Origin of the sequence: Ilumatobacter sp. (genome assembly GCF_039969435.1) — a bacterium.
Classification (GTDB): domain Bacteria; phylum Actinomycetota; class Acidimicrobiia; order Acidimicrobiales; family Ilumatobacteraceae; genus Ilumatobacter_A.
Genome location: NZ_JBDVNU010000013.1, coordinates 1 through 57671 on the forward strand (window position 1 = coordinate 1; position 57671 = coordinate 57671).

Below are 57671 nucleotides of genomic sequence, written 5' to 3' on the forward strand. Positions count from 1 at the left end.
GAAGCTCTGTCGCCAGGATTACTACCGGTGGCGCCACCGGCCGGTCTCGGACGAGTTGCTCGACGAGGCGGATCTGACCAACGCGATCTTCGACGCGCACGCCGATGACCCGGAGTTCGGGTATCGGTTCCTCGCCGATGAAGTCCGCACTGCCGGTCACGTCGTGTGCGATCGGACCGTGTGGCGGATCTGTCGGGACAACGCCTGGTGGTCGGTGTTCGGCAAGAAGAAGGGAAAGGCGTCCAAGCCGGGCACACCCGCACACGACGACTTGGTGAAGCGGGACTTCACCGCTGCGGGTCCTGACGAGTGTTGTGGCTGACCGCCATCACCGAGCACTGGACCCGCAGGGCGGGCTCTACCTGTGTGCGATCAAAGATGTCTGGTCGAACCGCATCATCGGCTCCTCGATCGACTCACACATGACGGCTCGTCTCGCGGTGAACGCGATCGACAACGCGGTTGCTCGACGAGGTGGCGACGTCGCCGGGTGCATCCTGCTCTCCGACAGGAACAGCCAATTTCGATCGAGGAAGGCACAACAGGCGCTGACCCGTCATGGCATGGTCGGCTCGATGGGTCAAGTCGGCTCAGCCGGCGACAACGCCGCGATGGAATCGTTCTTCTCGCGCCTCCAGAAGAACGTCCTGAACCGGCGCACCGGGACCACCCGTGACGAGTTGCGGATCGAGATCGTGACCTGGATCGAACGGACCTACCAGCGGCGCCGACGACAGCCCCGACTCGGCCGATTGACCCCGATCGAATACGAAACCATCACGACCCCAACAACACCCGCTGCCCAACAGACCCCACCTGTCACCGGATGGTGCAGCAGACCTTTTCGGTTTCGGAAGTCATTCGTCATTCGCCCGTCGTCCTCACCCAGTCGCGGAAACTCAGGTCCGGCAGGCACTTAATCGAGTGGCCCATCTACCGGGTACCCCCTCACATCCACCGCCGCAGTGAAGCAACGGCTTTGGCTTCGCAAGTTGTCGCTACAGTCGTCTGAGTCGCTAGGTCCAACACGGTTCGGCGTACAAGGAGTCGATCGACCACATGAATTCACTCATCTTCTGCGAGAACCGAAACCACGTGCGTCTCGCTCGCGCCATCACCGATGGCGGTGCATCGCATCAGTGGTCGATCGGTACGACCAAGGATGGAACTGATGTACCGACGTGGGTGACGACTGAGGCCGATGCACTTTTTGCCGATGCTCACATCGTCGACCTGCTCGGCGAGACCGGTCGTCTCTCGGGCATAGCTGAAGTCCTAGGCGACCTCGTCGACGCGCACGGGTTTGATCGGCTGGTGCTGTTCAACGACCAGTCTCGGCGGGGTCGCGCCGTAACGGCGGCTGCCGACGGTCTGCTGCCGAGAGTTCTCATCCAAGACGGTCACCTCGACTTCTGGTTCGCCGAGGAGTCAATGGGTCTCGGCGATCAGAACGCAGAGTGGGGTGGTTCCAATCCGGAGGTGACATGCGTCTGGGGGCCCTCGATGCGGTCTTTTATCCGATCGCGCCACGTCCATCTGGACTCTCGTATCAACGTGAGCGGCGCACTCGACGTATCGGACGATCCAGATTTCACTGTGAGTGCACGGCGAATCGGTGGACGTCATCAACTTGACGAACCGCCCGAGAATGTCAAGCTGCTCCTCTTCGATCAGCCTTTGGCGGATCAGAGTAAGATCGCTCGAGCCTCCTACGAGAGTCAGATGTTGCGGCTCATCGAGTCTTTCGGGAGTCTCGCGTCACTGACCATTAAGCCTCATCCGTCCTCGTCGGCGAGACACCTCGAATGGTGGAGAGGTCCCGAAAGGAAGGTTCAGGTGCTAGACGAGTCGTCTCGACTCGACCCGACTGCGATCGCAGAGTACGACATCGCGCTTACCTTCTTTTCCTCGTCGTACATCGACACGATCCGCGCTGGTGTTCCACTCGTCCTGTTTCGTCTGGACGGGGTCAACGTCGTCTTTCCAGACGTGTACCACCCGCTCATCCGTTCGACGAGGACGGTCAAGGAGCTCAAGGAAGTACTCACTGTCTTCGCCACAACTGGTCAGTTTCCGAGCAACTCGGCAGGGCAACCGATTGAACACTTCATTGCGTTGGACAAGGACCCAGTCGCGGAAATCGTCCAAGCGATCGCCGGGGCAGAACGAATGAACGGGAAGTCGTCTGTGGTCCCGAATGCCGAAGCGAAGGCAGCGGGAGGGCGCGGGCAGAAGCGCCTTCTCGCCTTGGACCGGCTGACCCGCGAGACCGACCATCCACAAAGGCTCGTCGTGTTGGGCGACGACTTCTCTCCTGCAACCGGCGTGGCGGTCTCAATCCTGGCGTATGCGAGGTGGCTCGTTGCAGAGACCCACGCAACCCCACGACTCGTCGATCTCAGAGCGCTACGGGACCCTCGAAGCATCATCCGGATCGTCGGCGACGCCGAAAGTGTAATCGTCAACAGCTTTGCCGCTCTCTGGCGCCAATCTGGTGCGATCGAGACCGTTCGGGTACTCCTCGACCATGGGCACACCGTTGCCCTCTACGCCCACGAGACCGATTTTGTCTTCCAGAAGGAGGCGATGACTCGAGGGCCACGACATCGAGCAATCTTGGAACTGCTCCCCCGTTTGCGTCTCCTGTGCGTTTCGGAACGACAGGTTTCGATGCTCAAGGGTTTGGGAGCTCGAGACTGCCTCCTCGTCTATGAGACGACGCCAGCTCACCCGGTCCGTAGAACCCGGGCAGACGACGGACGGACAACTATTCTGATGGTCGGCTCCGTTCAAAACCGGAAAGGCGCAGACCTATTTTCTCGGTTGGCCGAGCGGGCTTCAGTGCGGAACCTCCCGTGGGACTTCCGTTGGCTCGGGCACGAAGTTCCCGGGCTTATGCACGGAGCTCACCGATCCAAGGCAGTAGCGTGGGTTGGCGCAGTACCGCAACCGCAGGTGAAGCAAGAATTGGCCAACGCTGATGTTTTCTTGTTGTCTTCAATTGACGACCCGCAGCCGCTCAGTGTGATCGAAGCAGTTCAGCAGCGGCTACGCATCGTGACCTTCGAAGACGTGGGGTCCGCAGAACTGCTTGAGGGAATCCGAGGCTACGAGTCCTTCCCGAGCTACTCTGTGGACAGCGCGTTCGACGCTATTCATCGAGTCTTGGCTGAGGACGTAGACGAAGATGGGTACGCCGAGGTCGCCGACCTTGTCTCAGTGGAAGCCTTCGGAGAGCGGATGTCCGTCGCAATGCGATCCCAATCGACCCGCGCTGTCGGGGTCCGGGGCTTCTCAGAGGCCGATTCAGCAGCCACGCCCGGCGTCGAGACCCTACGATTCCTCAATCTCGTCAAGGATGGCGAGGACGATCTGGCGTTGGATCTCGGACGAATCATTCTGGAGCGCCGGACGTCGTGGCTGGTGGCTACCGAGATGGCGTCTATCCATCGCAGGCAGGGCAGGAACGCCGAGGCGTTCAGCTACCTCGGACTCGCTGCGCTCGGCGACCGTAAGCGGGCGAGATTGTGGTTCCGCATAGCGCAAGAATCAACCCTCATGGGCGATTCAACAATGGCCATCATGGCAGCAACCGTTTCCGATCGACTCAACCGGCGCAACGGGGAGGCCGCGGCCCTCCGCAAGGATCTGCTTCGACGTGCTGCCGGACGCCGCGTGCAGCGAGCTAGAGAGCGCCTTCGCGCACGATCGTAGGGGCCGTACATCATGCGGCCAAATCTCAACTCTCGTAGAAATGGATTCGAAATGTCTGATCTGAGTTCACAAACTCACGCTGCTCGCGATGTATGGAACGATGGCGACGACGAGATGTACCGACGGGACCAATCGCATTGGCGAGGAGTCGGTCGTTGGCGAAACGACGGACGGTGGCAATCGATCGGTAAACAGACCCTTCAAGGCTTCGACCTCATGCACCGTTACCTATCGATTCCAATGTCAATCGTCGGCACCCGAAGGAACATCCTCGAATGGGGCCCTGGCGGCGGCACCAACCTTTTCGCACTGGCCCCGATAGCGAGCAAATACTACGGAGTCGATGTGTCGACAAGCAACCTTGAAGAGTGCACCCGCATGATCGAGGGCGAGGGGCACAACAACGTCTTTTGCCCGATTTTGGTCCAGGACTCACCGGCCGAGGTTTCCGCCCAGGTGGCCGACGAAATAGATCTTTTTGTCAGCACAGCTGTATTCCAACATTTTCCTTCGAAGGCCTACGGCGAGAGTGTCCTTCGAGTTCTTTATTCGATCACCTCTCCGAAGGCGCTCGGCATCATTCAGATCCGCTACGACAACAATAATCCGAAATATCGACCGATCGAGTCACTAGATGAGTACAAAGAGCGTCACATCACGGCCAACTCATACATGCTTGATGAGTTTCACGACTTGGCGAACAGCGCCGGCTTTGACGTTCTATTCATTAAGTCGATCAACAGCAATGTTAACTATGCGACGTTCCACCTTCGACGAAAGTGATCGATGATCGAAGTCCGCAAGCCCTATCATTTCGTCGATGATTTTTCTAGGAGTTTGGCGATGTTGTCGTGCATGATCTGTAGTGGTTCCGACGTCGAGATCCTTGGAAACCATCCAGACTTCCCCACTCGGATCATGCGCTGCTCCGGTTGCGACTCGGTTTCGTCAGAATGGCTGCCCGGACAATTTCTGAATGAATTCTATGCTGATCAATATCGGCTGGCCCGGCCCAACCATCTTGATACTTCGTACCTCGCGCTTCTCGGCGGTCGCGCCGCCGAACAACTGCGCCTCGTTGGTACGGACGGTCCCGGCGCCCGGGTTCTGGACATCGGAGCCGGACCTGGCGTGCTCTTGGACTCGCTCGTACACGGCGTGGAGCGGTTTGCCATCGAGCTCGACGCCGAACTTTCTAGAAGACTGGAGCTGGTCGAAGGCGTCGAAGTTCTCACATGGGAGGAGTTGCCCGAACGGACCGGATATTTTGACCTCGTCGTACTATCCCATGTTCTCGAACATGCAGCACATCCGGGCGAGATGCTCGCCTCCGCTGCGTTAGCACTGAAACCTGGTGGCACGCTTCTAATCGAGGTTCCAAACGAGATCGAACCGCTGCTCTCGACTCGATCTCTCCACCGCCGGAACGACGGACATCTACACTTCTTCTGTGCGTCGAGCTTCGAGAATATGGTTTCGAAGCAGCCTGCTCTCAGCATCGCAACCATCACATCTGCTGGAATCGCCGCCGCCGATTTCTCGACAGGAACTCCGCTCGGAACATTTGAGACACGCGACGACCTGGACGGTCTTTGGCTGAGAGCCGTACTGGTGCGTACGTCGGCGGACGTTGTCGAACCGAACTTCGAGCCGGACTTCGAGACGCGCCTGCTGCAAACTCTGAGGATCGCAACCGATGCTCAGCAGCGCGCCACTGCACTCGCATCGAAAGTGGCAGACGCAGATGATGCTGCGATGGCACGACTTGCGTCCTTGGCCGCGGATGTCGCGGACGCCAGGGAAGAAGCGGAAAGCCAGCAGCGTCTTCTAAAGACAGAGAGAATCGAAGTGGCGAGGGCTGCAGAGCTCACGGCCCGCCTGAACCAACAGCTTAAAGATTCTCGACAGCAGACGGCGACTGCGGAACGACACCTGGCGAATACGAGCGGCCGTATCCTTCGGATCGAGAGGGAGAACGAAGAGCTTCGTGCAAGCGCGTCGTTCCGGCTCGGACACCGCATCGTGAAACCGCTGGCACAGGTCCGGAAGATGCTCCCCTGGACCCGTCGGCCGCCATCGGAACAGAGGTCGTCAGGTCGGTAGGTCGAGGCTCCGCGAGGAGCTGAGCGCCGCTGCCGCCGCCACGATCCCTCTGCTTGATGTTCGTGGCACCGATGAGTGCGCCCCGAGGACGGTAAGCGTCCAGCAGCGACGAAGTATCGAGCGGAGCGAGCTCAAAGCAAAACACGCTTCGTACTCACCTGGAGTTGACATCGACGAGCAGATTTCGGCCACTTGGAGTGAACTTGACCAGCGAGGTCAGACTCCGAGCACGGCGACGAAGCTTGCGATCGTGCGTTCCAGCCCGGTTCGCAGGTCGATCACCGGGCTCCAGCCCAGCAGATCTTCGGCGAGGGAGATGTCGGGCTTGCGCTGCTTGGGGTCGTCTGATGGCAGCGGCTCGAACACGATTCCGGCCGTGTTTCCGGTGAGCTCGTTCACGAGGTCGGCGAGTTCGAGCATCGTGAACTCCCCCGGATTGCCGATGTTGATCGGGCCCGACTGACCACTATCCAGCAGCGCAAGGAAACCGCGGACTTCGTCCTCGACGTAACAGAAGCTCCGCGTCTGGGACCCGTCACCATAGATCGTCAGCGCCTCACCTCGAAGCGCCTGAGTGATGAAGTTCGACACTACGCGTCCGTCGTCAGGCTGCATCCGGGGTCCGTAGGTGTTGAAGATCCGAACGACGCGGATCGCGACGCCGTGTCGACGGTGGTACGCAAACGTCAACGCTTCGGAGAATCGCTTTGCTTCGTCGTACATGCTGCGAAGACCGATTGGGTTCACATTGCCCCAGTACTCCTCCGTCTGCGGGTGGATGGAGGGATCTCCGTACACCTCACTCGTGGAGGCCATGAAGAACCGCGCATCCCGTGCCCGTGCGAGTTCGAGGAGGTTGCGGGTGCCGATGCTGCCGACGTCGAGAGTCTCGATCGGCAACCGGTAGTAGTCCTTCGGTGATGCCGGACTTGCCAGGTTCATCACTGCGTCGACCGGGCCGTCGACCTCCACACCGTTGCAGATGTCGGCTTCGAGTACCTCGAACGATTCGTGGTCGAGCAGATGGTCGACGTTGGCCGACCGGCCCGTGAGATAGTTGTCGACGCACACCACGCGGTCACCACGCACAATCAACGCATCACACAGATGCGACCCTAGGAATCCGGCCCCGCCGGCGACGACGACACGCATCAGCGTCGCCCGACGCCGTCGTAACGCAAGCCCGCATCTTTCACGGCGTCGGGGTCGAACAGGTTGCGGGCATCAACGATGGTGGTGCCCTTGCCAACACGTGCTGCCAGCTCGTCGAGGTCGATTTGAGCGAACTCGGACCACTCCGTGAAGACACACACGACGTCAACGCCGTCGGCGACCTCCATCGGATCACCCACCAGTTCGATCCCGTGGAGCATCTTCGCCCTATGGGGCGCCAGTTCCCGGGTCGTCGTCGGATCGAAGGCCTTGACGTGCGCCCCGACCTTGCGCAACTCGCCGATGATCGCGACAGCAGGCGATTCGCGTAGGTCGTCGGTGCCGGCCTTGAACGTCAGTCCGAGCGCTCCGACCCTCATGCCCGACAGGTCGGACTGATGGCGACCGACGGCTCGAGCGACTTTGTCGACCATGCGCCGCCGCTGCTCGTCGTTCACCGAAATCACACCGCGCATCATCGAGAAGTCGTAGCCGTGATCTTCGGCGATCTTCACGAGAGCTCGGCTGTCCTTCGGGAAGCACGAGCCACCCCAACCAGGGCCTGGGTTGAGGAACCGACGGCCAATACGGGTGTCGGAACCGATCCCCTCGACGACAGCGGCAACGTCGGCCCCGACATGTTCACACATCGCCGCAACGGCGTTGACGAAGCTGATCTTCATCGCAAGGTACCCATTCGCCGCGTACTTGATCGTCTCGGCCGACGCCGGGTCGGTGATGATCACCTTGGTTTCGATCTCGGCGTAGAGGTCGGCGACCTGTGCTGCCGCTTCCCGGTTCGCAGCACCGACGACCACACGATCGGGCTGCAGGAAGTCGTTGACCGCCGTGCCCTCGCGGAGGAACTCGGGGTTCGAGACGACAAACACGTCGTCGCGCTGCAGCACCCGCTCGACCGCACGGGTGGATCCGACAGGAACCGTCGACTTGTTGACCACGACCGCACCCGGCTTCAGGACGGGGGCGATCTCGCTGGCTGCCTGCTCGATGTAGGACAGATCGGCACTGCCATCGTCACCCTGGGGCGTCGGCACGCACAGGAACACGATGTCGGCATCGGCTGCTGCCGCCTGGGAACCAAGGACGAACTCGAGTCGACCCGCCGCGACCGACTCGTGAACGATCTTTTCGAGACCATCCTCGACGATCGGGATGCGGCCGTTCGTTAGCAGGTCAATCTTGCGCTGGTCGACGTCGCCGCACACAACCTGGTGGCCTAGGTGAGCGAAACAGGCACCAGTGGTGAGGCCGACATAGCCAGTCCCGACGACACCGAGGCGAACGGGAAGTTGGGACATTTCAGCAAACCTCGATTGATCAGACCAACTTGCGAAACACCGTACGACGAGACGGACGGACCGTTCTGGCTTGGTCGATGGCATCGCCGAACCTATCGCGGCAAACACCCGATCGACCCGACGAGCCGTGTGCCAACCGCTCGGCGAACCGGATCAGCTAGGTTCCGCAATTATGACGCAGACATTGGACGGCACCGTTCTCGTGACGGGAGGCGCCGGATACATTGGGTCGCACACCGTTCGAGCGCTCCGCGCTGCCGGGCGTGACGTGGTCGTCTACGACTCACTCGAACTCGGACGCCGCGAGGCGGTCGTCGACGCGCCGATCGTCGTCGGGGACATCCGTGACAACGACCTCGTCACCGCCACGTGCAACGAACATGGTGTCACCCAACTCGTCCACTTCGCTGCGTACAAGGCGGTGGGCGAGTCGATGGAGACCCCATCGAAGTACTGGCGCAACAACGTCGCCGGTTCGGTCGAACTGATCGAGGCGTGCCTCGCCTCCGGGGTGAACCACGTCGTGTTCTCGTCCTCGTGCTCCGTCAACGGCACCCCCGAGGTCGTGCCGGTCACCGAGACCGCACCGATCCGACCCGAGTCCGTCTACGCCGAGTCCAAGGCGATGGTCGAGCGGATCCTCCACTGGTACGGCCAGACCAGCGATCTGCGCTCGGTCAGTCTGCGCTACTTCAACGCCGCCGGCGCCAGCTTCGACGGTCGCATCGGGGAGGACTGGACCCATTCGCAGAACCTCGTGCCGCTCGCGATGAAGGCCCTCCTGCTGCGCGATCGTCGGTTGAAGGTCTTCGGGACCGACTACGACACTCCCGACGGCACCTGCATCCGCGACTACATCCACGTCGCGGACCTCGCCGACGCACACGTCAAGGCACTCGAGTACCTGGGGACCGGCGGCGACACCGTTGCCGTGAACGTCGGAACCGGTGTCGGGTCCTCCGTGCTCGACGTGCTCGACGAAACCGCCCGAGCGGCCGGCGAGCAGGTGCCCTACGACATCGCGCCGCGCCGAGCCGGCGACCCGGTCTCGACCTATGCAGACCCTGCGTTCGCCGAGAAGACACTCGGTTGGAAAGCCCAGCACGACCTGGCGGCGATCGTGGACTCGGCATACGCCTGGCACAAGAGCCAGCTCAACGACGACCGCTGACGCTCGTCCGGCTCGGCCCGGGCGTCCTCAGCTTTCACGATCGACCTCCCAGGGCGCCCGGTACGGGAATCGGGCTGCGAGAAACTCACGGACCGACGCCTGCGCTGCGGGAAACGTGTGGGCATCCATCGCTCCGTCGTTCAGACACAAAGTGTCGAACGGCGTGCCCAGAAGTATCTCGAGGCGATCGACGAGGTTGTGCTCCGCCAAGTTCAGATACTGATAGCGGATCGAACCTGGCCAGGCTCTCCCCAGCGTCTGCCCATACCGATGGTGGAGTGCCGCAGCAAACGAGATGTCGGTCGTCGATCGAAATCGAGCGCGCTTCGTTGCGATGTACGCATCGCCGAAGCGCTTCTCGATCTCGAACATCAGTGACCGTTGCTGAGGATGCGGCGTGTGTTTGAGCTTCTTCGACGGAGCCCATCCCGTCTCGCGAAAGAGTTCCCGTTGCAGGTTCTTGCCGGCGTTGTCCACCGACGTGCCGAACGGAGATGGTTCGCCCGCCTCAAAGCCCGCCTTCGACTCGAAGAACTTCGAATGGCCCGAACGTTCGAAGTAGGTGTGCCAGTCCGACAGGCGCCCGAAGAAGACATCGTCATTCACGTAGAGATAGTGCTCCGCCAAACCGTCGATGTGATGCAACTGCGATTCGATCGCATGGGAGTTGAACGTCGGAAGATCGGACAGGTCGTCGAAGATGTCGCGATGATCGACGATCTCGATCTGACCGTGGCCCGAATCGAGCCACGGAGGGACCTGACGATCCGTGACGATGAAGATCTTCCTGACGTATGGGACGTACTGCCGAACGGAGCGCAGCGAGTAACGCAGTTCGTCGAACGTGCGGAATCGTTCTTCGGTCGACCCGTCGGCACTCACGACACCAGCGGCTCCGGCCGCCTCGTTGCGCCGCTTCCGCCAAACCGGATCACCGCTGTCGACCCATGTGTAGACGACATCGATGACGAAGGGGCACGATTCACCATCGAGGTACCATTGGAATTCCGGTGCCGTGGGATGCTCACGTCCGTTGACGCACACCGAGTCTTCGAATGCGCGCGACGGCCGCATCGAGCGAATGCAGGGATTGGGACGTGGAGCACGGATCACGCTGGGAAGTCCAGACGTCGACCGCGGTTCGGTCACGAGCGATTCGGCGTCCGCTGTGACTTCGGCATCGGACGACGTCCAGAACTGGAGTTCGCAACGATGTTCCCGCCCGATGAATCCCGTACCGTCCCGACTCGCCACGACAGAGTACGTTTCGATGACCCGAAGGGTCATCGCGAGCTCGCACCACCGGCGATGGTCCAAGTCCACGAACGGGCGAAACCCGAAGGACTCGTTCTCGGCAAACGCGTAGAAGTTCCTGTCGTGCTTGGTTTCGGCGAGCGCCTGGACGGCTCGTTCACGCTGATTCGACGGAACCCCGATCGCAGTGCGGAACACGGATCCGGTCGGGACGACGAAGTAGTCGAGGTCGGCTTCGGCACAGATCCTGACGAGATTTTCGAAGTTCGCATCCCGAACGGCGTCGACCCGAACGGCGTCGACAACCCGGGCAATCCACCATCTCCGATTCGCGTACACGGCTCTGAATTTGTCTGGAGCCGTCGGAACGACACGCACGAACCGTCGTCGAGTCCAGCGAGAACGGAGGTGTCGGAGAGCATGACGAAGTCGCCTGCGCGCAATGAAGTACTGATCCAGGCCTCCGAACCGGGCGAGGATCGCGATCATCGACTTGCGCACGGAGCGACGATACAAGGTCGCCCAGTGAGCGTCGCAACGACGCTGACGCTTCCGTAGCGGCTATCGAGTCGGGGGTCGGCGCATCAGCGAGGCGAGTACGAGTCCGGGGCGACCAATCAACAGTCGGCATACGGCGCTCGCCCTCTTCATCGGGCCGCAGCGAGCGGACCAAGGAGCGACGAGTGCGGCGGCGAGTTCCGCACCCCGTTCGTCACATCGGACGACCGCTCGACATGCGACCGACATCGGAAGCGTCAGGAGCCGCCACACATCAGCGTGCACGCCCGCAACGGCGGCGCTCGCCGCATCGAGGAACTCGTCGGTCCAACCAGCGGGCGCTTCGCTCATGAACGAAAGGTGGCGTCCGACCTCTTCGCTGCAGATCATGGTGCCGTGGCGAAGCCACACCTCACCACCGTCGTGATGTCGCAGAAAGCGGTCGGTGGCACGAAGTGAGGCAAAGTGGCGGGTGCTGTCCGCACTCCGCAACTCCGCTCGCGGTCGCCACTCCTCCATCGCGTCGGCGAGGGAGCCCACGGTGGCGTCGTGAAGGCAGATGGCCACGATGCCCGCCTTCGTCGACGCGGTCACCGGTGTCAGACATTCGTCCACCGGACGGCGGGTCACCGAGCAGGAGATGGGTGATGCGTCCAGCCCACGGCCAAACCGAACGTCGGCGGCCGGCCGCGCCACGGCGAGCGCTTCTTCGACCAGCGTCACGGCTGAATCCACGATCCGAGGGCTTCCACGGGACGATCTTCATGCGCAAGCGTCGCGAGAACAAGCCGATCGGCGAGTTGTCATTGCCGATACACGCTGCCGACATCCGGCGTTCACCTCGGTGGGGAATTTCGGGGATCCGAGAACCACTCGAGCTCCGGTTCGACTCCCTCGAACCCGGACCAGAGGCTCGATCCCGGGACCGCATCCGGGTTGCGCAGCCACAATCTGAAGGCGAACGATCACAAGTCTGCGCACCACCGCTCACCACGACGAAAGCCACATGCAGCTCCAGTTGTGCGACACGCCGATCCCACTCGCGATGTCACGCTTCGGTGTCGCCCACCCCGCGTCGATGTCGACCGTCATCTCGAGGACCACGCAGGTGGTCGGAAGCCGATGGGCCGGGCAACTCACGGTCGTTCGCTCGTCAGCGTTCGTCGGCGTTTCACTTGCGACCTGCGTCTGAGGAACGACTTCCTCAAGTCGATGTTCACTCCGAAGACGCCGTTCGAGGCATAGTCTCCACCCGTGGCGTACTACACCCCGCTCCCGTCGCGACCGAACCGTGACGGGCCCGAACGCTTCCTGAACATCGTCGACGGCAAGTCCTCCGCTGTCCAACGGGCCCTCCGGCGGGACGGCCTCGCGGGGTACGAACCACCGACCATGGCGGCCATCCTCGCTGCACTCGAAATGCAGACCCCCGGCTTCACGTTCTTCGACGTCGGCGCGAACATCGGGCTGTACTCGTCGCTGTGCGCCACCCTCTTCGATCCGGCGCACGTCGTCGCATTCGAACCGACCCCCACCACCGCACTGATCGCTGCGAAGATCGCTCGCATCAACCACACCGGCGCGAGGCTCGAGGAGATCGCGCTCGGCCGCGAGCCCGGGACCGCCCGGCTCTACCTGTCGGCGACGTCGGACTCGAGCAACTCGCTCGTCGAAGGATTCAAGAAGAACGTCGGCACTGTGGACGTCGAGGTCGAGCCGCTCGACTCGTTCGTGCAACGGACGTCGCTGGTTCCCGACGTCGTCAAGATCGATGCCGAGACGTTCGAGCCCGAGATCCTCGCTGGCGCACGACGCACACTCGACGAGCACCGCCCGCTGCTGATCGTCGAGGTCCTCAACCGGCGCGGCCACGATCACGGCGAGGAGATGATGGCGGCCATGGATGGTCTCGGCTACTCCTACTACCACTGCTCCACCTACTCCGATTGGCAGCCGGCCGCCAGGATCACGGGGGACGAAACGGGTGCGGCCGGCGACTGGTTGTTCGCCGCAACGCCTTTACCTCCTGCGTTCCGAGCATCGGTCGAGGCCTGGGAGGAGGCCGTGTCGAGGTGTACCGCCGATCGCAACACGTCCGTCCTGCCCGATCCCGAGAACGTCGTCGCCCAACCTCTCCTCGATCGTGCTCGCGACCTCTACGGCCGGACGCGTCGCCTCATCGGTCGGTGACGTCGTCCCGCCCTCTGCGTTCGCCGACTCCCCGACGCACGGTTCGGATCGCTCCGTGGAGTCGAGAGTCGATCTGATCCCCCCTCGTTCCGCACCACACGCCTCGACGTTTTCACCGATGGGGCGACGTTTTCGATGTCCACGGCCGGTGGACTGACGTGCGGCACCCCGGGCGTAGCGGGACTCAGGACGTGGCGGCGCTCGGGTGATGCTGGAGCGAACGCATCCGGTCGAGCCAGCCGAGCAGGATTGCCACGGCACGCGGGTCGTGGCGCAGCCGGTGACCCGCTCCGGTGAGCAGGCTCAGTTCGGCGTCGCCGTGAGCGTTGACGAGTTGGCGTGCGTCGGACACCGGGACGCTGTCGTCCTCGTCGCCGTGCATCACGAGCATCGGCCGCGGCGCGAACTTGCGGGCGGCCGCGACCGGGCGGAACCGGCGGAACTCACGAGCCCACTCGTCGACCGACGGCGGGAAGCTGCGGTCACGGATCGCGCCGATCTCCCGAGCGTGTTCGAGCAGACGTCGGGGATGCTGCGCCCAGTCGTCGAAGTCGGCGCGCGGGCTGAGCAGCCCGAGGGCCGTCACCCGCGGGTCGTCGGCACCCACACACACGGCGATCGACCCGCCCGTGTTCGTGCCGAGCAGGATCACGCCGTCGGGCTCGCTGACGGTCATCAGATGGGAGATCGCGTGACGCAGATCGTCGACCCACGCCTGCAGCGAGAAATCGCCCTTGCTCGTTCCGCAACCACGGAAGTTGAACGTCATGGTCACGCAACCGAGCGTGCTCGCCGCACGATCCATCAACTGCGGGAACGTGCCACCCGACCGCTCCGCGTCGAGCTGTCCGATCGGGAAGCCGTGACACATGATGACCCCGGGGCCGCGCTGCACGTCGCCCGGAGGTCGCCCGATGTGACACGCCAGTTCGAATCCGTTCGATTCGAACGTGGAGTCCATCCCGGGCATCGTCGAGGTCCTGATCGATCCGAGTCCACTCCGCCTCAGGAGCGGGGCTTGAGGTGGCGGCGGCGCTTGCCGGGCGTGGCCAGGGTGTACCCGCGGTTGCGGGCCTCGGCGAGCGAATCGGGGCCGAATCCGAGCCCGACACCCTCGCTCGCGATCTCGTTGATCACGTCGTCGTCGTCCCACGTCGTGAGGTCGTAGACCAACTGCGTTCGCTTGTCGCCGATGAAGCGGAATCCCTCGAACTTCGGGTGGTGATCCATCACGACGTCAGAGTACCCGTGCCGGTGGCGGCTCCCCCAACGCATGCGGAGCGATATCGTCGTGGAGTTGAGTACGACACCGACCACCGGCTCCGACGGCACGTCGCCCGAGCAGCCGTCGGACGGGTACGACGCCCGACCTGACACGACCGAGGTCGACGAGGCCGCCCATCTGCGCCCGATGCACGCCCACGTCTCGGCTGCCGACTACCTCACCCAGATGTGGGACCGACGCTCGTTCGCCAGCGCGATGCCGCTCGAGGAGATCCGCACCTCCCACCAGGACACCCTGCTCGGGAACGTGTGGCACCTGGTCAACCCGATGCTGTCCGTCGGCGTGTACTACCTCGTCTTCGCCGTGTTCCTCGATGCTCGCGGCGGCATCGAGAACTACGTCCTGTGGCTGATGATCGGCGTGTTCACGTTCGGTCTGACCAACCGGTCCGTGCTCGCCGGGGCGACTGCGATCACGAGCAACATCGGACTGATGCGCTCGATGCGCTTCCCACGCGCGCTCCTGCCGGTCTCGGCCGTGTTCGGCCGTCTCGTCACCTTCGGCTTCGAACTCGCGGTGCTGTTCGTCGTGGCGATCCTCACGGGCGAGGGCATCACCCAGCGGGTCCTCGCCCTGCCCATCATCCTCGCCGTCCACACGGTGTTCAACCTCGGGCTGGCGATGATCGCAGCGCGTCTCAACGACAGTTACCGCGACGTCCAGCAACTGATCCCGTTCGTGTTCCGTCTGCTGATGTACGTGTCGGGTGTGATGTTCCCGGTCCGTCAGTACATCGACGACGCGGAAGCACCCGGGCTGATCTCGCGCATCGTCTCGCTCAACCCCATGGTCCAGATCCTCGACCTGTACCGCTGGGTGTTCCTCGGAGAGCCCGTGAGCCTCTGGCGTGTCGCAGAGTTCATTGCACTCACCGCGCTCGTCCTCGTGTTCGGATTCCGGTTCTTCCGCGTCAAGGAGTTGGCGTATGGACGTGCGTGAGCAGACCACGCCGTTGTCCGTGCGGGTCAGCGACGTCCACGTCGAATACGAACTGTTCGACGAGCGTCGCGCTGCGCTGCGCCAACGTTTCGCCACGCGCAGCGGTGTCGGCCGCAAGGTCGTCCACGCCGTGAAAGGGGTGTCGTTCGACATCCGCGAAGGCGAGTCGGTCGGCATCCTCGGCTCGAACGGATCGGGCAAGTCCACACTGCTCGCAGCGATGGCCGGTCTGCTGACCCCCGTCTCCGGCGAGATCCTCGTGAGCGAGGAACCGAAACTGATGGGCGTCGGCGCCACGCTGATCCCCTCGGCCACGGGACGTCGCAACATCCGTCTCGGCTGCCTCGCACTCGGCATGTCGACGGACCAGCTGGATCACGAGATCGACGAGATCATCGACTTCACCGAACTCGGCGAGGCGATCGACCGGCCGCTCAAGACCTACTCGTCGGGAATGCGCGCACGGCTCCACTTCGGTATCGCCACCTCGATCTCGCCACGCATCCTGATGATCGACGAGGCACTCAGCACCGGCGACCGCCGCTTCCGCGAGAAGTCGGCCGAACGCCTCGACGCCCTCCTCGGTTCCGCCGGCACCCTGCTGCTCGTGAGTCACAGCCTCGGCGAACTCAAGGACCGGTGCGAACGAGGGATCTGGCTCGAACAGGGCGTGCTGCGAGCCGACGGACCGATCGACGAGATCATCGAGGCGTACTCCGCCGACGAAGGCCCCGTCGTACGCACCTGACGTCCTGACTCGACCGGCACCCGAGCGGCTGTCGATCAGCTCACCGACGATCGGCTCAACCGCCGGGGTCCAGGTCGGTGTCGACGCTCGGCGCGGCGGGGTCGGCGATCGCCTGGACGGCGGTCACGGCATCGGCACGCACCACGACACGACCGTCAGACACCGCCGCCACGCCGAACAACCTCGGTGCCGCCGACGAACCCGTCCCCGACACGATGATCGAACGGGTCCACACCAGGCCACTCTCGGTGATCAACGGCGACATCGGTCCGAACTGCACCTTGGACCCGTTCGCGTTGAGCAGCGTGATCACCCGGGCGAACTCGGGGTCGGCGTCGATCGCACTCTGCGCGACCTGAGGGCTGAGCAACGGCAGGCCACCGTCGAGATCCGGTTCGACGAGGGTGATGCCACCGAACAGCCCGTGCTGCGCCACCGCGATCGCGGCGAGTTCGTCGCGCGTCGTCGACGGGTTCGACCCCGAACCCGGCCCCAGTGGGCGCAGGGCGGCGAACCCGTCCGCAGCGCCCTCGAGCGGCGTGAACATGTCGACCGGCGGCGCCGCAGCGGTCGTCGGCTCGCCGACCGAGATCGCCGGCGCCGCGCTGATCGCCCACCGGCCGGTGCCGTTGAAGAGTTCCTCGGCCGTGTCCACGTGATACCGCCCGATCAGCGTCGACTGCACCGTCCACAGGTCGTCGGGGTACCGCACCTGCGGGCGCAGCGACTCGGGGAAGTCGTCGACCGGCTCGAGCAGCCCGGGATACACGCGGTCCCACACGTCGAGGAACGGGTCCTCGTCGGCGACCCGGTACAGGTGCGTCTCGCCCGTCTCGGCGTCGACGGTCGCCTTCACGGCGGCATGCAGGTAGTTGATCTCGCGTCCGGCGAGGTCGCTCGACTCGGGGACGCCCGTCACCGTGACGAACTGCGCCGCAGGGAACGAGCCCGACGTCGTGTATCCGTCGATCACCCAGGTGACCCGACCGTCGGAGATGATCGGGTACGGGTCGCCGTCGAGATCGAGGAACGGCGCCAGTGCACCCACCCGCTCGCGCACCGAACGCCGGTACAGCAGCTGGGAGTCCGCCGTGAACTCGCTGGTCAGCAGTGGCTGGGACTCACCGACGGTGAGGGCGAGGGCCGCTCGACGGACGAACGAATCCATCGCGATGCCCGCCCCGTCGAACTCGGCGCCGCCCTGCTGCACCCGACGCGTGCCGACCACGGCATACCAACCGTCGAGCTGCTCGCCGAAGTAGAGCGGCAGGTGGTCGACGCCGAACGTCCCGTCGAGAGATGCCACGTCCGGGCGACCGTCGCCGTCGGTCCGGTCGGCAGGGACCGCGATCACTCCGTCGCCGTGGGTGTAGACGAGGTGCTCCTGCACCCATCCGGATTCGGGTACTTCGCTGCGTCGCGCCGATCGTGCCGCGACGAAGACCGGTCGGTTCTCGCCGTCCACCTCGTATCGATCGAGGTCCACGTCGGTGACCCGTGTGCCCGTCGTCCCCGCGAGGACCTGGAGGGTGGGAGCCATCATCGAGGTCTCGAACAGCGGGACGCGGGAGATGTCGGCGCTGTTCGCGTCGGACGCGACCAGCGATCCGAGGTCGACCGATTCGGTCGACACCTCGTCCAGGTCGAAGGCCTCCCGTGTCGCCAGCAGGTTGTTCTCGATCGACCAGAGCTGACGGTCGGCTTCGGCCGGTGCGACGACGAAACGTTCGGTCAACGACGGCACGACCACCACGACAGCAGCGTGCACGAGGGCCGCGACGCCGAGAGCGGCCAGCACCGGACGCCACCGGCCCGTGCGGCCCATCCACACCGCCGTCATCCCCACGCCGAGCGTGAACAGCGCCGACAGGATCAGTCCAGGTCGCGTGATGTTCGCCTCGGTGAAGCCCGGCCCGTCGAACGTTCCCACCCGATTCGTCGCGATCGACGGACGGGCCACGAACAGGTCGTGCAGCACCTGGAGGAAGCAGACGAAGGCCGCGAGCGATCCGACGTGGGCGATCGCACGTCGCGACGACCGGACCGGGTCGCCCGGGAATCGGAGGGCTCCCGACGCGACGTGCCCGAACACCGCGAGCAGCAGGGTGAAGGCGCTCAGTTGGCGCAGGAACGAACTGGCACCCCGCAGGAACGGGAGCTGGAACAGGTGGAACCCGAGGTCGCGACCGTCGACCGGCGCCGATCGTCCCAGCTCCTCGCCATGACGGAACAGGAGCCAGAGTTGCCACTGATCGGTGGCCGAGGTGGCGATGTGCCAGGTGAGGTAGACGGCGATTCCGACGAGGAGCCAGCGGTGAGCGGGCCCCATCCGCTCGTGGTAGCGCACGATGATCCGGGCGGGCGTCGCGCGATCGAGCCGTGCGACGCGGAGGACGAACCACACCGTGGAGCCGACGAGCGCGGCGGTCACCACCCCGACTCCGACGCCGAGCTGGGCCTTGGCGATCAGGTTCGTGCGCCACACCGATGCGTCGGTGACGGTGTCGAACCACCAACGATCGAGCAGCACCGCGGCCAGACCCCGGAGGACGAACAGCGCACCGATCGACCCCACGACGGCGAACAGGGCCACTCGCGTCCGGCGGCTGCGACGCTCGAACATGGACACGAGCAGGAATCGCTGGACCGGGGCCATCTGAACCACGCATGGAATCTACGACCCGATCGAACCAACCGGATCGCAGACGGATCCTGGCGCGACGATGCCAGGCACCGGGTGGTGCCTGGCATCGACGGCATTCTGTCTGGAACTGTCTCCATCACGAACCGGTGCGATCGGAACGATCGGGTGGAACGCCGCCGGGACCATGTGCGGCGATGAAGATCAGCGGGGTTGGCGGGGATTCGCCAGGCCGGTCCAGCCTGTTGACCTAGCGGCCAACCACCTCCAGGGTCCCATTCGAATTTTCTGACATCGTGTGGACCACCTCCTCTCTCTGGTGTGGACATTTCAGCACACTCTGCGTGCGCCGTCACCCCGGGTTTCGAGAAATTCAGCCGTGGTGGATGCGCAGCACACCGGGTCTGCAGGTCGCCGCGAGCGACCGGACCGGGTCGTCGGCATCGCCGTCGCGCTGGCTCGCCACTTCGGTCCACCAGTCGACCCTGATCGACACACCCTGAGCCCGCACGACGTCGCGATCGGGCACGTTACGTCGCCGCACCAGACGCCAGACCGTCGCCGCCATCCGCCGCACCGTGTCGACGCGCACCACGGCCACGTCGAGCAACCCGTCGTCGGGTTCGGCGTCGGGCGCGACGTACAGCGAGTCGGACACCCGTTGGCCGACGTTCATCACGATGACGCTCATCGCCCGACCGTCGAACACCACGCCGCCGTCGACCTCGACCCGAACCCGCTCACCGGTCTGGCGGCGCAGACGCCTCACGCCGGAGCGGAGGAACCGGAGTCGACCGAACCGGGCGTCGCTGTGATCGTCGGCGTCGTCGATGACCGATGCGTCGAAACCGGTCGACGCGTTGAGCACGAACACGCCCTGGTCGGTCTCCCCCACGTCGATCACCCGAGACCGGTCGGCGATCACGGCGTCGGCCGTCGCGCCGGCGTCGTCGAGTCCGACGACCTGGGTGGCGAGGTTGACCGTTCCCGCCGGGACCGGCGCGAGCGTCATGTCGGACCCCGCCCGCACGAGCGCCGACGCGACGAGGTTGATCGCTCCGTCTCCCCCGACCGACGCGATCGCATCGGCTCCTCGCTTCGCCGCCTCGGCGACGGCGGCATCGACGTCGTCGGGCGACTCGGTGACGATCACGTCGACGGCGATCGCCGACTCCGAGTCGAACAGGGCGACGAACTCGTCGACCTCGGCCACGTCGGGCTGGGCGATGACGACGAGAAGCCGGGTGTCGCCTCGTGTCACGTCGGATCGACCGTTCAGATCACGTCGTCGAGCGGGGCCTGGGGGCCGACGGCGCCGATCGCCTCGAAGTAGTCGAGGTGTGCGGCCACGACGTTCACCGCATCGACGTCGTCGAGCAGGTCGACGTCGTGTCGGTCGGCTTCGCCTAGGAGGTACGCCGTGAGCGCATCCTCGGTCACCACGACCTTGTCGGCGATCTGCTGACGCTGATCGGCCGCCTTGTCGGGCTGCAGACCCTGGCTGTGCAACCACTGCATGTGGAACGTCAGCAACTGCTCGACCTCACCCGGGGTGAGACGGGCCTGGCTCTCCACCGGCAGTCGATCGCACACGAAGTCCGTCGCCTCCTCCAACGAGTACACCGCACGCGGCGCCATCGCATCGAGGCGGTGGGCTTCTCGACCCACCACGACCGCAGCGATCACGAACACCATCACCGCAGCAATGACACCGAACAAGATGACCACGCCCTCAACCTACCGAGCGAAGCGAGACGCCGAGCGAAGCGAGGCCCAGCGCGACCCGAGCCGATCGGGTCCGGGGTTTCGTGAGATGACGTCGTCCCGGAGTGAGGAACGATCGGAGGGCGAGACAGCGAACGGAATGCTGGACCCGATCGGCGACCCCCCGACGCGTCGAACCCCCGACGCGAGCCGACCGTGAGGTCGGCGGCGCCGGGGGTTCGTGAGTCGACGTCGTTCCGATCGAGGGGCGAGTCGAGGAGGGGATCGCCGGGGTCGCCGGCCGAACCTCAGATCCCGATGCGCGTGGCGAGCTGCTCGCGGTGGTACGTCGGATCCCCGAACATCAGCTCCGAGCTCTTGGCCCGCTTGAAGTACAGGTGCGCCGGGTGCTCCCAGGTGAAGCCGATTCCACCGTGGATCTGGATGTTCTCGGCGGCGGCGTGGAAGTACGCCTCGGAGCAGTAGGCCTTGGCGAGCGACGCCGTGGAGGCGAGTTCGTCGTTCATCTCGGCGGCGCACCACAGGCCGTAGTAGGCAGCGGACTTGGCCGACTCGACCTCGAGCAGCATGTCGGCGCACTTGTGCTTGATGGCCTGGAACGAGCCGATCGGGCGACCGAACTGCACGCGGACCTTGGCGTACTCGACGGCCTGCTCGAGGACCATCTGCGCTCCACCGACCTGCTCGGCAGCGAGACCGACGGCGACGAGGTCGAGGACGTTCGACAGGATCTCCCAGCCCTTGCCGTCCTCGCCGATCAGCGTGGCGGGGGTGTTGTCGAAGTCGAGCTTGGCCTGCTTGCGGGTCTGGTCCATGGTGGACAGCTGCGTGCGGGTGAGGCCCGATGCGTCGCCGGCCACGGCGTAGAGGCTCGTGCCGGCGCCGGACTTGGCGGCGACGATGATCAGGTCGGCGATGTGACCGTCGAGCACGAACGACTTCGTGCCGCTGAGCGTGACGTCGGAACCCGAGCCCGACGCTTCCATCGTGATGCCCGATTCGTCCCACTTGCCGGACGGCTCGACGTACGCGACGGTGGCGATCGTGGTGCCGGCGGCGATACCGGGCAGGTGCGCCTGCTTGGCGGCGTCGTCACCGGAGTGGATCAGCGTGTTCGCCGCGAGCACGGCGGTGGAGAAGAACGGTGCGCACAGGAGGGCGCGGCCCATCTCCTCGAGCACGATGCCGAGTTCGACGAAGGTGTAGCCGGAGCCACCGAACTCCTCGGGGATCGCGAGGCCCTGGAGGCCCATCTGCTCGCCCATCTGCGACCACACGGCGTCGTCGTAGCCCTTGTCGGTGTCCATCTGCTCGCGCACGGCCTCCTCGGAGGACTTGCTCTCGAGGAACGCACGGACGGTCTTGCGCAGTTCTTCCTGCTCTTCTGTGAATGCAAAGTTCATGGAGCAGATGATGCACGCGTTTGCGCACGCACCGCAAATCTGCTTGTGTACGCATGTGGACACACATCAGGCCGGCATCCGGGAACTCCGCGGCAGCCTGGCCGACGCCGTGCGCCGGGCGTCGGCAGGCGAGCGGACGGTGATCACGTCGTCGGGCCGACCGGTGGCACAACTCGCACCGCTCGACGCCGACGCGCCCGACCTCGAACGACTCATCGGCAGCCGTGCCGTGATCCCGCCACGACGCACCGGCGAGTGGCGAGCTCCCGAACCCGTCACGGTCTGGGCCGGCGTCCGCATCGACCAGGTCCTGCGCGAGCTCCGCGGATGACTCGCGAATCGGTCCCAGCGCGGTCATCGCCCCCCACCCCCACCTTCCTCACAACCCCCCGTTTGCGTAACGGTTTCTGCTGCCAGGGCAGCAGAAACCGTCACGCAAACCTTCGGGCGGCCGATTCGGGGGTGCGTTGATGACGCTCGTGCTGGACACCTCGGCGCTGCTGGCGCTGGTGGTCGACGGTGCGCAACGCTCGACCGTCATCGCCGCGATGGGGAACGACGACGTGTGGGCTGCATCGGCGATGGCGTTGACCGAGGCCTTGCCGGCGATCGACCGGCTGACCGACGACCGATACGTCCGCCTCGATCTGGAGGACGCGATCCGGCTCGCCTGGGACCACCTGCACGTCGTGCCGGTCGACCAGCGGTGCCTCGACGGCGCCGCCGCTCTCGCCCGAACGCAACCCGTGCGACTCAGCGACGCGATCCACTTCGCCGCGGCGCAGCGACTTCCCGACCCGATCCGCTTCGTCACGTTCGACCCCACCCACATCGGCACCGCCATGGGCCTCGGATTCGACGTGATCAGCACGTAGCGACGGGTGGTGTGGCCTTTTCAGGTGACGCGGAGGAGGCGGAAGGTGTCGGTGGCGCGGGCGGCGCGGGAGATGCCGGCGGCGACGCCGATCAGGTCGCCGGGAGCGAGATGGCCTTCCCGCTTGGCGAGGTTGACGGCCACGCGCACCCGCTCGACGTAGTCGAGGCTCTCGGTCTCGAGCAGCATCGGCACCACGCCCCAGCTCGAGGCGAGTTGACGCACGGTCCGCTCGTTGGTGCTGCACCCGAGGATCTGCGCTCCCGGCCGGAACCGAGCCATCGACCGCACCGTGAATCCGGATTCCGACAGGCACAGGATCGCCCGCACGTGGACCGACTCGGCCGCCTGGGCAGCGGCGATCGTGATCGCGTCGGTGATCATCGTGGCGTCGTCGTCGTCGGGGCCGGCCATGCGCAGTTCGGCGACCTGGGTCGCCCACCCCTGATGGTCGAACTCGTCGTCGGCCGTCTCGGCGATGCGCGCCGCCATCGCGACCGCGAGAGCGGGATACGCCCCGATCGCCGTCTCGGCCGACAGCATCACGCCGGACGTTCCGTCGAACACCGCGTTGGCCACGTCGGTCGCCTCGGCCCGCGTCGGGGTGGGCACCGCGACCATCGAATCGAGCATCTGACCGGCGGTGATCACCGGCAGACCCCCGGCGATGCAGTCGCGGATGATCCGCTTCTGGAGGTGCGGCAGTTCGGCGAGCGGGGTCTGCATCCCCAGCCCGCCCCGCGCGACGAGGATCGCCGACGCCTCCTCGATGATGCTCGCCAACTCCGTCACGGCATCGGCCGACTCGATCTTGGCGATCAGCATCGGCCCACGCGGATGGGGTTCGAGCCCGAGGTCGCGCAGCTCACGACCGTCCTTCACGCTCAGTGAGACGATGTCGACGCCTTCCTCGACGAACCGGTCGACCACCCGGCGATCGGCGTCGGTGACCGCACCGAGGTCGTTGGTGGCGAACGGGATGTTCACACCGGCGCGCCCGTTGAGCGTTCCGCCCGAAATGACGGTGGTGGTGACCTGGTCGGCGCGCACCGAGTCGACGAGCACCACGACCTCCTCACCGTCACCGATCGAGATGCGGTCACCGACGTCGCAGTCGTCGATCAGGTGCGAGTAGTCGACGAAGATCCGCTCGGCGGTGCTCTCCTCGTTGCCGCCCACGAGCGTGACGGTCGAACCCGTCTTCAGGACGATGCCCTCCCGCGGCGTGCGCCCGATGCGGATCATCGGCCCCGGCAGGTCGATCATCGTCGCGACCACCGCACCGAGTTCGGCAGCCACCTTGCGGACCCGCCGGTGCTTGTCGAGCGCAGTGTCCAGCGGCGTGTGCGCGAGCGAGATCCGAGCCACGTCCATCCCCGCCCGGATCATGTCGGCGATCGTGCCCTCGTCGGAGCATGCAGGGCCGATGGTTGCGATGATCTTCGTGCGACGTGCCACGTGTCGCACGGTACCGCTGGGACGGGAGGCCGTCGCGCAGCTTCGCGGCGGCGAGCGGACACGGCGGTGCCACAATGGGACGATGGCAACCGCACCCTCGAACACGCTGCACTGGTCCAACGCCGACGCCGAGGTCCACAAGGTCGTCGTCGGCCCCTACGAGAACAACGTGTTCGTCGTGCGTTGCAAGCTCACGGGCGACGCGGTGTTGATCGATGCCGCCAACGAGCACGAGATGCTGCTCAATCTCTGCAAGAGCCTCGGCGTCACCCGTGTCCTCGAGACGCACGGCCACTGGGACCACATCCAGGCCGTGCCCGCGATGCGCGAGGCCGGCTACGAGGTCGCGGTGACCAAGCTCGACGCACCCATGCTCGCCGACGTCGGCTACGACGTGTTCCTCGACGACACCGAGGTGATCGAGTTCGGCAGATTGCGGATGAACGCCGTCCACAACCCTGGCCACACCCCGGGGTCGATCTCCTTCGAACTGGTCGGCACTCCCCTGCTGTTCACCGGTGACACGCTCTTCCCGGGCGGTCCCGGCAACACGAAGTCCGACCTCGGCGACTTCGACACGATCATCGACTCGATCACCAGCCGTCTGTTCACCTACCGCGACGACACGATCATCCTCCCCGGCCACGGCGACGACTCGACCATCGGCACCGAGCGCCCGCATCTCGACGAGTGGATCGAACGCGGTTGGTGACCACGCCCACGCGGCGACTCGTCCGACCCGGCGTCACACGACCCCGGAGACGCACGACGGGGGACGGCGAGTGCCCCGGCCTCCGTGCGGCACCCGGGACGGCACCGGGACGGGGCGCGTGAGATACGACGAGCGGCCCGCCGATCACACCCGGGTCCACACCGCCGACCTGCCACCCACGCCGATCCGCGACCGCAACATCCCGGCGACCGCGTGGATCGAGGCACCCGAGTCGCTGCTCACGCTCGGCGACGACCTTCCCGACCGACCCGTCGCCGAGTACAAGCGACGCATCGGACCGTGGATCCTGTGGCGAGCGGGTGGCGCCCGCAAGGTCGACGCCCGCTACTGGGTGATCCACGAGCAGACCGGCGTCGAGTACACGATCCGGCTGTTCCCCGACGGGACGGCCGAAGGTGCCGGGCCGAGTGGACGGGTCCACGACCGGTTCCGCTCGTGGAAGGAAGAACTGCGCGACGCCTCCTGAGCACCGCGTCGGGCGTGCGACCGGTTGACGTCGGCGATCTATCGTGGCCGTCGTGAACCAACGCACTCCGCTCGTTCTGCTCGCGACGGCCACCGCGGTTGCCGTGTCGGCCTGCAACTCGGACCCGGCGCCGTTCGACACGTCGGCGTTCGCCGACGAGATCGCCGACACGCTCGACGACGAACTCTCCGACGACGAGTTCAGTGCGGAGGTCCGCTGCCCCATCGACGACTGGGAGGAGATCGTGGAGGCGTCGATGCAAGAACTCGACGACGATGTCGTCAGAGACGCACTGCGCACCGACACGAACGAATCGGCGTTCGCCACGGACGCCGGCTCGTACCTCGACTGTTCGTTCTTCGACGACGAAATCCAGTTGGGAGCCGGAGTGTTCCTCCTCGAGGCGCCGCGCGACCCCGAAGACTATGCCGAGGAGTTCGCCGGCGAGGGCGCTCGCGTCGACGTCGAGGAGACCGACGCGTATCGGGGCGGCCAGTTCCGTCACGTGTGCGTGGAATACGACGACGGCGAGCCGTACTGCCAGGTGGAGTGGTCCGACGAGAACGTGCTGATCGGCGTCTACGTCGTCGGCGAGGACGCGGATCGAATCGACACCGACGTGCTCGAAGACGGTTTCCGACCCCGACTCGACCTCGTGATGGCCCAGTTCGAGGCCTGACCCGCTCGGCCCCCTGCGACGAGGCTCAGCTCCCGGCCTTGCGGCTCAGTGCATCGACCGACGACGCAACGAGCAGCGCGAGGCCGGCACACACGAACTTCACGCCCGAACTCCCGAAGTCGATCTCGTTGCCGAACAGGGTGGCCTTGCCGATCAGGCCGAGACCGTTCGGGATCAGTGCGAGGACCATGCCGCCGAGCACGGCGTTGACCATGCGTCCGCGTCCACCGAACAGCGACGTGCCGCCGATCACCGCCGCGCCCACCGCGAGCAGCAGCGTGTCGTTGGCGCCCGTGTTCGCGTCGACCGAGTTGACCCGCGAGGCGAGGAACACGCCACCGACACCGGCCATCAGACCGCACAGCGCGAACGCCGAGAGCCGGATCCAAGCGATGTTGATCCCGGCTCGGCGGGCCGCCTCGGCGTTTCCGCCCACGGCGTAGACGTGGCGACCGTACGTCGTTCGCGCCAACACGAAACTCAACATCACCGCGAGGACGGCGAGCAGCGGCACCACGATGGGCATGCCCTCGATGGGTGCCGGAGCGTTCGGGAACGCCCGGTTCTGGTTGAGCAGCGCCGTCATCACGACGATCGCCACGAGGGCGAGTCCGAGCTTGATCGCCACGAGCGAGGCGGGCACCTCACCCCCGGCGTTGCGCCACCGCACGACCGACGACAACGCGTACGCGGCGAACCCGAGTGCCGCCACGGACCACGACAGGACGGGCGAGAGGAAGCCACCGACGACGTCGTTGACCAGCTCGCTCTGGATCCGCACGCTGCCGCCCTCGCGCACCAGCAGGAGCAGGATTCCCTGGAACAGCAGCACATTGGCGAGCGTGACGACGAACGACGGGATGCCCACCTTGGCGACCATGAAGCCGGTGAACAGCCCGAGCACGACGGCCACGACAGCTGCCAGCAGGGCAGCCGACCAGAGCGACCACGAGTCGGCGAGCCGGGTGGCGAGCACGGCGGCGGACACCCCCGCCGTGAAGCCGGCGGCGAGGTCGATCTCGCCGAGCAGGAGCACGAACGAGACCGCCATGGCGATCACCACGACCGCCGACGCCTGTTCGAGGAAGTTCGCGAAGTTCAGCTTCGACAGGAAACTGTCGGGGCGTGCGATGCCGAAGATCGCGACCAGCGCGGCGATCGCGAGGACCGCCGGGATCGAGCCGAGGTCGCCGGAGCGCATCCGTGAGATCGTCGAGGTGACCACGTCGCCGAGCGAGTTCTGGCGTTGGTCGAGAGCGAAGTCGGAGAGGGCCTGGCCTCCGGGCGACGGCGAGTCGGGCGCCGTGTGGGCGATGTCGGCCGTGTCGGTCATCCGACCTCCTCCACTTGGGCGACGCGGCGGTCGCCGTACTGTCCGGAACTCCCGGACGTGATCAGTTCGACGAGTGTCTCGCGACGAACCGAATCGTCGATCGCGATGTCTGCGGCGACTCGCCCCAGATACATCGCCGACACCCGGTCCGACACCTGCAGGACGTCGTTCATGTTGTGGCTGATGAGCACGACGCCCACGCCCGAGTCGGCGAGGCGCCGGACGAGGCCGAGCACCTGCTCGGTCTGTGCGACGCCCAGCGCCGCAGTCGGTTCGTCGAGGATGACCACCTGGGAGTTCCCGAGAACGGCCTTGGCGATCGCGACGGTCTGGCGCTGCCCGCCCGAGAGCGACGAGACGGGTTGGCGGACGCTCTTCACGGTGCGCACCGACAGCGAGGCCAGCGTGTCACGGGCCGCCTGCTCCATCGACCGCTCGTCGAGCAGTCCCATCCTGGTCATCTCGCGACCGAGGAACATGTTCTGCACGATGTCGAGGTTCTCGCAGAGCGCGAGGTCCTGGTAGACGACTTTCACACCCAGGTCGAAGGCGTCGCGAGGCCCGGAGATCGAGACCGGTCGACCCTCGAAACGGAACTCCCCCGAGTCGGTGGGATGGATGCCTGCGAGACACTTGACGAGCGTCGACTTGCCGGCGCCGTTGTCGCCGATCAGCGCGGTGACCTTGCCGGGGTACACACGGAAGTCCACGTCGTGGAGGACGTGCACCGGGCCGAAGCTCTTGTTGATCCCCACCGCCTCGAAGATCGGCACGCCGCCGTCTCGTGTCGCATCACTCATCGTGCGTTCTTCCCCATCTCCCCGAATCTCTCCCCCGCAGATCGTCCACCCACCCGGTGGACGACGAACACGCCGTGCGCCGACGCGAGTCGGCGCACGGAGTGTGTCACGTCAGTTCGACGTCGTGGTCACTCGATGCCGGCAGCGGCGCACTCGGCCTCGAGGCCGGCACACAGTTCTGCCTGGTCGACGAATCCGTCGGCGACCACCTCGGACACGTTGTCGACGAAGATCGAGGTGACCTCACCCTGGACGTAGGGGATCTCGGTCACTTCGTTGTCGATGGTGGCCGACGCCTCCACCTCTTCGCCGGCGAGCAGCGCAGCAGCAGCAGCCACTGCACCTTCGGCTTCGACCTTGACCGGCTTGTACACCGTCATGCACTGGGTGCCCTGGAGGATGGCGCGCAGGCCGTCCAACGTGGCGTCCTGGCCGGTGGTGGGCACCGTGAGGCCGGCGTCGGCGAGCACCGCCTGAGCGGCGAGCGACAGTCCGTCGTTGGCCACGAGGACGCCGTCGACGTTGCCGTCGGCTGCGGTGAGGAGCTGTTCGAAGATGACTCCGCCCTGGGCGTTGTCCCAGTCGGGAACGGCTTCCTCGCCGACGGTTTCGAATCCGGCGTCGGCGATGGCTGCCTGGTACCCCTCACGGAACAGCGTGGCGTTGTTGTCGGTGGGCGAACCGTGGAGCTGGATGATCGTCTTGCCCTCGGTGTCGCCACCGAAGCACTCGATCAGACCCTCGCCCTGGGCGGTGCCGACGGCGACGTTGTCGAACGACACGTACACGTCAGCCGAGCCGCCGAGCGTGAGGCGGTCGTAGTCGATGTTCTTCACGCCGGCCGCTGCGGCCTTCTCCTGGATCGCCGCGCCCGACTCGGAGTCGAGGTTGACGATGGCGAGCACGCCGACGCCGTCGGCGATCATCTGGTCGGCGATGGTGGCCATGTTGGCCTTGTCGCCCTCGGCGTTCTGGATGACGCACTCGATCCCGGCGTCGGCACAGGCGGCTTCGATCAGCGGCCGGTCGAACGACTCCCAACGAGCCGACGATGCCGAGTCGGGCAGGATGAATCCCGCCTTGCCGCCGGCGGCCGCTTCGCCGTCGGTGCCGGGGGCCTCGGTCGCTGCGTCGGTCGATGGTGCCTCGGTCTCGGTGCCACCGTCGGTGGCGGCAGGCTCCGACGCCTCGTCGCTGCCGCAGGCGCTGGCCACCAGCGACAGCGCACAACCCGCGACGACGATCCTCTTGGACAACTTGTTCATGATTCCCCCTCGGAAATGTTCACGCCCCCGGATCCCTGCTCCGGAGTTCCCCTGCCGCGTCTGCATTTGTACAGAACGTCAACAAACGATTGTCCAAGTCTGCGCCACCGAGTGACGGATGTCAATACGCAACCTCGGCCCACCGCGACGGATCCGCCAGTGCCGGTCCGAGCGCGAGTTCGGCGGCACCCACCAGCAACGAGTCGGATCCGAGTTCGGCAGCGACCACCGGGATGCGTCGAGCGGACGGGCCGAAGCGACGGCGTGCGAGTTCGGCATCGAGTTCGTCGCGGACGAGTTCGAGGAGTTCGCCGAGAACGCCACCGAGGACGATGCGCTCCGGGTCGAGCACGTTGATCAGACCGGCGAGCCCGACACCCATCCATCGGCCCTGCAGCGCCAGCGCCGCCATCACCTCGCGATCACCGCGTGCCGCCGCCGTCATCAGGTCCGAGATGGCCGCCCATCCTCCGTTCGGATCGAGCCCGGCGCGCCCCAGGAGCACCCGCTCGCCGATCTCGGTCTCCCAACATCCGCTCCCCCCGCAGCGACACGGCACACCGTCGGGGTTCACGACGAGATGGCCGACCTCACCGGCGTATCCGGACCCACCCGTGACTCGCCCGCCGTCGACGATGATCGATCCGCCGACGCCGACGTCGCCGTGAACGAACAGGATGTTGCGCGATCCGCTTCCGGCGCCGAACCGGGCCTCCGCGACCGCTCCGAGATCGGACTCGTTGCCGATCCCGATGGGCAGGTCCAGGCCGGTACGCAGCGTCAACGCATCCCGCAGCGGCGTCACGATGTCAACCTCGGCCCAACCGAGGTTCGGTGCGACCACGACGAGTCCGTCGTGCTCGCGGACGAGACCGGGGATCGCGACCCCGACGCCGACGAGCGCCGGTGACCCATCGCTGCTTCCCACACCGATCCGCTCCGCCATCTCCACGATGTCGGCAACGGTGGACGTCGGCGTCGCATCGGACCGCTCCCCGCTACGTTCGACCGAGCGCAGCACCCGACCGTCGAGTCCGACGATCGCCACCGCCAGTCGCGTCACCGACACGTCGACGGCGAGCGCCCCGACCGCTCCCGGGATCAGGCGCGCACGCGGCGACGGTCGACCCGGTCGACCGGTCGGCTCGCCGGCGGACTCGACCACCAGCCCCAACTCGCCGAGTTCGACGATCAGCCCGGCGATCGCACTGCGGGTCAGACCCGTCGCGGCCACCAACTCCGAGCGAGATGCGTCGCCGCTGCGCAGGACCCCGATCACGGCAGCGAGGTTGCTCTGGCGCAGATCAGCGGCCCGCAGCCCCGTGCTCGAGTCCATCCGCTCCACCTCGTTCCCTTCCGCCTTGCCTTTGTCTCCCCAGTTTGTCACAGTAGTCAACAAACCTCACGCCAGTGCGGCGGGGGACGATCGAGCACGAGGACACACCATGACCGACGCATTCTTCCCCGACATCGAACGCATCGCGTACGAAGGTCGCGACTCCGACAACCCGCTGGCGTTCCGCTGGTACGACGCCGACCGCGTCGTCGGCGACAGGACCATGGCCGAGCACCTCCGATTCGGGGTCTGCTACTGGCACAGCTTCGCGTGGGACGGTTCCGACATCTTCGGCGCCGGAACACTGGATCGTCCGTGGAACCCCGCAACGGCCTCGGGAGCCGCGGCAGGGATGGAACCGATGGCTGCCGCCAAGTCGAAGATGGCGGCGGCGTTCGAGTTCTTCGAGAAGCTCGGCGCCCCGTTCTTCGCATTCCACGACGTCGACATCGCACCGGCCGGGTCCACCTTCCGCGAGTCGTCGCGCAACCTCGACGAGATGGTCGACGAGGCGGCGGCCCACATGGAACGCACCGGGACGAAGTTGCTGTGGGGCACCACGAACGCCTTCTCGCACCCGCGCTTCATGGCCGGCGCCGCCACCAACCCGGACCCTGCGATGTTCCGCTACGCCGCAGCACAGGTCGTCTCGTGCATGAACGCCACCAACCGACTGGGTGGAGCGAACTACGTCCTGTGGGGCGGCCGCGAAGGCTACGAGACCCTGCTCAACACCGACATGAAACGCGAGATCGATCAGCTCGGTCGCTTCATGAACATGGTCGTCGAGCACAAGTACGCGATCGGGTTCGACGGCGCGTTGCTCATCGAGCCCAAGCCGATGGAGCCCACGAAGCACCAGTACGACTACGACGTCGCAACCGTCTACGCCTTCCTTCAGAAGTACGGGCTGGAGAACGAGATCAAGGTCAACATCGAGGTCAACCACGCCACGTTGTCCGGGCACGACTTCCACCACGAGGTCGCCACTGCGGTGAACAACGGCATCTTCGGCTCGATCGACGCCAACGCCGGCGACGACCGTCTCGGGTGGGACCTCGACATGTTCCCGCGCTCGGTGGAGCAGATGACGCTGGGCATGCTCGAGATCCTGCGCGGCGGGGGGTTCACCACGGGTGGTCTGATGTTCGACACGAAGCTGCGGCGCCAGTCGACCGACCGCAACGACCTGTTCCACGGTCACATCGGAGCGATGGACGTGCTGGCGCGATCGCTGCTGGCGGCACAGCGGCTCCTGGACGTCGGCGAACTCGAGCAGTGTCGGGCGGCACGCTACGCGGGCTGGAACGACGCCGATGGCGCGGCGATCATGAACGGCGAGATCACGCTCGCCGAACTCCACGAGCAGCGATTGGCCGACGACGTCGAACCGATCACGCAGAGCGGCCGTCAGGAATACCTGGAGAACATCGTGGCGCGCACGATCGAACGGACGATCTGAGACGACTCACGCCTCGCCGGCGAGGTGGCGGAGCAGACGTCGGATCGTCACGATGCCCTGGTACTTGCCGAGTCCGTCGATCACGACGATCGGAACGTGAGGGTCGGCCGCCGCCGTCGAGACGCGGTGGGCGATCTCGTGGGGAGGCGATTCGATGTTCGCGACGAGCGGGGAGAGCAGCTCGCCGTCGAACGCCGCGACCGAGTCGATGATCCCGAGGGGCCGATCGTGTTCGTCGGTGATGGGCTTCCAGGTGTCGTGCGAACCGACTCAGTCGTGTGCGTGGATCGCATCGCGACGCACCGGGGTGACGTGCTCCATCAGCCGACCCAGGGTCGGGCCCGCAACGACGGTTGCGGCACGACTGCGCAGATCGTGGACGGGTTCGTCCGAGATGGGCGACCACGGGTCGCTCGGGCGACCGAAGAAGTAGCCCTGGACGAGTGGGACGCCGAGGTCGAACAGGCGGCGCGCCTCGGCACCGGTCTCCACGCCCTCGGCGAGCAGCCAGGCATCGACCCGGTTCGCGAACACGCCGAGCATCTCGACCATCGCGACCTTGGACTCGTCACGATCGACACCTTCGATGATGGACCTGTCGAGTTTGACGATCGACGGACGCAACTGCAGGATCTGTTGCAGCCCCGAGTGCCCGGCACCGGCGTCGTCGATGGCGATCAGCGCACCGCTCCGGCGCAACATGTTCACCGTGGCACCCAGCTCATGTTCGCCTGTCGATCGACGTGCGAACGGGCGACCTGGACCGATCACGACATCCGGTCGTTGCGGGCGGGGCACCGCTCAAGCGCGCCCGATTGGTGCCGATGCACAACCGTGCATGTTCGCGACGAGACATGCGGCGCCGGGGCCGCCGGAGGCGTCACGTCGAGCGATACCGGCCCCCGCACCGAGTCGCCTCGTGGCGATTCGTCCGACTTCGACGGTCCCGAGTCCCTGCTCGACCTCGTGCGTCGACGCGGCCTGGGCGCCCAGGACTCCATCGTGGAACGGATCGACGCAGCCATCGACCGCACCGCCGACCACGGCGACCTCGGATCGCTCTTCACCACTCGAGCCATCGCCCTCCAGGGTCAGGGCGATGCCACGGAGTCCGCGGTTGCCGCGAGCCGCGCCGTTGCGTTCCTGGTCAGCGCGGGACGGATCGAGGACGCTGCCTTCTCGTCGGCGCTCGCAGCGATCTTCCTCGATCAGTCCGGCAAGCCGATCGACGCGATCGACCGGGCGGTCGATGCGCTCGTGCTGCTGGAAGGAGTCGACACCGTGGCCGTCGACGGGCGGCTCGCCATGTCGGGTGTACGTGCCGCGCTCGCGCTGTCCGGCTTCTTCATGCGTCTCTCGGCGTTCGACCTCGCGGTCGAACTCGGGAGGCGAGCGTTCCTGGCGGGCGAGCTCGACGGCGCCCCGTTCGATTCGATCGCCTACTCGTTCGGCTACATCTGCGTGGAGGCGGCCAACGTCAGCGACGACGTGGCCAGGCGCAAGCAGTACGTCGGCGAGGCCGTTGCCGCCGCCGACTGGCTCGCGACCCACGGGCTCGACGAGGTCTCACGTTCGATGCTCGCCGGCGGCCTCCGCGCCGAGACGCATCACGTGATCAGTGGGCGCAGCAGTGGCATGGATGACTGCGAGCACCTGTACCTCCACGCAGCCGAGGACCTCGTGGCGTGGCACCGCCTCGTGCGGGGAACCGACGCGCTGCTCGACGGGCGTCACGACGATGCGATCGCGCTGCTCGATGCCGCCATTCCCGGCCTGGAGGCCAGCAGCGACAACCACTGCGTGGTCAGGGCCCTGAGGCGTCGCTCCCAGGCGCGCGTTCTCGCCGGCGACGTCGTCGGTGCATTCGAGGACGCCTCCGACCTCGCCGAGCGGGTGCGCGGGTGGCAGGTCGCCCAGGTGGGTCGGCTCGCACATCAACTGGCCCGCCGGGCCGACCTCGAACGTTCGACGACCGAGCTCCGCCGGCTCGCCGAGCGTCTGGCCGACGACGTCGACACCGATGCGATGACCGGAGTGTCGTCGCGTCGCTGGTTGGAGCGGCACCTCGACGAACTCGCCAGGTCCGATGACTCGGGAGCCACGCTGATGCTCGACGTCGATCTGTTCAAGATCGTCAACGACACCTACGGCCACCACGTCGGCGACGAAGTGCTCGGCGTCATGGGATCCATCCTGCGCGAGGAGACCGACGACGCGGCGCTGGCCCGGTTCGGCGGGGAGGAGTTCGTCGTCGTGCTTCCCGGGCTCGACGATCACCACGCCCACGAGACCGCCGAGCGGATCCGGCGACGGGTCGAGTCCCACGAGTGGGACACGGTGGCGCCGGGGCTCCGACTGACCGTCAGCGTCGGCGTCAGCGCCGGTCGCCTCCGCGACGTGCGGCGACTCCTGATCTCCGCCGACGAGGCACTCCTCGACGCGAAGCGACGCGGCCGCAACCGCACCACGTCGGCACTGGCACGCCTGTTCGATTGACGGCATCCGCTCGGCCGCTCGACTCGTCGGCGTCGGCAGACTCGTGACCATGCGATCACCGCGACAGCCCACGCGCCGCTTCCTCGCCGGTGACGGCCTCGCTCGTCGGCTCCTCGCGGGCGTGGCTGCGACGGCGATCGCGCTCGCCGCCTGCTCGTCGGGCACCGATTCGTCGGGCGTGCCGGGAACGGATCCGAACGGGGCCACGACCACGCCTCCGATCTCCGGCAGCGCCGACCCGGCCGCGCCGACGACGACCCCGTCGCCCTCGACCACCGATCCGACGGACGCATCCGCCTCGACATCCACATCGACGACATCCGCATCGACGACATCGACTTCCACCTCCACGTCGACGACATCCACCTCGACCTCGACGTCGACGAGCACCACGACGACGACGTCCACCTTGCCGGCCGGAACCGTCGCCGAGTCCGTCGACCTCACCGCCGACGTCGTCGTGCTCGGGACGAGCGTCGAAGGCCGCGAGATCACGGCCGAGCGCTACGGGACCCCGGGCGGTCGACGGGTGCTGGTGATCGGTGTGATCCACGGGAACGAGGACGGCGGTGTCCCGATCGTCGACGATCTCCGCCGCCGGGCGGTCGCCGAGGAGTTGTCCCCCGACGTCGAACTCTGGCTTGTCCCGTCGATGAACCCCGACGGGCAGTTCGCGCAGATCCGCCAGAACGCCAACCAGGTCGACCTGAACCGCAACTTCCCCCTCCGCTGGGGTCCCATCGGAGCGCCCGGCGACAGCCAGTACGCCGGAGCGGGGCCGGCGAGCGAACCCGAGACCCGGGCGATGGTCTCGTTCATGGAGCAACTCCGACCTGATCTGGCGCTGTGGTACCACCAGGACGCGAACCTGATCATCCCGTCGAACGGTCGCGACGGCCGCATCCGCGCGCGCTATGCCGAGCTGAGCGGACTGCCCGTCGAGGACTGTTGCGCCGGAGGCGTCTACACGGGCGTCGCCGCCACCTGGGCACGCGAGCTGACCTCGGATCAGGACGGCGCGGCCTTCATCGTCGAACTCCCCGGGGGTGACCTGCCGGACGATCAGGTCACCCGCCACGCCGACACCGTGGCCACGATCATCTCGGAGTTGGCGACGATCTGAGTCGCTGACAGCGCCAATTCATTCCACCCTCCAGGGTGGTTTGAGTCGCTCCCTCACAGGGTTCACCCTCGCCCCGGACGTCGGGCGATCCGGCCCGCACGACACTTGCCCGCACGACACTTGGAGGGACCCACATGATCTCATCGATCTCCACACGATCCATGGCGCGCCTCGGCGCTGCAACGTTGCTGTTCTCGTTCGTCGCTGCCTGCGGTTCGTCCGACCAGGCGGCCGATTCGGTCGAGCAGGCGAGCGACGTCGCCGAACAGTCCGCTGACGAGGCGGACCAGGCGGCATCGGCGTTGTCCGAGGCGCTGCGGGAGAACGGGCTGGAGAGCATCGCATCGGCGGTTCAGGACATCGACGTCGCCGCACTCGCCGATTCCGAGGAATTCACGTTCTTCGCGCCCAACGACGCAGCGTTCCAGACGCTCGACGCCGAGCAGATGGCCGACCTGTTGTCCGACGACGGTCGACTCGAGGCGACGCTGCGCAACCACGTGGTGAGTGAGCGCATCGACGCCGAGGCGCTTGCCGGTGTCACCTCCGTCGAGACCGTGGGCGGAATGACGCTGCCGGTCGCCGTCGAGGGTGACACCATCACCGTCGGCGACGCGACCGTGGTCGAATCCGATGTCGCCATCGACGACGGGACCGTCCACGTGGTCGACGGTCTGTTCGTCGAGGAATGAACGGCGCACCGCCCGACGACGTCATCACCTTCCACGACGTCGGGAAGACCTTCGGAGACACCTGGGTCCTCGAGCACATGAGTTTCTCTCTGTCGCCGGGCACGATCCTCGGTCTCATCGGCCCGTCGGGCTGCGGGAAGACCACGACGGTCCGGATCGCCAACGGCTTCCACCGTCCCGACGCCGGCGATGTGACGATCTTCGGGACCGCTCCGACCGAGTTGGACCCCGTCGATCGAACACGGATCGGATACCTGCCGCAACACCCCGTGCTGTTCGACACACTCTCGCTCCGCGAGAACCTGAACTTCCACGCATCGCTCAACGGCGTCCGCTTCTCACGCAAACGTCGTGTGGCAGATCTGCTGGAGCTGGTCGACCTCGAGGACGATGAACGCAAACTCGTCAGCGAGGCCTCAGGCGGAATGAAGCGACGCCTGGCGCTGGCCGGGGCCCTCGTCCACGGACCGGACGTCCTGATGCTCGACGAACCCACCGCCGGGATCGACCCGATCCTGCGTCGTCGGTTCTGGGAACACTTCCGCATGCTCCGCGATTCGGGCACTGCGCTGGTGGTCTCGACGCAGTTCGTGGACGAAGCGTCGAACTGCGATGTCGTGGCGATGCTGGCGCACGGCCGGGTGGCAGCACTCGGCTCGCCCGGCGACCTGCTCCACCGCGCCCGTGGCGGCACGTTGTACGACCTGCAATTCGACCACGTCCTGCGCTACGACTTCGTCCGGCGGCTGCGCGAACACGCGAGCGTCTCCGCGGTCGTGCACGACGCGGAGGACGCCCTCTCCGTCACGGTGAGCAACGATGCGCCACCGATCGGCGAACTCTGCGAATCCATCGAACCCGGAACACGTCCCGCCGCGGCGTCCGAGCGACCTCCGGACTGGGACGAGGTCTTCATCGCTCTGGTCGGAGACGACGCATCCGACGACGTCGCCACGATCGCTGACTCCCGGATCTCCGAGGCCGCTCGATGACCACCACAGATCGATCCGAGGTCGACGAGGGACCCACGACCGACGCAGGTTCGAACGGATCGAAGCGGAACTCCGCACGGCCGCTCGTCGCGCGACGACTGCGGTCGATCATCCAGTTCAGCGGTGTCCTGCGGAAGGAACTCACGTCGATCCTGCGCCAGCCGCGCCTCCTGCTGATCCTCGTCGTCGGGCCATTCCTCGTGCTGGCGCTCTTCGCCGTCGGCTTCGACCAACAGCGCACCGTGCTCGACACCATGTTCGTCGGGCCCGCCGACAGCGTGTACGAGGACTCCATCGAGGAGTTCTCCGACGAACTCGATCGATACGTCCGCTTCGCCGGGTACACGACCGACCTCGTGGCCGCCGAACGAGCCCTGGCGGCCGGCGACACCGACCTCATCGTCATCTTCCCGGCCGATCCGGCGGCGAGTGTTCTCGCCGGGGAACAGGCCGAGATCAAGATCCTCCATGACAAGATCGACCCGATCCAGCAGACGACGGTCGAGGTGTCCGCCCAGGTCGCCGTCCAGGAACTCAACGCACGCCTGCTCCAGGAAGTCGTCGGCGAGGCGCAACGCCTCCTGGTTCCCTACGAACAGAGCCTCACGGACGCGGTTGCGTCGATCGACGACCTCCGTGACGCCGTGGCAGCCGACGACGACGAGGCCGTCCGCACTGCCACGTCGGAGCTCCTCGACACCGGCAACGCACTCTCCACCATCGTGAACGTGTCCGAGGAGTTCGCGACGCAGATGAACGGCTCGGGCGACGACGACTACGGCGAGCTGTCCACCTCGACCGACGAGTTCGAACGGTTGGTCTCCGACGCCGTGCGCGACGACGACATCTCCGACGAGGACATCGACGCCATCGGCGCAGCGCTCGACACTGTGCAGGCGAGCGGTGCGACGGTGACGACCCTCGATCCGCGCATCATCGTGCGTCCCTTCTCGAGCGCAACGGAGAACCTGCAACGGGCGCCGGTGTCGATCTCGGACTTCTTCGCACCGGGCACCGTGGCACTCCTGCTCCAGCACATGGTGCTCACGTTTGCCGCCCTCAGCCTCGTCACCGATCGCTCATCGGGTCTGTTCGAGCTGTTCCGGGTCGGCTCGATCGGTGCCGGCCGGGTGATCGCAGGGAAGGTCGTGGCGTTCGCGCTGATCGGCGGCGTCTCCGGAGCACTGCTGTTCACAGCGTTGCGTTACGGACTCGATGTGCCGCTCCGAGGTGACGTGGGCTGGTTGGCGCTGACCAGCGTGCTCCTGCTCGTCTCGTCGATCGGGCTCGGCCTGTGCATCTCACTGATCTCGCGTACCGACACCCAGGCCGTCCAGTACGCCCTCCTCGCACTCCTCGCCGCACTCTTCTTCGGGGGGTTCTTCCTCGACCTCGATGCCTTCCGCTACCCGGTGAAGGCGTTGTCCTGGACCATGCCGGTCACCTATGGCACGCGCGTGTTCCGCGACGTCATGTTGCGCGGCGACGAGCCGGCCCTGATCGACCTGGTGGGCCTCGGTGCGAGCGCCGTCGTCTACGTCGGACTGGCGTGGTTCTTCCTGTCCCGTCGGCTGCGCGTGGAATGATCCGATGAGATCCACCCCAATCCTCGATCGACCCGAGCGCCGACGCACCGTCGGACGGGTGATGATCGCCGTCGCCGCCGTCGGCGTCGTCGTGGCTCTGGTCGGCTCGGTCGTGGCGTGGCAGCTCGTGGGGAGCCTCGACGACTCGAGCCGTCAGACGCTCGACGTCACCATCGACACCATCGACTCGATCGAAGCATCTCTCGATCTCGCTGCCGGCGTTCTCCTCGCCACGAACGAGTCCGTCGACGCAGCCGCTGCGTCGCTCGACTCCGTCGACGAGTCGCTCGGCTCGGCGAGCGGAGTGATCGGTGAGATCGACGATCTCACCGAAGTCGTCGGACCGGCGCTCGAGGACGCCGGCACGACGCTGCGCGAACTCGAAGGTGTGGGCGACGGGATCGACTCCCTGCTCGGGGACCTGTCGAACATCCCGTTCGGTCCCGACTACGACCCCGAGCAGGGGCTCGGCGACACCATCGGCGACCTCGCCGCCGAGATCGAGTTGCTCCCGGAGGAATTCGAACAGACCTCGTCCGACCTCGACGATTTCGAGACCGACATCTCCACCCTGCGAACCGACGTGACCGACCTCGCGACAGCGGTCGGCGAGGTGAGCGATCAGCTCGACGGGAGCGACGTGATCATCGCCGGCTACCGGACCAACCTCGCTGACGCCCGCGCCGTTGCGGTGTCGACCCGTGACGACCTCGGCGGCAACGTGGGACTGATGCGCGTGATCCTCCTGATCGGCGGACTCAATCTGGCCATCGGTCAGATCGTGCCGTTCTGGATCGGTCGAACACTCCTCGCCGAGTCCGAGCAACCCGGCAGCGGTGACCTCGACGCCGGCAAGTTCGACGAACCGAAGGACTGAGCCGGCACACGTCGAGCCTCGTCGCAGCCGTGCGGTCGACGCTGGCGGATCAGGCGGTGCCGGCGACGCGGCGACCCGACACCCAGACGTCGGTGATGTCGGCCGGTGTGGCGAGGCGCACGACCTTCTCGAACGTGCGGTCGTCGTCGTCGACGCCGTCCCACACCCGCAGCGGCGAGCCCGGGCGAGCGGTGTCCACCGCCACGGCGTCGAACTGTCGGCCGACCTCGAGCAGACCGACGGGGAGGCCCAGGAGGTCGGCGCCACCGACGGTCGCCATCCAGAACGCGTCGGTGATGGAGATGCGCGACCCGGCCACCCCGCGCTCGTCGGCGGCGAGCCGGGCGTCGACGCCGTCGTCGAGGAGCCGCGACATCGTCACGGCATCGGCGCACTGGGTGAGCAGACCGGGCTGCGCTCCCCCGGCGACATCGGTGCCGAGCCCGACGCGAACGCCTGCCTCGAGCGCCCGGCGCGCCGGGAACACGGCATTGGCGAAATACGCATTGGAGAGCGGGCAGTGCGCCACTCCCGCGCCGCTCGCGGCCAGGGTGGACAGATCGTCGTCACCCAGATGGTCGCCGTGTGCCAGCACCGTGTGGTCGCGGATCAGGCCGAATCCGTCGAGCGCTTCGGTGTCGGACATCGCGAATCGCTCGAAGGCGTACCCGTGCTCCCAGTCGCTCTCCGAGCAGTGCGTCTGCACACGCACGCCGGTCGACGCCGCGAGGTCGCCGAGTCCGCGCAGCAGTTCGTCGGTGCACGCCGGCGCGAAACGGGGTGTGATGATCGGCTCCACGAGCGCCGATCCCAGTGCACGGATCTGCTCGATCGACTCCGCCGACGCAGCCAGACCCGCCTGCGCGTCGTGGTCGCGGTACCAGGTGGGCGTGCCGTCGGGGTGATCCATCGCCACGCGTCCGACCAGTGCACGCTGACCGGTCGTTGCGCAGGTCTCGGCGAGCATCGTGGTGGTCTCGACACTGATGGTTGCGTAGTAGACCGCAGTGGTCGTGCCGTGGGCCAGCAACGTGGCCACCAGGTCGGGCCACACCTCGGCGGCGAACCCCGGGTCGGTCAGTTTCGATTCGAGTGGGAACGTGTGCTCGAACAGCCAGGTCTCCAGTGGCAGGTCAAGACCCGTCCCCAGTTGCGGCCACTGCGGCGCGTGGATGTGGGTGTCCACGAGTCCGGGCAGGAGCACGGTGGTCGGCGAGAGCACGACGTCCGCGTGTGCTCCGGCACCGACGGGCTCGATCGACACCATCGCCCCGCCGTCGTCGACCTCGATGCGCACGTTGCGCAACACCTCGAGGTGGTGCCGCCGAGGCGTCTGCATGATCGTCGCGAGGTAGGTGATGCTCACACGAGCACGGTACCCAGCCCCGAACAGACGCCGCCGCCCGGCGGAGACGGGGTCGACCTGCGGTGCGCCCACGGCGCTCGACACGACGCCGTCGGCGACGGGGCGTAGCGTGTCGCCATGGCCGAGGCGTTCTTCCCGTACGAGCGTGACGCCCGATGGCGGGCCCTGCTCCTGCCGATCGGGGTGACCGCACGCGACGGGGTGACGGTCACCGACACGACGATGCGTGCCACGTTCGGTCTCTTCTCCGTCGAGACACCGCTCACCAACATCACCACCACGAAGATCACCGGCCCTCACCGGTGGTACACGGCGGTGGGAGTGCGCTTGAGCTTCAGCGACGACGGCGTCACCTTCGGCACCAATCATCTGCGTGGCCTGTCCATCCAGTTCGAGGACAAGGTCCGTCGGGTGATCGGTCTCCACGACCACTCCTCGCTCTGGGTGTCGGTCGCCGACCCCGAGGGCCTCGCCGCCGCGCTCGACTGACCCGCCACCGACGCGTTGCTGAGGAGCGCCGGCGTTCATCGACGCGAAACACTCCCAACACACCACGTCCGTACGTTCGGGCCATGACCGAAGGGCGGCGCCGGCACCGATGATCGAGTCGGTCGACCCGTTCATCGGCACGGGTGTCACCGATCTGCCCGACCAGACGGGGCTCGCCGCCGCATGGTTCTGGCCCAAACCTCCCGTCGGCAACACCCACCCCGGCGCGACGCATCCGTTCGGGATGGTGTCGGCGTGCGCGTACTCGGGGGGATATCCCACCGGCTACGGAGCGTTCGAACGTTCCACCGAGGGACCACCTCGGCGGCTCCACGACGGACACGTCACGACCGGCTTCACCCACTTCCAACAGTCGGGCACGGGTGCGATCCGCAAGTACTACAACTACCTGCGGGTCACGCCGACGCTCGGTCTGCTCGACGACATCGACGAGCCGGTACAGATCGTCGACGAGGACGCGTCGCCGGGTTGGTACGCGGCGACACTCGCGAACGGGATCCGTGGCGAGGTCACGGTGGGACCCAAGAGCGCCGTCCACCGCTACACGTTCCCGCGGAGCATCAACGCCCGACTCGTGCTCGACTGCTCCCACGGCGGTCTGCTCATCGACCGTGGCGCGACGGTCCCCCTGCGGGCGCGACTCGAGAGCCTGGGCCCCGACTCCGCCGGTGGCGAGGTCGTGATGGAAGGCGTGCCGATCGCCTTCCACGTGGTGGCCGATGCCCCCGACTGGCGACAGATGCTCTGGTACGACCACCGGCTCATGCCGGGCGGGAGTCGCCTGCAGTTCGACTCGATCCGCCCGACCACACTGCGTTCGTTCGGGTTCATCTGGACCGGATCGGTCGAGGCGGGTACGACCGTCGAGCTGAGCATCGGGTTCTCGTTGCGTGACGCCGACCAGGCACGCGCCAACCTCGCCGCCGACCTGCGATCCGAGTCGGCGGACGAATCGCCGGCGGACGATGCGTCCCGAGCACCGCGTCGCTGCTTCGTCCGCCGTCGGGACGAGACGGCCGATGCGTGGGCCGAGCACCTCGACCGGATCCAGATCGACACGCCGTCGCCGACCCGCCGCGAGGTCTTCGCCACCGCCCTCTACCACTCCTTGATCAAGCCCTGCTTCGCACCCGACGAGAGTCCGTTCTGGCCGGGCGCCGGCGAGTTCGCCTTCGACATCTGCACCATGTGGGACATCTACCGCACGCAACTGCCGTTGATGACGGCGCTGTTCCCCGATCGCTCCGTCCGACTCGCGAACGCAGTGCTCAAGGTCGCCGAGGAGGAGGGCAACCTGCCGATCGGGTATCGGATGGCCCGCGGTGCGGACCGATTCGTGCGCCAGGGCAGCGCTCTCGTGCACACCTTCCTCGCCGACCTGTGCGCACTCGGCGTTGCGGGCATCGACTGGGAGTGGGCGCTGTGCCACATGGACGCCGACCTGCGGCGCCAATTCGGCGAGGAGTACCTCGAGCACGGCGTGGTCCACCCGATCTCGCACACGCTCGACCTCGCCTTCGGCTACCACTGCACCGCCGGCGTCGCACGCTCGGTCGGCGACCACGACCTGGCCGAGCAGTTCGACGCGCTCGCCACGCGCTGGCCCAACGCCTTCGACCCCGACACCGGCCTGGTGCTCCACTCGAACCTCTACGAGGGCGGCGTGTGGAACTACTCGTTCCGCCTCGTCCACGACATGGCCGGACGGATCGACCTCGCCGGCGGCCCCGACGCCTACCTGGCGCTGCTGGACCGGTTCTTCGGTTTCGGTGCTCCGCCGGCCAAACAACTCGGGGTGGACCCCGGACTCGACGAGATCACCGCCGGCTACGAACTCGGGCGTTTCGAGGGCCTGAACAACGAGCCCGACATGGAGGCGCCGTGGTCGTACCACTGGCTCGGCCGACCCGACCGGACCGCCGAGATCGTGCACGCTGCGGTGCACCAGCAGTTCGGCCCGGGACGTGGCGGTCTGCCCGGCAACGACGACTCGGGCGGACTCAGTTCCTGGTACGTGTGGGCGTCGCTCGGACTGTTCCCCGTGGCCGGCCAACAGATCGTGCTCGTGAACGCCCCCTCGTTCGCGCACGCCCGACTCCGTCTGGCCGACGCGACGCTCACGATCGAGACCTCGGGTTTCGTCGAACCCGTGCACGGCGGCCCGCCGCAGTACGTCCAGTCGATGCGTTTCGACGGCATCGACCTCGATCGCTCGTGGCTCACCGCCCGCGAGTTCCACGGTGGTGGCGTGCTGAGCATCACCCTCGGGCCGACACCGTCGACATGGGCGACCACCACCACACCACCCTCGGCGGGCACGACCCGACGCCCTCGACCCGACGCCGACGCCGACGGGATCGACGGTGCTGTGCACGCCGCGACGCCGTTCACCGTCGCGTCGACCGCCCACCCTTCGACCGGACTCCAGGAGCCCGCACCATGACGATGATCTCGGACCACCTCGACGCCACGGGCCCGGGGCTTCCTGCGCCCGAGTCCGATCCTCCAACGAGGAATCCGACGCGCCGTCTCGTGATCGTCGTGCGCGCCGACCCGGTGATCTGCGGTCACTCGGGTGAGGCACGCAACCTCGCCGAAGCAGCCCTCACCCGCGGGTTCGACGACGTGCGCATCGTGACCTGGCCGATCGACGCACTCCTGGCGTCGGGGCTTCCGCTCAAGCCTCTGGAGTCGGTGCTGCCGTACTCGCCGGGGATCACCGTCGAACGTCCCGAAGCCGTCGGTGACTACAAGGTGCTCGACGGACGCCATCTGGCGGGCATCGTGGGTCGACTCGTCGAACTCTTCACCGAAGGCGTCCCCACGACCGCGATGTCGCTGTACCTCACACCGCACGACACCGCCGTCGCCCAGGCCGCTCGTGTCGCACGGTCGACGGGGATGTGCGCGCCGCTCACGACGATCGCCGAGGCCGTCGGCTCCGACATCACCAACGTGGTGCGGACCGCCGTCCAGGAGGGTCGCTTCGGTGCGGCGGCACAGGTGCTGAGCACCTACCTGTCCAACGACGTGTGCGTCGCCGTGTCGGAGTTCACCAAGCAACTGATCGTGCAGGCGGCGACCGACGTCGACCGCCGCTGGGGGACGCGCTACGCCGAGCAGTGCATCGAACGGGTGGACATCTCGTATCCCGCGATCGACGCGTCGGCCTACACCGACCTCGACTCGACCGAGACCGACCGTCGCCTCGCCCGACGCGGCCTCGAGCGCGACCGCTACGTGATGTTCCTCTCGCGCCTCAGCCGGGCGAAGGGCGTCGACGATCTGATCAACGGTTTCGCAGTGAGCGCCGCACGCTCGCGCACCAAGCTCGTGATCTGCGGCACCGGCCCCGAGGCTCGTGACCTGCGAGCGCTCGCTCTGTCCACTCCCGACCCGGAGCGGATCGTGTTCTTCGACGACGTCGACGACGCCGAGAAACCTCATCTCCTCGCCGGTTCGTCGGCGTACGTGCTGGCCAGCAAGCCGCGGCCCGAGTTCGTCGAGACGTTCGGCATCGCACTCGCGGAGAAGATGCTCGCGGGCGGTGGGCCGATCATCACGTGCACGACCGGCGGCATCCCCGAGGCGGTCGGGCCTCACGCCCGGATGGTGCCGCCGGGCAACCCGCATGCGATCGCGAACGCGCTCGCCGAGGTGATCCTCGGTCTCTCGGGCGGCGAACGCACCCGGTGGGGCCAGGCCGCACGGCGCTACGCCATGCAGTTCGACCGGGCCAACGTGTTCGACCGACTGTTCGCCCACGTGGAACGACACACCGCTCACGCCGCCGCCTGAACGAGTCGGTCCGATCCATTCAGAATGAATCGGACCAACCCACGCAACACCCGGCCCGAGTCGGTCCGATCCATTCAGAACCAGACGGACCGACTGGGGCAATGGGTCAGACGAAGGTGGCGAACACCTCGAGCGGTTCGCGGTCGGAGACGACCGTGTTGATGGGGTGGTCGGGATCCGCGGTGCCGATCGCCATCCCGCAGAAGATCTGCAACTCCTCCGGTGCACCGACGAACTCGGAGACCGCCGCCTCGTGAACGGCCCAGGCCTCCTGGGCGCACGTGTCGAGCCCGGCCTCCTGCGCGAGCAGCATGAAGGTCTGGAGGAACATGCCGAGGTCCGACCACTGGGGCGGGCCCATCTGGCGGTCGATGAAGCAGAAGAACGCAGCCGGTGCGCCGAAGAAGTCGAGGTTCTTCGCGAACTGGGCGAAACGGCCCGCCTTGTCCTCGCGCTCGACACCGATCGCGGCGTACATGTCCTCGCCGATCTTGAAGCGCGACGACCGGTACGGCTCGGTCAACGACTTCGGGTAGATGTCGTAGGCGGGCGCTCCGGGCTGTCGATCCGCGAGGAATTCCCGGAACCGCGCCATCGACTCGCCGTTGACGACGTAGATCCTCCACGGCTGCACGTTGCCGCCCGACGGCGATCGGGATGCGACGGTGAGCAGTCGCTCGAGCACCTCGTCGGACACGGGATCGGGCAGGAACTGACGGACCGACTTGCGGCGGTTCACGGCGTCGGTGACGTTCATCGCCCCATCCTGCCAACCTCTGTTGTCTGATCCGGGAGCGAACAACAGAGGTTGCTCATGCGTTGGGGGTGATCAGGGCTTTGTCGCCGGTGGCCATCTTGGCGTAGCGCACGACGTTGGCCGGATCGACGGCTTCGTCGAGGGTCAGCCGCATGCCGTAGCTGCTGGCGAACGTGGTGGTGATCTCGTCGGCGACACGCTGACGCAGACGCTGCGCATCGGGACCGATCTTTGCGAGGAACGGCGTCAGCAACCAGCCGGCCACCGACCACGTGAGCCCGAAGGTGCGGTCGAGGATCGTCGGTGAACGATCCAGTCCACCGTAGATGTACGCCTGCTTGAGCTTGTCGGAGCCGTAGCGGTTGTACGCCGCTCCGTCCACCGCGACCTTCTCGATCCGACCGAGGATCGTGCCGACCAGGTCGCCGCCGCCGATGGCATCGAACACGATCGTGGCGCCCGTTGCCCGCAGCGCCTCGGTGAGGTCGTCGACGAACGTGGCGGCACTCGAGTCGACGACATGGGTTGCACCGTTCGCCTTCAGCATCTCGACGTGCTCGGGCCTGCGGACGATGTTGACCAGTTCGATGCCGTCGGCGATGCAGATGCGCTGGAGCATGAGACCGAGGTTCGACGCTCCGACCGTGTGGACGAGTGCGGTGTGGCCCTCCATCCGCATCGTCTCGACCATGCCCAGCGCCGTGAGCGGGTTGACGAACGGGGCCGCCGCGTCGACCGGATCGGTACCGTCCGGCATGGCGATGCATCCCATCACGTGCACGGTGCGATACTCGGCGTAGGCGTCACCCGACACGAAGCCGACGGTCTTGCCGAGCAGGGCCTGCGCGGCATCGGACGAGCCGGCCGCCACGACCACGCCGCCGCCTTCGTTGCCGATCGGCATCGGCTGGCCGAACCGGGCGGCGAGCGCATCGAGTCCCTGCTCGATCGGAGCAGAGAAGGACGGGTTGGCGTCGTCGCCACCTGCTGTCGCCTTCGACACGTCGGCACTTCCGATCAGCAACCCGAGGTCCGACGGGTTGATCGGCGCCGCGTGGATCTCGACCACGACCTCGTCGGGGCCGGGTTCGGCGACGTCGGCCGAACGCACGTCGACGGTGAGCGTGCCGTCCTCCGTGACGGTCGATCGGAGTTCTCTGGTGGTGGACGGGAATCCGGAGTCGGTCATCTGCCCATCATTCCCGATCGTCCCGACTTGCGCCGCAGTGACGGTCGCGCGCGGACGTCACAGCGGATTCGCTGGGACGGAACCACCGTCTCAGGCCAAGATGAGCACGTGCGACCGAGGGAACCGCTGCGGCAATGACCCGAGACCGTGAACTGATGGCGGCTGCGGTCGCTGCGGCCGCCGGGGTGCGAACCTCAACGGCTCCGAACCCGTGGGTCGGCGCGGCGATCGACGCGGGCCGTGGCACGGTGCACGTGGGAGCGACCCGACCGCCGGGCGGCGATCACGCCGAGGTCGTGGCCATGGCCGCAGCAGCAGCGTCCGGTCTCGACCTGAGTGGCGCCACTCTCGCGACCACCCTCGAGCCCTGTTGCACGACGACCCGCACCGGCCCGTGCACCGACGCGATCATCGACGCGGGCATCGCCCGTGTGCTGATCGGCGTCGAGGATCCCGACGACCGGGTGAGCGGACGAGGGATCCAGCGCCTCCGCGACGCAGGCATCGACGTCGTGACCGGTGTCGAGCGCGATCTGGTCGAGGACCAGTTGGCGGCGTACCTGCACCACCGTCGGACGGGACGACCGTACGTCGTGGTCAAGCTCGCCGCGACCGCCGACGGTCGCACTGCGGCGCCCGACGGCACGAGTCAGTGGATCACCGGCGACGAGGCGCGAACCGACTCCCATCGCCTGCGGGCGGAGAGCCAAGCGGTTCTCGTCGGCGCCGGCACCGTCCGGGTGGACGACCCGTCGCTCACGGTCCGCCTCGTCGAGGGGCCGGATCCGCGTCGCATCGTGCTCGGCTCGGCTCCCGGTGACGCAGCGATCCACCCATGCCTCGAATGGCGCGGGGACCTCCCCGAACTGCTCGATCGACTCGGCTCCGAGGGCGTCCTCCAGTTGATGGTGGAGGGCGGAGCGAACACCGTCGCCCAGTTCCAGGCCGAAGGACTCGTCGATCGCTACGTGATCTACCTGGCCCCGGCCGTCTTCGGTGGCGACGACGCCCGCCCGATGTTCGTCGGCAACGGCGTCCCCACGATCGATGCGCTGCCTCGAGGACGATTCGCTGCGCTGCAGCGCGTCGGCGACGACGTCCGCCTCGACCTCGTCGTGTGAGGGCGTACGGCTCCGAATCCGGGCTCGCTCCGAACGGTGTGTGCCTGTCCCCGACGCAAGCGTCGACGTCCGGGACCGGCTCCGACGTCGGCGTCAACCGAGGTGCTGGAGTCGGGTCCGCTTGGATTCGAGGTAGGCCCGGGATTCGGTGGTGTGGGCGACGTCGCTGAGGACCATCTCGGCGACGTGCACTCCGTGCTCGGCGAGGCCGCGCGCCTTGGCCGGATTGTTCGAGATCAACCGGACCGAGGTGACACCGAGATCGAGAAGGATCGCGGTGGCCACGTCGTAGAGCCGGGCGTCGACCGGCAGACCCTGCGCGGTGTTGGCGTCGACGGTGTCGAGTCCCCCGTCCTGCAACTCGTACGCCTTGATCTTGTTCGCGAGGCCGATCCCCCGACCTTCGTGACCACGGAGGTAGACGATCACGCCCGCCCGACCAGCGTCGGCTTCGGCACGGATGGCGAGCTTCGCTGCGCCGAGTTGCTCGCCACAGTCGCACTTCGCCGAGCCCAGGGCATCGCCCGTCAGGCACTCGCTGTGCAGCCGGGCCAACACCGGCTGCATCGACGACTCGCCGACCTCGCCGGCCATCAGCGCCACGTGTTCGTGGCCGTCCGACGCCCGATACGAGACGATGCGGAACTCTCCGACATCCGTCGGCAACCGCGCATCCCCGACCCGCTCGACCCGACTCATGGTGAACGCAGTGGTCTGAGCCGCCGGGACGACCGAAGGTGTGGCAGGGGTCTGACCCACTCCACACCCCGGGGAAGGTGTGGCAGGGGTCTGACCCACTCCACACCCCGGGCACGCATCTCGGTCATGCGGGGACCCGGCCGTAGCTGGTGGTGCGTTGCTCCAGCGGCCGACCGAGGGAGGCGGCGAACTCGGCGAACTTCTCACCGGTCATCGCCTGGCCGTGGCTGGCGCCGGCGGCGCGTGAGATGTTCTCGTCCATCAGCGTGCCGCCGAGGTCGTTGCAGCCGGCACGCATCATCTGCGCCGTGCCGGCCAGGCCGATCTTGACCCAACTCGCCTGCACGTTCGGGATGAGTTCGCCGTACGCCAGGCGCGCCACGGCGTGGATCAGCAGGTTCTCCCGGAACGTCGGACCGCGACGCGCCTTTCGTTGCAGGTAGATCGGCGACGCCATGTGGACGAACGGGAGTCCGACGAACTCGGTGAAGCCGACCTGGCCGAGCTTCACGTTCTCCTTCTGGAGGTCACGGGTGCGCACGAAGTGACGGGCCTGGTGGATCGGCTCCTCGATCGCTCCGAACATCATCGTGACATTGGAGTGCAGACCGATCGAGTGCGCCGCACGGTGGGCTTCGAGCCACTCCTCGGTGTTCACCTTGTCGGGGCACAGGATCGCCCGGATGTCGTCGTCGAGGATCTCGGCCGCGGTGCCGGGCAACGACGCCAGGCCCACGTCCTTGAGCCGCTGGAGGTACGTCGCCAGGTCCTCGCCGAGCCGTCTGGCTCCCTCGGTCACCTCGAGGGCGGTGAACCCGTGGACGTGCATGTCGGGCACGGCGTCCTTCACCGCCCTGGTGACGTCGATGTAGTAGTCGCCGTCGAAGTCGGGGTGGATCCCGCCCTGCAGCGTGACCTCGGTGGCACCGACGTCCCAGCCCTCCTTGGCTCGCTCGGCGATGTCGTCCAGGGTGAGCAGGTACGGCGTGCCGCGCAGGTTGAGCGACAGCGGACCCTTCGAGAAACCACAGAACCGGCACTTGAAGGTGCAGACGTTGGTGTAGTTGATGTTGCGGTTGGCGACCCAGGTGAGCGTGTCGCCGACCAGTTCCTGTCGTTTGCGATCGGCCGACTCGCACACGGCGGCGACCTCGGGCCCACGCGCCTCGAGCAACGTGACGATCTCGTCGACGGACGGTTCCTGGCCCGCCTCGATCCCCGCCAGCACCTCGTGGACGGGACCGTGCCCACGCAGGTCGGCTGGGGTCTGAACCCAGCCGACCTCCGGGACGAGCGACGGGGGTGCGCTGTCGGACCCCGAGTACCAGGCGGTCGAGCGGTGACCGACGAGCACGAACTCGGCACCGTCCGCGACGGTGTCCGCAGCGGTCGTCTTCTCCGGCCAGAACTGTCCGGGGTCGTCGCGGCCCAGCCACTCGGCGTCGGCGCGGTCCATCACGGGGAAGTGCAGCGACGGGTCGAGCCAGCGCACCCGGTCGCGGACGAACTCGGGGTAGATCGTGAGGCGCGGCGCGAGTGTGTGGCCGCGCGCCTCGGTCACCTCGCGCAGACGGTCGAGGTCGGGCCACGGCCGTTCGGGGTTGACGTGGTCGGCGGTCACGGGCGAGACCCCGCCCCAGTCGTCGATGCCGGCGTCGATCAGGGCACCGAAGTCGTCGGAGAGGTTCGGCGGCGCCTGGAGGTGGATGTCCATCGGCAGGATCAGCCGAGCCGCGGCCAGCGTCCACAGGTAGTCGTCGCTCGGGCAGGCCTGCACACCCTTCATCCGGGTCTGCAGCTTCGGCAGGAAGTTCTGGACGATCACCTCCTGCACGTGCCCGTGGCGGGAGTGCGACGCGGCGATCGCTTCGAGTCCGGCCAACCGATCGGCCCGCGTGTCGCCGATCCCGACGAGGATGCCCGTGGTGAAGGGGATGCTCAGCTCGCCCGCCGCTTCGAGGGTGGCGAGGCGTCGTTCGGGGGTCTTGTCGGGAGCATTGCGGTGCGCCTCGAGATCGGGGTGCACCGACTCGATCATCATCCCCTGACTGGGGCTGAATGGCCGGATCCGCGCAAGTTCGTCCGATGTGAGCGCACCGGCGTTGGCGTGTGGCAGCAGGCCCGTCTCGCGGAGCACGAGTTCGGCCATGGCGGCCACGTAGTGCACGGTCGAGTCGTACCCTCGCTCCGTCAGCCACGCTCGAGCCACGTCGTAGCGGTCCTCGGGCCGTTCGCCGAGCGTGAACAGCGCTTCGTGGCAGCCCTTGCGCGCACCTTCGCGGGCGATCTTCAGCACGTCCTCCGGTTCGAGGAAGAGCGTGTCGACGCGCGCCGGAGGCTGCGCGAACGTGCAGTAGCCGCACGTGTCGTTGCAGAGGAAGGTGAGCGGGATGAACACCTTCGGGCTGTACGTGACCCGCGTGCCGAAGGTCTCGTCACGACGTGCGGCCGCCAGTGCCATCAGGTCGGCCAGCGATTCACCCAGGAGCGGATGATCGGTCGAGGTGCGGTCGGTGTCGGTCATGCGGTGTCCCTTGGTACTTCTGACGTGGTGTCTCGGATGGTCGTTCGGATGTGGTGGTCAGGCGACCGTGGTCGATCCCGGGCCCGGGCGGCTGGCGATGTCGTACTGCGTGAAGGTCTCGTCGCAGTGCCAGCACACGAACTGCTGGTCGAGCGGGTGGCCGCACGCCTCGTGCACGAGCACCGTCGGCGCGTCCCCGTCGGAGAGCCAACGATCACCCCAGCGCATGAGTGCGACGAGAGCTGGCGACAGCGCCATGCCCATCTCGGTCAACCGGTACTCGTGACGCGGCGGCCGCTCGCAGTACAGGTGACGTGCGAGCACGCCTCGCTCGACCAGCCGTTTCAAGCGTTCGGTCAACACGGGTCGTGCGATGTCGAGGTCCTTGCGGAAGTCCTCGAAGCGCCGGACCCCGCGGAACGCGTCACGCAGGATCAGGATCGTCCAGCGGTCTCCGAGGACGTCCAGGCTCGCCTGGATCGAACAGTCCGGTGCGGGCGACTCCCTCATGCCGACGAGACAATAGGTCAGTTCGGATTCAGAACCAAGTCGGTCCTGAATCCGAACCGACCGCTCGTCGATTCGGTCTTCCATCGGGTGTCGCGGAGGGGAGGACGTTCTCGCGGGAGCGAAGTACCTTGGGACCATGGCTGACGACGTGCTCGAGCATGCACACGACCACGATCACGAGGGCGAGCAACCGCATCGGCACATGGTGCATCGCCACCGAGACGTCACCGGAGGCACCGCACGCGCCACCGTCTTCGGCGTGAGTGATGGACTCGTCTCGAACGTGGCGCTGATCCTCGGCGTGGCGGCGGCGGCATCCACACGCTCGAGCGTCCTCGTCGCAGGCGTTGCCGGCCTCCTTGCCGGCGCGGCGTCGATGGCGGCCGGCGAGTACGTGTCGATGAAGGCGCAGAGCGAACTCGTCGAGCGGGAACTGGAGATCGAGCGGCGATCCCTCGAGCGCCAGCCGCAGGCCGAGACACAGGAACTGGCCGCCATCTATCGCAACCGGGGCCTCGACGCCGCTCGAGCGATGGAGATGGCCGAAGCCGTGATGGTCGACCCCGAGGTGGCACTCGAGGTCCACGCACGCGAGGAACTCGGTGTCGACCCCGACGAGACCGGCAACCCCGTCGCCGCTGCCGTCAGTTCGTTCGTGGCCTTCGCGATCGGGGCACTGATCCCGCTGTTCCCGTGGTTCTTCGCCGAAGGCAACGGTGCGATCGTCGCCTCGGCGATTCTCGGCCTCGTCTCGGCTGCTGCCGTCGGAATCACCCTCGCTCGCTTCACCGAACGTTCGGCCGTTCGCACCGCAGCGCGGCAGGTCGGTTGGGCGGTGGCCGCGTGCGCAACCACGTGGCTGATCGGGTCGTGGCTCGGCGCGGTGGTCTGACTCACGACCGTTCACTCGCCGACTCCTGTGCCGACGACGTTCAGTCGGGCAGCTTCGGCACGCCGATGTCGGGATTCGATCCCATCGTCGCTGCCCTGGTGAGGCTCGCCGCGCCGAAACGCTCGCGTACGGCGTCGAGTGCACCGTCGATCGTGGTCGACGCCGCTGCCTCGAACGGGAGTGCGAGCTGCGAACCACCCGCCACCGCGTCGTCGACGAGGTTCCCGACGGAGAGGCCGAGCAACGTCAGACCGCGGACCTCGATCATCGGCCAGGCAGCGGCGAGCAAGGCACCGGCCACCTCCTGGATCGCTCCCGTCGCCGACGTCGGCTGGGCGAACGACGACGAGCGAGTGGCCCGGGTGAAGTCGCCGAACCGGAACCGCAGGGTCACGGTCCTCCCCGATCGATCCGCTCGTCGCATGCGTCGCGTCACGCGGTCGACGATCCGCATCAGGATCACCTCCAGTTCGCGCAGGTCTCGTGCTCCTCGACCGAGCGCCTGTTGGGATCCGATCGAGCGACGCCTGGCGCCCGTGGTGACCCGTCGGGCGTCGACGTTGTGCGCCAACGCGTGGAGTTGACGGCCCGCAGCCGTGCCGACGATCGCGACGAGGCTCGCCTGGTCGAGGGCGGCGACCTCGCCGACGGTGCGGATCCCGCGACCCTCGAGCTTTCCGGCCGTGATCGTGCCGACGCCCCAGAGCTTCTGGACGGGAAGCGGGTGGAGGAACTCGAGTTCACGGTCGGGGTCGACGACGAGCAGCCCGTCGGGTTTGCCGACGCCGCTCGCGACCTTGGCGAGGAACTTCGTCCGGGCCACGCCGACCGTGATCGGGAGCCCCACCTCGTCGCGCACCCGCCGGCGGAGATCGACGGCGATCGCCTCGGGTGAGACGGCGATGCGACGCATGCCCGAGACGTCGATGAAGGCCTCGTCGATCGAGATGCCCTCGACGATCGGAGACGTGTCGTCGAAGACGTCGAACACCGCCCGACTCGCCTCGGAGTAGGCCTCGAATCGAGCGGGCACCACGATCAGGTCGGGGCACAGACGTCGCGCGACACCCTCGGACATCGCCGTGCGCACGCCGAACGCCTTGGCCTCGTAGCTCGCCGCCAACACGACCCCGCCACCGGCGGCGACCGGCTTCCCGCGCAGCGACGGGTCGTCTCGCTGCTCGACCGACGCGTAGAACGAATCGAGGTCCGCATGCAGGATCGACGCGTCCCAGGCGGTTCCCGACCCCCGGAGTGGACCCGATTCCGTCACGAACACATGTTCGCAGACGAGAGCCGAAGCGGCAAGCGGTACCCACGATGCGTCTGACGCCTCGAGCGACGGCCGCCAGCACCAGCACCAGCACCAGCACCAGCACCACGGCCAGGGCCAGGGCCAGGGCCAGGGCCATGTTGGTCGCCCGTTACCCGTCGGTGACTACGGTGCCCACGATGGCAGCGGTCTCCAGCACATCGGGTCGACCGTGAGCCGTCCTCCGTCGTCCTCGACGGTGCCCGAACTGCGGACGATCCCCGAGACACACGTGACCGAGCCGTGGCTGCGCACGCTCACGACCGACGAGATCGGCTTCGAGCGACCCGTCGAGCGAGCCGTCGGGTCCATCTTCTGGATCGTGCTGTTCGGCGTCGGTGGGATCGCCGGCATCACGATCCCGGTCGTCTACGGGGGCCGGTACGACGAAGTGGCCGGACTCGGTTTGCTCTCCTTCGGCGCTTGTGCGGTGGCGGTGTGGTGGTGGAAGCGCTTCGTCCACCGACGTCGGATCACCGGAGTCGAGGTGCGTGTGACGACGAAGAGGGTGGAACCAGGCGGATCGTTCGACGTCATCGTCGACAACCGGTCCGGCATCGACCTCGCGATCGGCGTGGTGGTCGAGGACTTCCGGATCTGGGGCTTCCTGGAACGACCCAGTCGCTCGAACCGTCGCGAGCGGAAGTTCCTCGTCAGAACGTTCCACCGCGAAGCCGTGGGTGCAGCACCGATCCGGGTGCACCTGGGCGCCGACCATCCACTCGACCTCTCGAGCGGACGGCATCAGATCGCTACCTACCTGCGACTGGTCCCGACGAGCGAGGCGAAGCGGGTGTACATCGGATCGATGCGAACGAAACTCGACGTACGGATCCACGTCACCACCGCCCGGAGTAGATGACCCGCCGAGGTGGTCACCGTCCTGCGCCTGTCGAGCGACGCGAGGCGATCCAGCGCTCGATGCCGTCCAGGCTGCCGGGGTCAGCGAGTGAGTCGCGTGACGCCGCATCGCTCGCCGGCATCCCCAGCAACATCCGCTTCACGGGCACTTCCAGCTTCTTGCCCGACAATGTGCGCGGCACCGCGGGGACCATGTCGATCACATCGGGCACGTGTCGCGGCGACAGTTCGGAGCGAAGCCTCGCTCCGATCGATCGCCGCAGATCCTCGTCGACGTCCACTCCCCCGACGGTCGCGACCAGCAGGATCAGCTCACCCGGACCACCGTCGGCATCTTCCAGATGCACCACGAGACTGTCGCTGACCTGGGGGAACGACTCGACGACGGCGTAGAAGTCGCTCGTTCCCAGGCGGACGCCGCCACGATTCAGCGTGGCGTCCGAACGCCCGGTGATCACACAGGACCCCTGCTCATCGAACGTGATCCAGTCGCCGTGGTGCCACACGCCGGGGAACTCCTCGAAGTACGCCGCCCGGTACCGCGAGCCGTCGGGATCACCCCAGAACCCGATCGGCATCGACGGCATCGGCTGGACGATCACCAGCTCCCCCGTCTCGCCGGGGTCGCATCGCGTGCCGTCGGGACGGAACGCCTGCACGTCGCAACCCAGCATGCGGGCCGAGATCTCGCCGGCCCGCACCGGCAGCATCGGTGCGGGGCCGACGAAACCCGTACACACGTCGGTGCCGCCGCTGAGCGAACCGATCTGGACGTGGGAGCCCACTGCGTCGTCGATCCAGTCGAAGCCCTCGGGTGGGAGCGGCGCACCGGTGGAACCGAGGTGCCGGAGCCGGGAGAGGTCGTGGTCGTCGCCCGGGCGCAGCCCCTCCTTGCGGCATGCCATGACGAAGGGGGCGCTCACGCCGAACACGTCGAGTTCCTCGTCGGCCGCCAGCCTCCACAGTGTGGACAGGTCGGGCCAGGCGGGGTCGCCGTCGAACAGCACGACCGTCGCCCCGACGAGCGCAGCCGACGTGAGGAAGTTCCACATCATCCAACCCGTCGTGGTGAACCAGCAGAACCGGTCGCCGGGGCCGAGGTCGTCGTGCAGAGCGAGGGCCTTGACGTGTTCGAGCGTGATGCCGCCGTGGCCGTGCACGATCGGTTTGGGCAGGCCGGTGGTCCCCGACGAGAACAGGACGTAGAGCGGGTGGTCGAAGGGCACGGACTCGAACGCCATCGACGCCATGGCGTCCGCGGCATCGTGGTCGAGCAACGCGCCCCACCCGTCCTCGCCGTCGGGGTCGAGGTAGGCGCGGCGCACCACGTGTTCGAGCGTCGGCAGTGCGGCGATGATCTCGTCGACCTGGACGCGCCGGTCGACGTCCTTGCCGCCGTAGCGGTATCCGTCGACGGTCAGCAGGATCTTCGGCTCGATCTGCGTCCAGCGGTCGGTGACCGCACGGACCCCGAACTCGGGGGCGCACGACGACCAGATCGCACCGAGGCTCGCCGTCGCGAGGAACGCCACGGTCGTCTCGGCGATGTTCGGCAGGAAGGCGACGACCCGGTCACCACGCCCGACCCCACGATCGACGAGGCCGCGGCGGCACCGGGCGACCTGGTCGGCGAGGTCGCCCCACGTCAACTCGACGCGGTCCCGCGTCTGGCTGACCGACACCAACGCAACCGCCTCCGGCGTCAGGTCGGCTTGGCGGAGGGCGAGTTCCGCGTGGTTCAGCGTGGCACCGGGAAACCACTCGGCGAACGGCATCGTCGACGTCGCGAGAGCGGCGGTCGGTCGTTCGTGGAAACGG

The 57671-nt window shown here is 66.8% G+C and carries 51 protein-coding genes (1 of these 51 running past the window's edge); 27 read left to right on the top strand and 24 right to left on the bottom strand.

Annotated features, from left to right (window positions below; genetic code table 11):
* The 5 genes from ABJK40_RS07070 to ABJK40_RS07090 form a co-directional block, all read left to right on the top strand.
* A partial coding sequence (locus ABJK40_RS07070) for an IS3 family transposase (RefSeq protein WP_348481193.1) occupies positions 1 to 322 on the top strand: 322 nt, incomplete at its 5' end.
* Entirely contained in the window at positions 315 to 920 is a 606-nt protein-coding gene (locus tag ABJK40_RS07075) for a DDE-type integrase/transposase/recombinase (protein ID WP_348481195.1), read from the top strand. The genes ABJK40_RS07070 and ABJK40_RS07075, both read left to right, overlap by 8 nt.
* Positions 921 to 1059: 139 nt before the next feature.
* Positions 1060 to 3714, top strand: coding sequence for a glycosyltransferase (locus ABJK40_RS07080; RefSeq protein ID WP_348481196.1), 2655 nt, complete (start codon positions 1060 to 1062; stop codon positions 3712 to 3714).
* A 51-nt stretch (positions 3715 to 3765) separates the two neighbouring features.
* Positions 3766 to 4497, top strand: a complete 732-nt coding sequence (locus ABJK40_RS07085; RefSeq protein WP_348481198.1) for a class I SAM-dependent methyltransferase — start codon at positions 3766 to 3768, stop codon at positions 4495 to 4497.
* Positions 4498 to 4500: 3 nt separating this feature from the next.
* Positions 4501 to 5817, top strand: coding sequence for a class I SAM-dependent methyltransferase (locus ABJK40_RS07090; protein ID WP_348481200.1), 1317 nt, complete (start codon positions 4501 to 4503; stop codon positions 5815 to 5817).
* Between the two features lie 216 nt (positions 5818 to 6033).
* Here the strand turns inward: ABJK40_RS07090 and ABJK40_RS07095 are convergent, their stop codons facing one another.
* Both ABJK40_RS07095 and ABJK40_RS07100 read right to left on the bottom strand, forming a co-directional pair.
* Positions 6034 to 6969, bottom strand: coding sequence for a UDP-glucuronic acid decarboxylase family protein (locus tag ABJK40_RS07095; protein WP_348481202.1), 936 nt, complete (start codon positions 6967 to 6969; stop codon positions 6034 to 6036).
* On the bottom strand, positions 6969 to 8288 hold the full coding sequence (locus tag ABJK40_RS07100) for a UDP-glucose/GDP-mannose dehydrogenase family protein (protein ID WP_348481204.1): 1320 nt from the start codon (positions 8286 to 8288) through the stop codon (positions 6969 to 6971). Before ABJK40_RS07100 ends, ABJK40_RS07095 begins: the two co-directional genes overlap by 1 nt.
* Positions 8289 to 8460: 172 nt before the next feature.
* Between ABJK40_RS07100 and galE the strand changes: the two genes are divergently transcribed.
* On the top strand, positions 8461 to 9459 hold the full coding sequence (gene galE, locus ABJK40_RS07105) for a UDP-glucose 4-epimerase GalE (RefSeq protein WP_348481206.1): 999 nt from the start codon (positions 8461 to 8463) through the stop codon (positions 9457 to 9459).
* Positions 9460 to 9486: 27 nt separating this feature from the next.
* On the opposite strand, the gene ABJK40_RS07110 is transcribed toward galE, so the two are convergent.
* Together ABJK40_RS07110 and ABJK40_RS07115 are read right to left on the bottom strand one after the other, a co-directional pair.
* Entirely contained in the window at positions 9487 to 11202 is a 1716-nt protein-coding gene (locus ABJK40_RS07110; RefSeq protein WP_348481250.1) for a stealth family protein, read from the bottom strand.
* A gap of 72 nt (positions 11203 to 11274) precedes the next feature.
* Positions 11275 to 11805, bottom strand: coding sequence for a hypothetical protein (locus ABJK40_RS07115; RefSeq protein ID WP_348481208.1), 531 nt, complete (start codon positions 11803 to 11805; stop codon positions 11275 to 11277).
* 660 nt (positions 11806 to 12465) lie between these two features.
* On the opposite strand from ABJK40_RS07115, the gene ABJK40_RS07120 reads away from it, so the two are divergent.
* Positions 12466 to 13401, top strand: a complete 936-nt coding sequence (locus ABJK40_RS07120) for an FkbM family methyltransferase (protein ID WP_348481210.1) — start codon at positions 12466 to 12468, stop codon at positions 13399 to 13401.
* Positions 13402 to 13585: 184 nt separating this feature from the next.
* Here ABJK40_RS07120 and ABJK40_RS07125 read toward each other — a convergent pair whose 3' ends face one another.
* Both ABJK40_RS07125 and ABJK40_RS07130 read right to left on the bottom strand, forming a co-directional pair.
* Positions 13586 to 14362: an alpha/beta hydrolase gene (locus ABJK40_RS07125; protein WP_348481211.1), complete on the bottom strand. Its 777-nt coding sequence runs from the start codon at positions 14360 to 14362 to the stop codon at positions 13586 to 13588.
* A gap of 44 nt (positions 14363 to 14406) precedes the next feature.
* A complete protein-coding gene (locus tag ABJK40_RS07130) occupies positions 14407 to 14631 on the bottom strand; it encodes a hypothetical protein (RefSeq protein WP_348481213.1) in 225 nt (74 codons plus the stop codon).
* Between the two features lie 67 nt (positions 14632 to 14698).
* Between ABJK40_RS07130 and ABJK40_RS07135 the strand changes: the two genes are divergently transcribed.
* Both ABJK40_RS07135 and ABJK40_RS07140 read left to right on the top strand, forming a co-directional pair.
* Positions 14699 to 15625, top strand: a complete 927-nt coding sequence (locus tag ABJK40_RS07135; RefSeq protein WP_348481215.1) for an ABC transporter permease — start codon at positions 14699 to 14701, stop codon at positions 15623 to 15625.
* On the top strand, positions 15612 to 16373 hold the full coding sequence (locus tag ABJK40_RS07140; protein ID WP_348481217.1) for an ABC transporter ATP-binding protein: 762 nt from the start codon (positions 15612 to 15614) through the stop codon (positions 16371 to 16373). The genes ABJK40_RS07135 and ABJK40_RS07140 overlap by 14 nt, the downstream gene beginning before the upstream one ends.
* Positions 16374 to 16428: 55 nt before the next feature.
* Here the strand turns inward: ABJK40_RS07140 and ABJK40_RS07145 are convergent, their stop codons facing one another.
* The 4 genes from ABJK40_RS07145 to ABJK40_RS07160 form a co-directional block, all read right to left on the bottom strand.
* A complete protein-coding gene (locus ABJK40_RS07145) occupies positions 16429 to 19029 on the bottom strand; it encodes a UPF0182 family protein (protein ID WP_348481252.1) in 2601 nt (866 codons plus the stop codon).
* 358 nt (positions 19030 to 19387) lie between these two features.
* Positions 19388 to 20275, bottom strand: coding sequence for a diacylglycerol kinase family protein (locus ABJK40_RS07150; protein ID WP_348481219.1), 888 nt, complete (start codon positions 20273 to 20275; stop codon positions 19388 to 19390).
* Positions 20276 to 20289: 14 nt separating this feature from the next.
* Positions 20290 to 20742, bottom strand: coding sequence for a hypothetical protein (locus ABJK40_RS07155; RefSeq protein ID WP_348481221.1), 453 nt, complete (start codon positions 20740 to 20742; stop codon positions 20290 to 20292).
* A 284-nt stretch (positions 20743 to 21026) separates the two neighbouring features.
* Positions 21027 to 22142: an acyl-CoA dehydrogenase family protein gene (locus ABJK40_RS07160; RefSeq protein WP_348481223.1), complete on the bottom strand. Its 1116-nt coding sequence runs from the start codon at positions 22140 to 22142 to the stop codon at positions 21027 to 21029.
* A 55-nt stretch (positions 22143 to 22197) separates the two neighbouring features.
* On the opposite strand from ABJK40_RS07160, the gene ABJK40_RS07165 reads away from it, so the two are divergent.
* A complete protein-coding gene (locus ABJK40_RS07165) occupies positions 22198 to 22473 on the top strand; it encodes a type II toxin-antitoxin system prevent-host-death family antitoxin (protein WP_348481225.1) in 276 nt (91 codons plus the stop codon).
* Between the two features lie 139 nt (positions 22474 to 22612).
* Positions 22613 to 23017 carry a type II toxin-antitoxin system VapC family toxin gene (locus tag ABJK40_RS07170; RefSeq protein WP_348481227.1) on the top strand — a complete coding sequence of 135 codons (405 nt, stop codon included), beginning with the start codon at positions 22613 to 22615 and terminating at the stop codon, positions 23015 to 23017.
* 20 nt (positions 23018 to 23037) lie between these two features.
* Here the strand turns inward: ABJK40_RS07170 and pyk are convergent, their stop codons facing one another.
* Positions 23038 to 24474 carry a pyruvate kinase gene (gene pyk, locus ABJK40_RS07175; protein WP_348481229.1) on the bottom strand — a complete coding sequence of 479 codons (1437 nt, stop codon included), beginning with the start codon at positions 24472 to 24474 and terminating at the stop codon, positions 23038 to 23040.
* An 82-nt stretch (positions 24475 to 24556) separates the two neighbouring features.
* On the opposite strand from pyk, the gene ABJK40_RS07180 reads away from it, so the two are divergent.
* The 3 genes from ABJK40_RS07180 to ABJK40_RS07190 all read left to right on the top strand — a co-directional run bounded on the left by ABJK40_RS07180 (position 24557) and on the right by ABJK40_RS07190 (position 26352).
* Entirely contained in the window at positions 24557 to 25186 is a 630-nt protein-coding gene (locus ABJK40_RS07180) for an MBL fold metallo-hydrolase (protein ID WP_348481231.1), read from the top strand.
* A gap of 118 nt (positions 25187 to 25304) precedes the next feature.
* Positions 25305 to 25673: a hypothetical protein gene (locus tag ABJK40_RS07185; RefSeq protein WP_348481233.1), complete on the top strand. Its 369-nt coding sequence runs from the start codon at positions 25305 to 25307 to the stop codon at positions 25671 to 25673.
* A 52-nt stretch (positions 25674 to 25725) separates the two neighbouring features.
* Complete coding sequence (locus ABJK40_RS07190; protein ID WP_348481235.1) at positions 25726 to 26352, top strand: hypothetical protein; 627 nt, start codon at positions 25726 to 25728, stop codon at positions 26350 to 26352.
* Positions 26353 to 26377: 25 nt separating this feature from the next.
* Here the strand turns inward: ABJK40_RS07190 and ABJK40_RS07195 are convergent, their stop codons facing one another.
* The 4 genes from ABJK40_RS07195 to ABJK40_RS07210 form a co-directional block, all read right to left on the bottom strand.
* A complete protein-coding gene (locus tag ABJK40_RS07195; protein ID WP_348481236.1) occupies positions 26378 to 27685 on the bottom strand; it encodes an ABC transporter permease in 1308 nt (435 codons plus the stop codon).
* A complete protein-coding gene (locus tag ABJK40_RS07200) occupies positions 27682 to 28485 on the bottom strand; it encodes an ATP-binding cassette domain-containing protein (RefSeq protein ID WP_348481238.1) in 804 nt (267 codons plus the stop codon). The genes ABJK40_RS07195 and ABJK40_RS07200 overlap by 4 nt, the downstream gene beginning before the upstream one ends.
* 128 nt (positions 28486 to 28613) lie before the next feature.
* Positions 28614 to 29750: a substrate-binding domain-containing protein gene (locus ABJK40_RS07205; RefSeq protein WP_348481240.1), complete on the bottom strand. Its 1137-nt coding sequence runs from the start codon at positions 29748 to 29750 to the stop codon at positions 28614 to 28616.
* 121 nt (positions 29751 to 29871) lie between these two features.
* Entirely contained in the window at positions 29872 to 31086 is a 1215-nt protein-coding gene (locus tag ABJK40_RS07210) for an ROK family protein (protein WP_348481242.1), read from the bottom strand.
* A gap of 109 nt (positions 31087 to 31195) precedes the next feature.
* Between ABJK40_RS07210 and xylA the strand changes: the two genes are divergently transcribed.
* Entirely contained in the window at positions 31196 to 32548 is a 1353-nt protein-coding gene (gene xylA / locus ABJK40_RS07215) for a xylose isomerase (RefSeq protein WP_348481244.1), read from the top strand.
* A gap of 270 nt (positions 32549 to 32818) precedes the next feature.
* Here xylA and ABJK40_RS07220 read toward each other — a convergent pair whose 3' ends face one another.
* A complete protein-coding gene (locus ABJK40_RS07220; protein WP_348481246.1) occupies positions 32819 to 33346 on the bottom strand; it encodes an EAL domain-containing protein in 528 nt (175 codons plus the stop codon).
* Positions 33347 to 33382: 36 nt separating this feature from the next.
* Here ABJK40_RS07220 and ABJK40_RS07225 point away from each other — a divergent pair, with 36 nt between their 5' ends.
* The 6 genes from ABJK40_RS07225 (at position 33383) to ABJK40_RS07250 (ending at position 40314) form a co-directional block, all read left to right on the top strand.
* Positions 33383 to 35044, top strand: a complete 1662-nt coding sequence (locus ABJK40_RS07225; RefSeq protein WP_348481248.1) for a GGDEF domain-containing protein — start codon at positions 33383 to 33385, stop codon at positions 35042 to 35044.
* Between the two features lie 49 nt (positions 35045 to 35093).
* Positions 35094 to 36167, top strand: a complete 1074-nt coding sequence (locus tag ABJK40_RS07230; RefSeq protein ID WP_348510211.1) for a M14 family zinc carboxypeptidase — start codon at positions 35094 to 35096, stop codon at positions 36165 to 36167.
* 134 nt (positions 36168 to 36301) lie between these two features.
* Positions 36302 to 36859 (top strand): fasciclin domain-containing protein, encoded by a 558-nt coding sequence (locus ABJK40_RS07235; RefSeq protein WP_348481542.1) that lies wholly within the window; start codon positions 36302 to 36304, stop codon positions 36857 to 36859.
* Positions 36856 to 37851: an ABC transporter ATP-binding protein gene (locus ABJK40_RS07240; RefSeq protein ID WP_348481544.1), complete on the top strand. Its 996-nt coding sequence runs from the start codon at positions 36856 to 36858 to the stop codon at positions 37849 to 37851. Before ABJK40_RS07235 ends, ABJK40_RS07240 begins: the two co-directional genes overlap by 4 nt.
* Entirely contained in the window at positions 37848 to 39437 is a 1590-nt protein-coding gene (locus tag ABJK40_RS07245) for an ABC transporter permease (protein WP_348481545.1), read from the top strand. Before ABJK40_RS07240 ends, ABJK40_RS07245 begins: the two co-directional genes overlap by 4 nt.
* Before the next feature lie 4 nt (positions 39438 to 39441).
* Positions 39442 to 40314, top strand: a complete 873-nt coding sequence (locus tag ABJK40_RS07250) for a hypothetical protein (RefSeq protein WP_348481547.1) — start codon at positions 39442 to 39444, stop codon at positions 40312 to 40314.
* 49 nt (positions 40315 to 40363) lie between these two features.
* Here the strand turns inward: ABJK40_RS07250 and ABJK40_RS07255 are convergent, their stop codons facing one another.
* Complete coding sequence (locus ABJK40_RS07255) at positions 40364 to 41680, bottom strand: amidohydrolase family protein (protein WP_348510212.1); 1317 nt, start codon at positions 41678 to 41680, stop codon at positions 40364 to 40366.
* A 117-nt stretch (positions 41681 to 41797) separates the two neighbouring features.
* On the opposite strand from ABJK40_RS07255, the gene ABJK40_RS07260 reads away from it, so the two are divergent.
* From ABJK40_RS07260 to ABJK40_RS07270, 3 genes are all read left to right on the top strand, one after another.
* Entirely contained in the window at positions 41798 to 42169 is a 372-nt protein-coding gene (locus tag ABJK40_RS07260; RefSeq protein WP_348482697.1) for a hypothetical protein, read from the top strand.
* 109 nt (positions 42170 to 42278) lie between these two features.
* Entirely contained in the window at positions 42279 to 44633 is a 2355-nt protein-coding gene (locus ABJK40_RS07265; RefSeq protein WP_348482696.1) for a glycoside hydrolase domain-containing protein, read from the top strand.
* The gene (locus tag ABJK40_RS07270; RefSeq protein WP_348482695.1) at positions 44630 to 45988 is read left to right on the top strand and encodes a glycosyltransferase; all 1359 of its coding nucleotides are present in this window, start codon (positions 44630 to 44632) and stop codon (positions 45986 to 45988) included. Before ABJK40_RS07265 ends, ABJK40_RS07270 begins: the two co-directional genes overlap by 4 nt.
* A gap of 106 nt (positions 45989 to 46094) precedes the next feature.
* Here ABJK40_RS07270 and ABJK40_RS07275 read toward each other — a convergent pair whose 3' ends face one another.
* On the bottom strand, positions 46095 to 46745 hold the full coding sequence (locus ABJK40_RS07275; protein ID WP_348482694.1) for a nitroreductase: 651 nt from the start codon (positions 46743 to 46745) through the stop codon (positions 46095 to 46097).
* 55 nt (positions 46746 to 46800) lie between these two features.
* Positions 46801 to 47934, bottom strand: a complete 1134-nt coding sequence (locus ABJK40_RS07280) for a zinc-binding dehydrogenase (RefSeq protein ID WP_348482693.1) — start codon at positions 47932 to 47934, stop codon at positions 46801 to 46803.
* 134 nt (positions 47935 to 48068) lie between these two features.
* Here ABJK40_RS07280 and ribD point away from each other — a divergent pair, with 134 nt between their 5' ends.
* The gene (gene ribD, locus ABJK40_RS07285) at positions 48069 to 49055 is read left to right on the top strand and encodes a bifunctional diaminohydroxyphosphoribosylaminopyrimidine deaminase/5-amino-6-(5-phosphoribosylamino)uracil reductase RibD (RefSeq protein ID WP_348482692.1); all 987 of its coding nucleotides are present in this window, start codon (positions 48069 to 48071) and stop codon (positions 49053 to 49055) included.
* Between the two features lie 93 nt (positions 49056 to 49148).
* On the opposite strand, the gene ABJK40_RS07290 is transcribed toward ribD, so the two are convergent.
* The 3 genes from ABJK40_RS07290 to ABJK40_RS07300 all read right to left on the bottom strand — a co-directional run bounded on the left by ABJK40_RS07290 (position 49149) and on the right by ABJK40_RS07300 (position 52788).
* Positions 49149 to 49754, bottom strand: a complete 606-nt coding sequence (locus ABJK40_RS07290) for a GTP cyclohydrolase II (RefSeq protein WP_348482699.1) — start codon at positions 49752 to 49754, stop codon at positions 49149 to 49151.
* Between the two features lie 124 nt (positions 49755 to 49878).
* Entirely contained in the window at positions 49879 to 52278 is a 2400-nt protein-coding gene (gene cofH / locus ABJK40_RS07295; RefSeq protein WP_348482691.1) for a 5-amino-6-(D-ribitylamino)uracil--L-tyrosine 4-hydroxyphenyl transferase CofH, read from the bottom strand.
* 57 nt (positions 52279 to 52335) lie between these two features.
* Positions 52336 to 52788 (bottom strand): helix-turn-helix domain-containing protein, encoded by a 453-nt coding sequence (locus tag ABJK40_RS07300; protein WP_348482690.1) that lies wholly within the window; start codon positions 52786 to 52788, stop codon positions 52336 to 52338.
* A gap of 136 nt (positions 52789 to 52924) precedes the next feature.
* On the opposite strand from ABJK40_RS07300, the gene ABJK40_RS07305 reads away from it, so the two are divergent.
* Positions 52925 to 53680, top strand: coding sequence for a VIT1/CCC1 transporter family protein (locus ABJK40_RS07305; RefSeq protein WP_348482689.1), 756 nt, complete (start codon positions 52925 to 52927; stop codon positions 53678 to 53680).
* Between the two features lie 40 nt (positions 53681 to 53720).
* On the opposite strand, the gene dinB is transcribed toward ABJK40_RS07305, so the two are convergent.
* Positions 53721 to 54953: a DNA polymerase IV gene (gene dinB / locus ABJK40_RS07310; protein WP_348482688.1), complete on the bottom strand. Its 1233-nt coding sequence runs from the start codon at positions 54951 to 54953 to the stop codon at positions 53721 to 53723.
* A gap of 211 nt (positions 54954 to 55164) precedes the next feature.
* Between dinB and ABJK40_RS07315 the strand changes: the two genes are divergently transcribed.
* Positions 55165 to 55854 (top strand): hypothetical protein, encoded by a 690-nt coding sequence (locus ABJK40_RS07315; protein ID WP_348482687.1) that lies wholly within the window; start codon positions 55165 to 55167, stop codon positions 55852 to 55854.
* 13 nt (positions 55855 to 55867) lie between these two features.
* On the opposite strand, the gene ABJK40_RS07320 is transcribed toward ABJK40_RS07315, so the two are convergent.
* Positions 55868 to 57671, bottom strand: the 3' portion of a protein-coding gene (locus ABJK40_RS07320; RefSeq protein ID WP_348482686.1) for an acetoacetate--CoA ligase. 188 nt of this gene lie beyond the right edge of the window; the window shows 1804 of its 1992 coding nt (coding positions 189–1992); its start codon lies beyond the right edge, outside the window — the gene reads right to left on this strand; the stop codon is at positions 55868 to 55870.

Coding starts and splice junctions, on each gene's coding strand:
- ABJK40_RS07080 (WP_348481196.1), top strand. CDS start 1,060: ATGAATTCACTCATCTTCTGCGAGAACCGAAACCACGTGCGTCTCGCT.
- ABJK40_RS07085 (WP_348481198.1), top strand. CDS start 3,766: ATGTCTGATCTGAGTTCACAAACTCACGCTGCTCGCGATGTATGGAAC.
- ABJK40_RS07090 (WP_348481200.1), top strand. CDS start 4,501: ATGATCGAAGTCCGCAAGCCCTATCATTTCGTCGATGATTTTTCTAGG.
- ABJK40_RS07095 (WP_348481202.1), bottom strand. CDS start 6,969: ATGCGTGTCGTCGTCGCCGGCGGGGCCGGATTCCTAGGGTCGCATCTG.
- ABJK40_RS07100 (WP_348481204.1), bottom strand. CDS start 8,288: ATGTCCCAACTTCCCGTTCGCCTCGGTGTCGTCGGGACTGGCTATGTC.
- galE (WP_348481206.1), top strand. CDS start 8,461: ATGACGCAGACATTGGACGGCACCGTTCTCGTGACGGGAGGCGCCGGA.
- ABJK40_RS07110 (WP_348481250.1), bottom strand. CDS start 11,202: ATGATCGCGATCCTCGCCCGGTTCGGAGGCCTGGATCAGTACTTCATT.
- ABJK40_RS07125 (WP_348481211.1), bottom strand. CDS start 14,362: ATGGACTCCACGTTCGAATCGAACGGATTCGAACTGGCGTGTCACATC.
- ABJK40_RS07130 (WP_348481213.1), bottom strand. CDS start 14,631: ATGGATCACCACCCGAAGTTCGAGGGATTCCGCTTCATCGGCGACAAG.
- ABJK40_RS07140 (WP_348481217.1), top strand. CDS start 15,612: ATGGACGTGCGTGAGCAGACCACGCCGTTGTCCGTGCGGGTCAGCGAC.
- ABJK40_RS07145 (WP_348481252.1), bottom strand. CDS start 19,029: ATGGCCCCGGTCCAGCGATTCCTGCTCGTGTCCATGTTCGAGCGTCGC.
- ABJK40_RS07160 (WP_348481223.1), bottom strand. CDS start 22,142: ATGAACTTTGCATTCACAGAAGAGCAGGAAGAACTGCGCAAGACCGTC.
- ABJK40_RS07170 (WP_348481227.1), top strand. CDS start 22,613: ATGACGCTCGTGCTGGACACCTCGGCGCTGCTGGCGCTGGTGGTCGAC.
- ABJK40_RS07180 (WP_348481231.1), top strand. CDS start 24,557: ATGGCAACCGCACCCTCGAACACGCTGCACTGGTCCAACGCCGACGCC.
- ABJK40_RS07195 (WP_348481236.1), bottom strand. CDS start 27,685: ATGACCGACACGGCCGACATCGCCCACACGGCGCCCGACTCGCCGTCG.
- ABJK40_RS07200 (WP_348481238.1), bottom strand. CDS start 28,485: ATGAGTGATGCGACACGAGACGGCGGCGTGCCGATCTTCGAGGCGGTG.
- ABJK40_RS07205 (WP_348481240.1), bottom strand. CDS start 29,750: ATGAACAAGTTGTCCAAGAGGATCGTCGTCGCGGGTTGTGCGCTGTCG.
- ABJK40_RS07210 (WP_348481242.1), bottom strand. CDS start 31,086: ATGGACTCGAGCACGGGGCTGCGGGCCGCTGATCTGCGCCAGAGCAAC.
- xylA (WP_348481244.1), top strand. CDS start 31,196: ATGACCGACGCATTCTTCCCCGACATCGAACGCATCGCGTACGAAGGT.
- ABJK40_RS07230 (WP_348510211.1), top strand. CDS start 35,094: ATGCGATCACCGCGACAGCCCACGCGCCGCTTCCTCGCCGGTGACGGC.
- ABJK40_RS07235 (WP_348481542.1), top strand. CDS start 36,302: ATGATCTCATCGATCTCCACACGATCCATGGCGCGCCTCGGCGCTGCA.
- ABJK40_RS07240 (WP_348481544.1), top strand. CDS start 36,856: ATGAACGGCGCACCGCCCGACGACGTCATCACCTTCCACGACGTCGGG.
- ABJK40_RS07245 (WP_348481545.1), top strand. CDS start 37,848: ATGACCACCACAGATCGATCCGAGGTCGACGAGGGACCCACGACCGAC.
- ABJK40_RS07250 (WP_348481547.1), top strand. CDS start 39,442: ATGAGATCCACCCCAATCCTCGATCGACCCGAGCGCCGACGCACCGTC.
- ABJK40_RS07260 (WP_348482697.1), top strand. CDS start 41,798: ATGGCCGAGGCGTTCTTCCCGTACGAGCGTGACGCCCGATGGCGGGCC.
- ABJK40_RS07265 (WP_348482696.1), top strand. CDS start 42,279: ATGATCGAGTCGGTCGACCCGTTCATCGGCACGGGTGTCACCGATCTG.
- ABJK40_RS07270 (WP_348482695.1), top strand. CDS start 44,630: ATGACGATGATCTCGGACCACCTCGACGCCACGGGCCCGGGGCTTCCT.
- ABJK40_RS07275 (WP_348482694.1), bottom strand. CDS start 46,745: ATGAACGTCACCGACGCCGTGAACCGCCGCAAGTCGGTCCGTCAGTTC.
- ABJK40_RS07280 (WP_348482693.1), bottom strand. CDS start 47,934: ATGACCGACTCCGGATTCCCGTCCACCACCAGAGAACTCCGATCGACC.
- ribD (WP_348482692.1), top strand. CDS start 48,069: ATGACCCGAGACCGTGAACTGATGGCGGCTGCGGTCGCTGCGGCCGCC.
- ABJK40_RS07290 (WP_348482699.1), bottom strand. CDS start 49,754: ATGAGTCGGGTCGAGCGGGTCGGGGATGCGCGGTTGCCGACGGATGTC.
- cofH (WP_348482691.1), bottom strand. CDS start 52,278: ATGACCGACACCGACCGCACCTCGACCGATCATCCGCTCCTGGGTGAA.
- ABJK40_RS07300 (WP_348482690.1), bottom strand. CDS start 52,788: ATGAGGGAGTCGCCCGCACCGGACTGTTCGATCCAGGCGAGCCTGGAC.
- ABJK40_RS07305 (WP_348482689.1), top strand. CDS start 52,925: ATGGCTGACGACGTGCTCGAGCATGCACACGACCACGATCACGAGGGC.